This window comes from Sphingomonas lutea (assembly GCF_014396785.1).
Classification (GTDB): domain Bacteria; phylum Pseudomonadota; class Alphaproteobacteria; order Sphingomonadales; family Sphingomonadaceae; genus Sphingomicrobium; species Sphingomicrobium luteum.
Window position 1 is genome coordinate 1508360 of sequence record NZ_CP060718.1, and the last position, 56594, is coordinate 1564953.

Genomic DNA, 56594 nt, shown 5'->3' on the forward strand with positions numbered 1-56594 from the left:
GACCGAGCGCGGGCGGCGGCACGCCTGTTCCGAGCGCGCGGCCCAATAGAGCGCGCCGGTGCGGAGTTCCCGCTGCTGCGATGTCGCAGCGACCTGGTTGAAGGCGCGCGACGCGGCTTCGCAATCGCCAAGCCGCCACGAGGCGAGCCCGGAGATCCACGCCGCGTTCGATGCCCAGTCACCTTGCGCGCCCTGCCGCCAGGTATCGGCGACGCGGCGCGAATTGGCGTCGTCACCATTCACATAATAGATCCAGGCGACACGCTGGGCGGCCTCGGCGCGCCCTTCCAGCGTCATCGTCGGGACGTAGGTGAGCAGCTGGGCTTCGGCGCCGGCGGCGTCATTGGCGTCCACATAAGGCTCCAGCGCGGTGCGCAGCTGATCCGCCGCGGGATCGCCTGTCACGGGCCGGGTGCGGTAGCGGACGGGTGCAGAGCCGAGATTGATCAGCCGCTTGGGCTGGACGATCGGGGCGTGGTCACTGCCCCGCGACGCACGGCCATTGCGGCGAGTTGCGCGGCCTGGGGCAGGTCTGGCGCCTGGGCCATCAGCGACTGGAGCGACCCTGCATCCACCGTCGGCGAGCCGCGCGCAGTGTAGAGCTCGGCCAAGGCGACGGGCGTCAGGATGTTGGCGGGCAGCGTGGCAATGCCGGCACGGGCCGACGCCCAATTGCCCGCATAGATCGCGTCGAACACCCCGCGCCAGTCGCGCGGCACGACGACGGCGGGCGTGACCGGCTGCGGTGCCGGCGCGGCGACGGGCGGGGCAGCGGTTGGCGGGATTGGCGAGGGGAGGTTGGGCAGCGGCGAAAGCGGATCCGCCGATTGCGCAAGCGCGGTGCCGGAGCACATCAAGGCGCCCAATCCCAAGAGTGCGGCCCTCAAGATTCGTCCTCCATCAGAAGCAGCAGGTCACGCCATGCCAGCGCCTTGTCTAAGGGCCGATTAACGAGGTGACGGGGGTGAAAGGTGGCGACCGTTCGCACGCCTTCGATCTTGTGCACATGGCCGCGCGCCTGGACGAGCCGCTTGTCGAGCATCGCGGCGCAGGGGCCGTCGCCGAGCAGCAGCAGGCGCTGCGGCTTAACGAGGGCAATGTGGCGGCGGGCGATATCGGCGCAGGCCTTGCGCTCGGCCTCGGTCATGCGCGTGCCGGGCGAGTGGAAGCAGGACAGGCTCGCGCTATAGGCCTGCTCGCCGCTCAGCCCGATCGCCGCGAGCATGCGCAGGGCAAGCGCCCAGGCGACGCCGCCGATCGGCTGGCCCGAGGTGAAATCCTCGAGCGCGGGCGAATCGCTGAGCAGCATGACCGGCGCCTGTTCGGGGCCGTGGGGAAGGATTCGCCGCGCGGTGGCCGAGGCGAGGGGCAGCTGGACGCTGCTCGACAGCCATTGCTGAAGTTCGGCCAGGGTTTCAGACGTCGGCTCGGCAAGGTTCGAAACCGGCTCCGGCGATGGCGCTACGGCTGGCGCGGGCTTTGCCGGGGCAAGCCAGTTGCGCGGCGCATCCTGGACGGCGGTGTCGACGCCGGCCTCCAGCCACCACGCCAGCGCGCTGCGCGCTTCGCCAAATTCCATCGTTTCGAGGTTCCCGCCCACGTTTGCGACACTCCCCGCCATTGACGGCTTGGTCAAGGAATTGGCAGGGCTGCCGAGTCGAATTGTTCACCCGGCGCGACAAGAGGTGCGAATGACCGAGCGCGAGTCCATGGCTTATGATGTCGTCGTCGTCGGCGGCGGCCCCGCGGGCTTGAGCGCCGCGATCCGTTTGAAACAGCTGGCTGCCAAGGCGGAGCGCGAGATTTCGGTGTGCGTGCTCGAAAAGGGGAGCGAGATCGGCGCCCACATCCTGTCGGGCGCAGTGATCGATCCCAAGGCGCTCGACGAGCTTCTTCCCGACTGGAAGGACCGGGGGTCGCCGCTGACCATGCCGGTGACCGACAACCAGCACTGGTTCCTGACGAAAAAGCGCAAGTTCGGGCTGCCCGACATGCTGACGCCGCCCTTCATGCGCAACCGCGGCACCTATAGCGTCAGCCTGGGCAACGTCTGCCGCTGGCTCGCAGGGCAGGCGGAGGAGCTGGGCGTCGAAATCTTCCCCGGCTTTTCGGCGTCCGAGATCCTGTTCACCGAGGATGGCGCGGTGCGCGGGGTGGCGACCGGGGACATGGGCGTGGCGCGCGACGGCAGCCATCGCGCCGATTACCAGCCGGGGATCGAGCTGCACGCCCGCTATACCTTCTTCGCGGAAGGCGCGCGCGGCCATCTGACCAAGCGCCTGACCGAATTGTTCAACCTGCGCGAAAAGAGCGGACCCCAGGTTTTCGGTCTTGGCGTCAAGGAGTTGTGGGACATTCCTGCCGACAAGCATCAGCCCGGGCGAGTGATCCACACGCAGGGCTGGCCGCTCGACGACGCGTGGGGCGGGGGTTCCTCTACCACCAGGACAACAACCAGGTCGCGCTCGGCTTCGTCGTCGCGCTCGATTACACCAACCCCTATCTGTCGCCGTTCGAGGAAATGCAGCGGTGGAAGACCCATCCCGCAGTACGTGCCGAGATCGAGGGCGGGCGGCGCGTGTCCTATGGCGCGCGGGCAATCAACGAAGGCGGCTATCAGGCGATTCCCAAGCTTGTGTTCCCGGGCGGCGCGCTGATCGGATGCTCGGCGGGCTTCCTCAACGTGCCGCGGATCAAGGGCACGCATACGGCGATGAAGTCGGGCATGCTGGCCGCCGAGGCCGCGTTCGAAGCGGTCGCCGCCGACCGCTCGGGCGACACACTGGACGCCTATGAAACATCCTTGCATTCCAGTTGGATCGTCAAGGAACTGAAGATGGTGCGCAATGCGCAGCCGGCGGTCGCGCATTGGGGCGGCCTTGCAGGCACGCTCTATTCGGGGCTCGACCTGTGGCTCAACTATTGGCGGATCGGCTTCCCCTGGACGCTCAAGCACAAGGCCGACCACACACGCATCCGGCGCAAGGATCACGCTGCGCCGATTGCCTATCCCAAGCCCGACGGCGTGCTGACCTTCGACCGCCTGTCGAGCGTGTTCATTTCGAATACCAATCACGAGGAAGACCAGCCGGTTCACCTGACGCTCAAGGACGCCGACATACCGACCGCGATCAATCTTCCGGTTTTCGACGGGCCCGAGCAGCGCTATTGTCCCGCAGGGGTCTATGAATATGTCGAAGACGGCTCCGGAGCGCCAAGGCTGCAAATCAATGCCCAGAATTGCGTCCACTGCAAAACCTGCGACATCAAGGACCCGACGCAGAACATCAATTGGGTCACACCGGAAGGCGGCGGAGGTCCGAATTATCCGAACATGTAGTTGGCTGGGCGGGCTAAGCCTGATGGCCATCGCGGCAAGCGCCCCACAGGCGGCACAGGCGCGGCTGACGACCGATTCGAGCGGCCCGATGACCTACGTGAAGGCGCGCGCGGCCGCCTTGTCCGGCGATCATGCGCGCTCGGCAACTCTGCTCGCCGATTTGTCGGCGTCGCGTCCCGACGACGCCGACCTGGCACGCAAGGCGCTGACCGAAGCGCTCGGCGCGGGACAAATGGATGTCGCGCTTAAGTTGGCGCACAGCGTGCCGGGGGCGCGGCTGACCAATGAGGCGCGGCTTCTGCTGGTGGCCGAAGAGGTCAAGCGCAAGCGGTACGACCAGGCACGGGCGTGGCTTGCCTACAAGGGCGAGACGGGCGACCTCAGTTTCCTGACTCCGCTGATCGACGCCTGGGCCCTCGCCGAAGCCGGCCAGACCGACCTGGCGCTGCAGGCGGTAGAGCAGATTCCCCAAAACAGCCTCTTGGGACCCCTGAAACCGGAGCAGGCGGCGCTCATCAACCTGAAGGCGCGCCGCACGGCCGATGCCGAGCCTTTCGCACGCCGCGCGATCGGCGCCGCCGGGGCGCGGGAAACGCGCTTGCGGCTGGCACTGGCCGACGGCTTCCTTGCCGCGGGCGACAAGGCGCGCGCGCTGATCATGCTCGACGGCATGGGCGCCGAGGGTCCGGTCGCCCGCCGCCGCATCGAATCCGGCCGCCAAAGCGGACAGGCGATCGATACCTTGGCCAAGGCGCTGGGTGAGTCGCTGACCGCCTTCGCCGCCGACCTTGCACGAATGCAGCGCGGCGCGCCGCCGATCGGCCTGGTCCAGGTTGCGCGCTATGCCGACCCGACAAACAGCAGCACAATGCTGCTCCTCGCGCTGTTGCTTGATAGCGACGAGCGCACGGCGGAGGCGTTGAGCCTGCTGCGTTCAATCCCGCCCAAGGACGCGCTGATCGCTCACGCGCGCGACGTCCAGGCGCGCACCTTCGCCGATGAAAAGCGCTTCGATGAAGCCTATGCGCTTGCCGCCAGCGCGGCGCGCGCGCCTGATGCCGGGGTTAGCGATTATTCGCGGCTGGGCGAAGTCTACCAGGCGATGGACCGTCACAATGAAGCGGCCGACGCTTATGGGCGCGCGGTCGCGATAGCGGCGCGCCTCGGGCTCAAGAACGAACAATGGACGCTTCATCTGCTTCGTGCGAGCGCGCTCGAAGACGCCAACCGCTGGCCCGAGGCGCGACAGGCGCTCCACGCGGGGCTGGCGATCGCGCCTGAACAGCCGTTGCTGCTCAATTTCCTCGGCTATGGTCAGCTCGAGCGGGGCGAGGATCTCGACAATGCCGAAGCGATGATTCGCAAGGCAAGCGCGCTTGCCCCGGAGGATGCCTCGATCACCGATTCGCTGGGCTGGGCGCAGTTCAAGCGCGGCAAGCTTGCCGAGGCGATCGCGACGCTTCAGCGCGCCGCGGAAAAGGATCCGGACCAGGCTGAGATCCACGAGCATCTCGGCGATGCGCTCTACACATCGGGCCGCAAGTTCGAGGCGCGCTTTGCGTGGAGCGCGGCGCTGGTGACGGCCGAGGAGACGATGGCCAAGCGCATCCAGGCCAAGCTCGACGGCGGGCTCACCCCCGCCAACGCCGCGCCTTGATCCCGCATCGGGAAATCGCGCCCGCCAAGCTCAATCTTGCGCTCCATGTCCGCGGAAAACGTCCCGACGGGCGCCACGATATCGAAACCGTCTTCGCCTTTTGCGTCGACGGCGACCGGTTGAGCGGCGAGGCGGCCGACACCCTGTCGCTCGAAGTGAAGGGGCCGTTCGCTGGGGAATTGGGGCCGAGCGAAAGCAATCTCGTCATTCGCGCGGCGGAGGCGCTGCGCGATGCCGCCGGCGTCAAGCAGGGGGCGGCCCTCGTGCTCGACAAGCGCTTGCCGGTCGCGTCGGGGCTGGGCGGGGGATCGGCCGATGCGGCGGCGGCACTGCGGTTACTCACGTCCATGTGGACGATCGACCCTAGCCATGCGCAGGCCGTTGCGCCGCAACTGGGAAGCGACGTGCCAGCATGCTTGCTGAGCCTGCCGGCGCGGGGCGAAGGCGCGGGTGACCAGCTGAGCCCGGTCGACCTGTCCGACCTGTCCGGTGCTGCTGTGTTGCTGGTCAATCCGCGCGTCCCATTGTCCACGGCGGAGGTCTTCGCCGGGTGGGACGGCGAAGATCGCGGGCCGCTGACCGATTGGCGGCATGGGCGCAACGACCTTGAGCAAGCCGCCATCCGCCAGGCGCCGCTGGTCACCACGGTGCTTGCCTGGCTGTCTGCGCAGCGCGGCGCCAGCTTCGTGCGCATGTCAGGCAGCGGCGCGACCTGCTTCGCCTTGTTCGAAAATGACGCGCAGCGTGACCAGTCCGCGACGGCCGTCCCGCGCGAATGGTGGCACCTGGCGACCAGCCTGCGCTAAGGCGCCGCGATGCGCCCGATCCTCACTGCCGACCAGATGCGTGCCGCCGAGGCGCGGGCGGTCGACGACGGAACGTCGGTCGAGCTTTTGATGGAGCGAGCAGGGGCGGCCCTTGCCGAAGCCGCGTTCCGCTTCGCCGGGAACATGCCGGCGCTGATCCTGTGCGGGCCGGGCAATAATGGCGGGGACGGCTATGTCGCGGCGCGTCACCTTGCAGCGCAAGGCGTGCCGGTGCGCGTCGCGGCGCTGGCCGATCCAAAGACGGAGGCCGCGCAGCACGCCGCGACGCAATGGGCGGGCGACGTCGAGCGCCTGTCCGACAATCCGCGTACAGCCCCGCTGCTGATCGATTGCCTGTTCGGTACTGGCTTGAAGCACGGGCTGGAAACCTCTGTTCAACAACAACTTTTCCGCCTTCGTAATGCGGCGCGCTTGGCCATCGCCTGCGACGTGCCGAGCGGAATCGAAAGCGATAGCGGGGCGGCGCTGGGCGCGGTTCCGGCATTCGACATGACGGTCGCCTTGGGCGCGATGAAGCCGGCGCACCGTCTGATGCCCGCAATGGCGCTGTGCCGTCGCCTGGTCGTCGCCGACATCGGCGTGGACGCGACCAGCGACTGGCATGAGATCGCGCGGCCATCGCTTCCGCCGCTCGATCCCGCGGGTCACAAATATTCGCGCGGGCTGGTCCATGCGCTGGCGGGCAAGATGCCCGGTGCGATCGCGCTTTCGGCAACCGCCGCGGCGCGCGCGGGCGCGGGCTATGTCCGGGTGAGCACGTCGCTGCCGATCTCCGGGCTGCCCGCGGCGATCGTGCAGCTCGACACCGCCGAAGTGAACGATCCGCGCATCGGCTGCCTGCTGGTCGGGCCGGGGCTTGGCGACCTGCCGCAAGTGTTGACGCTCGCACTGACGTCCAAGGCGCCCAAGGTAATCGACGCTGACGGCATTGGCTTGCTCGGCGATCCGGCGCGGCTGCAAGGCCAGGACGCGGTGATGACGCCGCATGAGGGCGAGTTTCGCCGGTTGTTCCCCGACGTCGAGGGGTCGAAGCCCGAGCGCGCACTCGAAGCGGCGCGGCGGAGCGGGGCGGTCGTGGTGTTCAAGGGTCCCGACACGTTGGTCGCGGCGCCCGACGGGCGGCTCGGCTTCGCGCCGCCTGCGCCGGCTTGGCTGGCAAGCGCGGGGACGGGCGATGTCCTGGCCGGGATCATCGCCGCGCTACGCGCACGCGGCCTCCCCGCGTTCGAGGCCGCTTGTGCAGGAGTGTGGCTGCACGGCCGCGCCGCCGAGGCCGCGGGGCCGCACATGATCGCCGACGATCTCGTCGCCGCCATCGGCCAAGCGATCGACCAGCCGTGAGCGGCGATCCGGTCGTGCGAATCGCCGCGAGAGGCGATGGCGTCACGGCGTCGGGCAAGCATGTTGCGTTCGGCGTGCCGGGCGACGTGCTGCTCGACGATGGCGCGCTTGCACCAGGTCCGCATCACCAGGATCCCCCGTGCCGGCACTTCCCCGAGTGCGGCGGATGCCAGCTGCAGCATGTCGATGACGAGGCCTATCGCGGCTATCTGACGTCACGCATCGCGGGCGCGCTGGCGCAACATGATCTGGAAACCGAGATTCGCGCACCGCATCTGTCGCCGCCCAACAGCCGGCGCCGCGCATCGCTGCGCGCGCTCAAGGTCGGGCAGGGCGCGGTGATCGGCTTCAACGCCGCCAAGTCGCACCGCATCGTCGACATGCGCGAGAATTTCATCCTGCGGCCCGAATTGCTAGCGCTGGTCGACCCGCTGCGCCGGCTGCTTGGCCGCATCCTTCTGCCCAAGCGCACCGCCGAGCTGCAGCTTGCTCTGATCGACCAGGGCGTCGACGTCATGATGAAGGGCGTCTCGGCCGACGGCCTTTCATCGATCGAAGCACTGACGTCCTTCGCGGCTGATAATCGGCTGGCGCGGCTGAGCATCGACCAGGGGCTTGGGCCCGAGGCGATCTACCAGCCGGAAGCGGCGACGATCACCCTGTCGGGCGTGCGCACGGCCTTTCCCACCGGCGCCTTCCTGCAGGCGACCGAGGACGGCGAAGCGGCGCTGGTTGCAGCGGTGCGCGATGCCGTCGCGGGCGAAACCGTGATTGCCGACCTGTTCGCGGGGCTAGGGACGTTCGCGCTCGCCGTGCGCGCGTCCTATGCCGCCGAGGCGGGGCGCGATGCCGCCGCGGCACTCAAGGCGTCGGCGCCGAACGTGCTGGTCGAGCATCGCGACCTCTATCGCCGCCCGCTCGATGCCGGCGAGCTCGGCCGCTTCGGCGCCGTCATCCTCGATCCGCCCCGGGCGGGCGCGGAAGAGCAAGTGCGCGCGCTTGCCGCCTCGAGCGCCCGGCGCATCGCTTATGTCAGCTGCAATCCCGCGACCTTCGCGCGCGACGCAAAGGTCCTGACCGACGGCGGCTACAACCTCCACTGGGTCGTGCCCGTCGGCCAGTTCCGCTGGTCGACCCATGTCGAACTGGCCGCCGCCTTCGCGCGCTAGAAGTTCAAGATCCCGCAATCGTGGAGGATGCGCGCCGCCGCATGGACGACCAGCCCGAGCAGGCAGAGCGAAGCGAGGGCGAATAATAGGAAGCGGATCGCGACGATGTTGACCGTGCATTGCACGATGCTGTGGACGACACGGAACGCGACATAGCCCCAGGCGAGCCACAGGTTGATGCCGCCGCCGAAGTCCATCAGCGCGAGCGTCAGCGCGATCGCGTAGAAGATCGTCGGCTGTTCCATCAGGTGGTTGTAATTGTGCGAGGGCCATTGCGCCTGGTCGGGTGCCTTTCCGTCGAGGTTGGCGCCGCGCGATCCGCGCGGAATGGTGCCCCAGTTGATCCCCATTTGCGCAAAGGCGCGACGGCGCGCGGCGGCCATCCACACCATGATCACCAGTGTCCACGCGACCAGCGCCACGACCGGCGCAAGAATTGGGCTATAGTCCATCGAAACTCCCCCTTGTTGCGGGCGAGAGTGCGATACTTATCGTTTCGCGTCCAGAAGGGTTATCGGCCCGCTTTCGCCTTGGCGGCCGCAAGCAAGGCATCGAGCGCGGCGCGATCGAGGAATTTCCCCGTGAGCACGACACCGCGGACCTGCCGCGTAGCCGCGATATCCCGAAGCGGATTGGCGTCGAGGATGAGGATATCGGCGGCCTTGCCGGGCTTTACCGCGCCGTAGCGGGCCGAATGGCCGAGGAAGGCGGGGCCGGTGATGGTCGCGCTTGTCAGCGCCTGCTGCGGTGTAAGCCCGGCTTCGACATAGCGCTGGAGTTCGTCGTGGATTCCCTGGCCCGGATAGTTGAAGCTGTTGAGATAGCCTGCGTCGGTTCCGGCGAGGATCGGGATGCCTGCGGCGACGAGCATCGGTAGGACGCGCGCGCTCAGTTCATATTCCTTGTGGCGCGCGGCGACTTCGGCCGGGGTGGCCTTGGCGGCGCGCTCGACGCGCCAGTCGTAGGTCTTGCGCAGGCCCGGGTCGATATAGGCGAGGGCAGGGTCGCCACGGTGATCTTCGCGGTCGAGATAAGCGAGGATTCGGCCCATGTTGAGCGTCGGCGTGACGGCGATTCCGCGCCGGGCGAGTTGGCGGTAAACGCGGCGCGCATAAGCCGGGTCGAAGCTTTCGACGAAGGCGTCGGAAGCCTGGCCGTAGGTCAGCTTGCCGGCGACAAAATCCGCGCCGATCGCCGCTTCGCGCGGCGAGCCCGCCTTGATCAGATAATCGATATGCTCGATCGAACTGAGGCCGGCATCGGCGGCCTCGACGATGGTGAGCGCAAACGGGGTGTGCGCCGACGTCTTCAGGCCGCGCCGCTTCGCTTCCTTCACGGCGTAGAGAAAAATGTCGGGTTTCAGCGTGTTGTCGGTGATCTTGACGAAGTCGACGCGCATCGCCTGGAGGCGGTCGAGCGCGGCATTGACCTCTGCGGGGGTGCCGACTTCGATCGTGCCCTTCCACAGTGGCTTGTAGCCTTCAAGCTTGGGCCCCGAAGTGAAGATGCGCGGGCCGAGGCGCTGGCCGCTCGCGACCTCGCCGCGCCATTGCAGCACCGACGGACTGATGTCCGCGGCAGCGTCGCGCACCGCGGTCACGCCATAGGCCACGTAGAGCGGCAACAAGTCGGCATTCTCGGCGATGAGCCCGGGCCCGCCGCCGAAATGGACGTGCATGTCCCACAGGCCGGGCATGACGAACTTGCCGCGTGCATCGATCTGCCTCGAGGCGCGGAAGCGGCGCGCGACCGCGCGATCCGGCCCCACCGCGCTTATGGTGTCCCCGCTGATCGCCACGGCCTGATCGGGAATGATCCGCCCACCGGCGATGTCGACGACCTTGGCGTGGCGGATCAGCAGCTCCTCGGCCGAGGCAGGCGCGGCCACGAGCGCGAGCGCTGCAAGGGCCGCGCGCAGCATCAGTCGAACAGCTTGGCGAAGCGGCGCTTTTCGCGATTGCGCCAGGCGCCGCGGTGCCAGGCGTCGCTGACCATCAGCGGCAGAACACTGGTCGCTTCGGCGAACACCATCTGCTCCATCGCGGTCGACACCTTGCCCCAGCTCGCCGCTTCCTGAAGCGTCGAGGAGGAGCAGGCGCCATCGCGCACGTCGGCGACGGTGATCTGCACCGCATATTTGTGCACCTCGACATCGTCATGGCCGAGGATTTCGGCGCAAACGACGGTGTCCTGCGTAAAATTTTTGGGCACGCCGCCGCCGATCATCAGCAGGCCCGTGGTGCCCGCCTTGATCTTGATGTCGGTTAGCTCGCGGAAATCGGCGATGGCGTCGAGCACCATATAATGACCGCCGCGCTTCATCGCGTCGACCTGATGCTTGACGAGGCCGAAGCCGGCCGACGAGTCGACGAACGCCGGGCAGAAGATCGGCACGTCATGCTCATAGGCAAGCTGGACGAGGCTGCCCTGCTTCTTGGCGTTGCCGTCGGCGAGCCACTTGCCCATTTCGCGGATGAAGGCGCGGCTGCTGTACGCGCGCGGCTCCAGGCTGTCGGCGATCTTGCCGATGGTGAAGTCGCAATCCTGCAGCTGCTGCTCATCGATATAGGTGTCGTAGATGCGGTCGATGTAGAGCGAGCGCAGCGTATCATCGTCAGGGATTTCATTGGCTTGGTAGTGCTTGTGGCCAAGCGCTTCGAAGAAATCCATGTCGACGATCGTGGCGCCCGTGGCGACGATCGCATCGACCATGTTGGACTTCACCAGCTCGGCATAGAGGTCCATGCAGCCGCCGGCCGAGGTCGAACCCGCGATCACCAGGATGATTGAGCAGTCCTTGTCCTCCAGCATCTGGTTGTAGATGCCAGTGGCGCGCGCGAGGTCGCGGCTGGTGAAGCTCATCTTGCCCATCGAATCGATGATCGGGCGCGCGTCGAACGTGGTGATGTCGATATGCTCGATCGGTGTCGCGAGCAGCTCGGCCTTGCGCGTGTCGTTGATGCGCTCGGCGTCCTGGACCTTGTTGAGGGTGTCGGTCGTCATCTTTCATGCTCCATAGGTTCCCCTCCCGCTGGGCGGGAGGGGCTAGGGGAGGGCCTGTCGGGCGATTTTCGGGGAGGCACATGCCCTCCGCCGGCCCCTCCCGCAAGCGGGAGGGGGGTAAGCTACAGCGTGACCACGTTGGACCGCCGCGGCTGCACGGCGGTGTAGAGGCTGGCCATCGGCTCGTCGGCGACGATTTCCGTATGCGTGGCACCGAAGCCATTGAAGCCGGTGCGCATCGCCGAGCCATATGCGCCGAGCATCCCGATCTCGAGATAATCGCCGGCCTTGACGTCGCCCGGAAGCTCGAACGGTCCCGCCATATGGTCGAGGTCGTCGCAAGTCGGGCCGTAGAAGCTGAACGCCATCGGACGGACGTGCGAGGGCTCGTCACGAAGCAGTTCAACCGGGTAGCGCCAGCCGATATGCGCGGCGTCGAACAGCGCGCCATAAGCGCCGTCGTTGATGTACAGCTCATCCCCGCGGCGCTTTTCGACGCGGACGACGATGCTGCTGTACTCGGCGCACAGCGCCCGGCCCGGCTCGCACCACAATTCGGCCGAGTAGCTGATCGGCAGATCCTCGAACGCCGCGTGGATGACTGCAAAATAGGTTTCGAGCGCCGGCGGCTCCATGCCCGGATACCAGGAGGGGAAACCACCCCCGACATCGACGATGTCGACCGTCACGGCCGCCTCGACGATGGCGGCGCGCACGCGCGTCATCGCTTCGGCATAAGCCGCGGGGCTCATCGCCTGGCTACCGACGTGGAAGCAGATGCCGAGCGCGTCCGACGCCTGGCGCGCGGCCATGAGCAAGGGCTTCACGTCATGCGGGTCGGCGCCGAACTTGGCGGCAAGGCTGAGCTTGGCATGATCCGAGCTGACGCGCAGGCGCACCAGCAGGTTGAGGTCGCTCGCGGCGACTCCGTCGGTGGCGGTCGCGGCGGTGATCTTGTCGAGCTCTTCCAGCGTATCGAGCGAGAAGGTGCGCACGCCATGATCGAAATAGGCCTCGGCAATCGCCTCCTCGGCCTTCACCGGGTGCATGAAGCACAGCACCGCCTCAGGCAGCGTCTCCCGCACCAGGCGCACTTCGCCGATCGACGCGACATCGTAATGCGTGACGCCCGAATCCCACAGGATCTGGAGCAGATCGGGCGAAGGATTGGCCTTCACCGCATAAAGCGACCGCCCCGGAAACTTCTCGACGAAGAACCGGGCCGCCCGACGCGCGGCGTGCGGACGGAGAAGCGTCACCGGCTGAACCGGCTTCTGCTTCGCGATATCGGCACCGCCACGGGTACCGGACGGGGTGGCAGCTAGCCCCAGCGCGCGATGATGCTTGTGCAACTCAAGGGACCTCCAACAGGTAAGATCGGGTTCAAAGCTGCCTTGCGGTTGGAAGTCCCATGGGGCAGCGGGGCGCGATATAAGTTTGGGGGTCCCCCCACGCAAGAAATTTTGACCCGCAGTGGCGATTTCGGGCCTTTTTTGTCGCTGATGCGCAACGCTTGATCGAAAGGACTTTAAGATCAACAGCTTAATCGAAGAGCGCAAGGTGGAGCGCGAAGATGTCCTCGCCGCACGCGATCGCATTTCGGGGCTGGTGCAGCGCACGCCGCTGATCGCGACGGAGATCGACGGTACGCGGCTTTGGCTGAAATGCGAATGCTTGCAGACCGGCGGCAGCTTCAAGCTGCGCGGCGCGACGAATCGGTTGCTGCAATTGTCCGCGGAGGAGCGGGCGCGCGGAGTCGTGGCCTTTTCCTCCGGCAACCACGCACGCGGAGTCGCCATCGCGGCGCGGCGGCTTGGCATTTCCGCAGTGATCGTGATGCCCGCCGATGCGCCCGCCGTGAAGGTCGAAGGCACGCGCGCGGAAGGCGCCGAGATCATCTTCTACGACCGGCTGACCGAAAGCCGCGAGGACATCGCCGCGCGGCTGTCGGCCGACACCGGCGCGACGGTGGTGCCGAGCTTCGACGACCCCGCGATCGTCGCCGGGCAGGGGACCGTCGGCCTTGAGATCCTCGATCAGCTGGCGGACTCGGGTGAGGAGCCGCCGCAGGCGATCGTCGTACCCTGTGGCGGCGGAGGCCTCGCCTCCGGGATTGCACTGGCCTGCCCCGAGTCGGACGTGGTGATCGTCGAGCCGCGCGGGTGGGACGACATGGGCCGCTCGCTCGACCTCGGCCACATCGTCCCGGTCGAGCCCGGCGCACCGGCGACTTATTGCGATGCGCTGCAGACCTTGCGCGTTGCTCCGATCACCTTCGGCACGCTGGCGAACGCGCAAGCCGAAGCGACGTCGGTCAGCGACGACGAAGCGGCGGCAGCGATCCGCTTCGCCTGGGAGCGGCATCAATTGGTCGTCGAACCGGGCGGAGCGGTGGCATTGGCCGCGGTTCTCGCCGGCAAGGTCACGCCGGTCGCGGGCATGGTGGCGGTGCTGTCGGGCGGCAACCTCGATCCGGCGCTTCACGCGCGGATCGTCGGAAAGGCGGCTTAGGCAGCCCCGCGGGCGCGATATTCGCCGGGCTCGACGTGCGACGGGCTCGATTGTTCGACCGTCTTGGTCAAAGCCTCCAGCTCCGCCGACAGGGTCTTGAGCTCTCCGACAAGAAAACGGCGCTCCGCTTCCGGCACCGATTCGGATGCTTCAATGAGCGTATCGAGCATCATGCCGATGCACGGCAGGATCGTTTCCTCGATCCGCTCGAACGCCTCGGCAAGGCGCGCCTCCTTTTCGGCCATCGGCATGCCGTCCATAATGGAGGCAGCGTGGTTAAGTGTTGGTGAAAGGCATTTCTGCGGATGAACAGCTTCACGTCGGCCGCGCTGGCAATCGCAATGATCGCCGCCTTCCTGCTGATGATCGGCGGGATTCGCCTGCTTCGCGCGCCTCAGACCCGCAGCCGCGGCTGGCTGATGCTCGCCGCCGCGCTGGTGCTGGTCATGAACGTGATGATCTGGACAATGTAGGCGGCTTCACCGGGTCGGTCGCGAGCCGCATGTCGAGATAATCGTCGACGCTCTTCATCATCAGGTCGAGCTCATTGGCGAAGAAGTGATTCGCGCCCGGGATCGTGTCGTGATGGATGGTGATGTGCCGCTGGGTGCGCAGCTTGTCGACCAGCTTCTGGACCGCGCTCGGCGTCACCACCTCGTCCGCTTCACCCTGGATGATGATGCCCGACGAGGGGCAGGGGGCGAGGAAACTGAAGTCGTACATGTTGGCCGGCGGCGCGATCGAGATGAAGCCCTTGATCTCCGGCCGGCGCATGAGCAGCTGCATGCCGATCCACGCGCCGAAGCTGACGCCCGCGACCCAGGTCGTCTCGGCTTCGGGATGAATGCTCTGCACCCAGTCGAGCGCCGATGCCGCGTCGCTGAGTTCACCAATGCCGTTGTCGAACACGCCCTGGCTCTTGCCGACGCCGCGGAAATTGAACCGCAAGGTGGCAAAGCCGCGCTTGACGAAGGTTTGGTAGAGCAATTGCACGATCTTGTTGTTCATCGTGCCCCCGCCTGCGGGTGTGAATGCAGGATCAGCGCAACGGGTGCGCGCGGGCGGGGACCGGGATGAAAACGCCCTTCGAGGCGTCCCTCGGGACCGGGGAAAATCACTTCGGGCATAAATAGCAAGGGCTCGCGTCAGGAACGTTGAAAGGCCGCACGTCGCGGATGCGTTGCGGCGGCGGCTTCTATATAGGGGCAGGCGTTCATGTGGCAATCGGCACGGAGTCGGCGGGTTTGACGGGATCGGATCGGGTATATTTGGATCATGCCGCAACCACGCCGGTGGTACCCGAGGCGCGCGCGGCCATCGTCGACGCGCTGCAAAGCTGGGCCAACCCGTCGTCGCCCCACGCCGAAGGGCGCAAGGCGCGCGCCGCCCTCGAGCAGGCACGAAGGACGATCGCCGACGGCCTTGGCTGGCGTCATGACGTCATCCTGACCAGCGGCGCGAGCGAAGCGGTCGAGATTGCGGCAAGGCGCGCCACCGTTGCGGGCCGCGCCTATGGCGCAACCGAACATGCCATCGTCCCGCATGCGATGGGCGCCGACTCCAAGGTCATTGCCGTCGATGCAAATGGGCTGATCGATCTGGATTCGCTGGACGCGGTGCTCGCCGAAGGACCGGCGCTGGTCGCGATCCAGCAGGTCAACAATGAAACCGGCGTCATTCAGCCGATGGACGAGATTGCAGCGCGGGTTCGCGCTGCGGGGTCGCTGCTGCTTGCCGATTGTGCGCAAAGCGCAGGCAAGATGCCGCTTCCGGACGCCGATTTCATCGCCGCCTGCGCGCACAAGCTGGGCGGTCCGCCGGGCGTTGGGGTGTTGCTGGCCCGGGATTTGTCCAAGCTCGAAGCGGTCGGGGGGCAGGAGAAAGGCTATCGGCGCGGGACGCAGGACGTGCCTGCAACGCTGGGCTTCGCCGCGGCGCTCGCCGCGAAGCCGTACGACATGGCGCGCCTGGCGTCGCTGCGCACCCGCCTGGAGGCGGAGATCAAGCGCAGCGGCGGCGTGGTGATCGCCGAGGAGGCGCCGCGCATTGCGACCATCGGCGCGGTCGCCATGCCCGGCGCCTCGAACAGCGCGCTCCTCATCCAGTTCGACAGCGCGGGCATCGCGGTTTCTGCCGGGAGCGCCTGCGCATCGGGCAAGATGCAGTCGAGCTCGGTGCTGGCGGCGATGCAGGTTGCGCCGGACATCGCCGGGTCATTTTTGCGCATCAGTTTCGGGCCCACGACGAGCGCGGCCGACGTCGATCGCTTCATCGAGGTCTGGAACGGCATTCGCGCCCGGGCGCAGGCGCGCGCCGCATGATCTACCTCGACTATCAGGCGACCACGCCCATCGCGCCCGAAGTGGCGGCGGCGATGCGTCCCTGGGTGTCGGATCATTTTGCCAACCCGCACTCGCCGTCGCGCTGGGGCCGCGAGGCCGCCGCGGCGATCGAAGTTGCACGCGGCGACGTCACAAAGGCGCTCGGCCTGCAAGGCGGGCGCCTGGCGTTCACCGGCAGCGCGACCGAAGCGCTCAATTGGGCGCTCAAGGGCGTTGCCGAGCAGGCGACCCCAGGGCGCAACCGAATCATCACGCTGGCGACCGAGCATGCCGCCGTGCTCGACACCTGCGAATGGCTCGCCGGCCAGGGGATCGACCTGACCATCCTTCCCGTGGGCAAGGACGGGATCGTCGATCTCGACGATCTGTCGCGCGAGCTGGACGAGCGCACCTTGCTGGTCGCGGCGATGCTTGTGAACAACGAGATCGGGGTGCTCCAGCCGGTGTCGGAAATCGCGCAGATGGCGCATGCGGCGGGGGCGCTGATGCTGTGCGACGCCGTCCAGGCGTTCGGCCGCATCGATATTCCGCAAGGGCCGGACCTGGTCGCGATCTCCGCGCACAAGATCCACGGGCCCAAAGGGATCGGCGCGCTGTGGATCCGGACGGGGGTCGATCCCGCGCCGCTGATCCATGGCGGCGGGCAGGAGCAGGGCCTGCGGTCGGGTACCTTGTCCCCGGCGCTGTGCGTCGGGTTCGGGGCGGCCGCCAAGCTGGCGCGGGAGCGGGCGACCCGGGATTACGATCATGTCGGCGGGCTGTGGCGCGCGGCGATCCAGACGCTTGGCAAGGGCTGGACGATCAACGGCAGCACCAGCCACCGTTATTGCGGCAACCTCAACATCCGCCGCGCCGGGCTCGACGGGGCGCGGCTGATCGCGGATTTGCGGGACGTCGCATTTTCCATGGGGTCCGCCTGCGCCAGCGGATCGGGCCGGTCAAGCCATGTGTTGAAGGCAATCGGGCTCGACCATCGCGCGGCGCGCTCGTCGATCCGCCTGGGCTTCGGGCGCTACACGACGGTCAATGAACTGACCGACGCCTGCCGCCGGATCGCCGCCGCCGCCCACGCGCAGGAGAAGCTGGACGCGTGACCCTGGTGCGGTTCTGCAGGGCGGACGGGACCCTGGACAAGGAAGTGCAAGCGGATCCAGGGCAACGGCTGCTCGACGTCGCCTGGGCCGCGCGCGAGCCGCTCGAGGGCGCGTGCGAAGGCGTGATGGCCTGCTCGACCTGCCACGTGCTGGTCGATGCCGCGGACTTCGCGAAGCTCCCCCGGCGAGCGAGGAGGAAGAGGACATGCTCGACCTCGCCGCCCATGCCGCACGCACCTCGCGCCTGGCCTGCCAGATCCTGCTGACCGAGGAGATGGAAAGCCTCACCGTGCGCATCCCGCCGAGCGCGGCGAACTGGATGGGGCGCTGAGCCTTGTCGAACGGGCCGTTCGCCGCCATATGCCGCCGCGGAAGTCGGTGGGCGGGGCTGTCGCCAACCTGGTCAGGTCCGGAAGGAAGCAGCCACAACGATTTCGTCCCGGGTCATCGGCTTCCACCCGCATGAGGCGCAGCGAAATAGCGTCCGCTATTTCCCAGGCGCCGAATGCCGGCCAGCGGTCCTGAGCCTGTCGAAGGGCCGACTGACGTCACGGATTTCTCCGTGACGGCCCCCGCACCGCCTCCTACATTATCAGGCAATGAGCGATTCCCCCAAGACATTCCCGAAGACGACGCGCCGTCGGCAGCCGCGCTCGAGGCAGCAGGTCAGGCGGCGATGTTCGGCGACTTGCCGCAGCAGCCCCCGCCGGCGCCCGCGGCGACCGTCGCTGCCGCTGCCACGCAGTCCAGCGCGCCTTCGCCCAAGGACGCCGCCTATCGCGTGCTCGCCCGCAAATACCGTCCGCAGACCTTCGCCGAGCTGATCGGGCAGGATGCGATGGTGCAGACGCTCGCCAACGCCATTGCGCGCGGCCGGATTGCCCACGCGTTCCTGCTCACCGGGGTGCGCGGGGTCGGCAAGACGTCGACCGCGCGGCTGATCGCCAAGGCGCTCAATTGCATCGGTCCGGACGGGCAGGGCGGGCCGACGATCACGCCGTGCGGCGTATGCGAGCAGTGCCGCGCGATCGCCGAGGGGCGGCATATCGACGTCATCGAGATGGACGCCGCCAGCCACACCGGCGTCGACGACGTGCGGGAGATCATCGACGCCGTCCGCTACGCCTCGGTCAGTGCGCGCTACAAAATCTACATCATCGACGAAGTCCACATGCTTTCGAAGCATGCTTTCAATGCGTTGCTCAAGACTCTTGAGGAGCCGCCCGAGCATGTGAAGTTCCTGTTCGCGACCACCGAGGTCGACAAGGTGCCGGTAACGATCCTGTCGCGCTGCCAGCGATTCGACCTGCGGCGGATCCCGGGCGACAAGCTCGCCGCGCATTTCGGCGAGGTCGCCAAGGCCGAGGGCGTCGAGGTTGAGCCCGAAGCGCTGGCGATGATTGCGCGCGCTGCGGAAGGCTCGGCGCGCGACGGGCTGTCGATCCTCGACCAGGCGATCGCCCATGGCGCGGGCGCCGTCACTGCGACGCAAGTGCGTGACATGCTCGGCCTCGCCGACCGGGGACGCATCCGCCGCTTGCTTGAGATCGTCCTGAGGGGCGATGCCGAGACCGCATTGGCCCAGCTCGACGAAGCGCACGACCTGGGCATCGACCCGACACAGTTGCTGCGCGGGCTGATGGAAGCGCTGCACATGGCGACCCGGGCCAAGGCCGGCGCGCGTGCCGACACCTTGCTCTCCGCTGAGGAACGCGAGACTTCCGACGAGCTGGCGAAGCAACTCGGCTGGGGGATGATCCACCGGCTGTGGCAGATGCTGCTCAAGGGACTGCAGGACGTATCGATCGCGCCCGACCCGCGCGAGGCCGCGGAAATGGCGCTACTGCGGCTGATCCACGCCGCCGACATGCCCGACCCGACCGCCCTGCTGGCGAAGCTGAGCGGTGAGGGGGCCGCCGGCACCGCGCCCGCAAGTGCGGGGGCTCGCCCGGCGAGCGGCACGGTCGCGACCATCCCCGCAGACTTCCCCGCGCTGATCAAATTCCTCGATGACAATCGCAAGCAATTGCTGGCGCAGCAGCTGCACGACCAGGTCGGGCTGGTGCGATACGACCCGCCGGTCCTGGTGCTGAAGCCGACCAAGCCGCTCGGCGGGGATTGGTCGCGGCAGCTCGCGCTCGACCTCAAGGCGCTCACTGGAAGCTCTTGGCAGGTGTCCTTTTCGGACGAGCAGGCCGAACCATCGCTTCTGGCCAAGGAGAAAATGGCCGAGGAAAGGGTTCGGGCAGATGTACTTGCCGACCCCAATGTTGCGGCGGTGATGGACGCGTTCCCCGGTGCAGAGCTGGAAACCCATTCAACAAGAGGCGGTTAGATGCCCGACTTCGATGAAATTCTGAAGATGGCGCAGAATGCGCAGAGCGAACTGCAAAAGGCGCAGGACAATCTCGACAAAATCGAGGTCGAGGGCGTCAGCGGCGGCGGGATGGTCAAGATCAAGGCGACCGCGAAGGGCCGGATCCTCGGCGTCGATCTCGACGACAGCCTGATGCAGCCATCGGAAAAGACGATGCTTGAGGATCTCATCGCTGCCGCGATCAACGATGCGCGCGGCAAGGCCGATGCCGCCGCGGCGACCGAGATGCAGAAGATGCAGAGCAGCCTTCCGCTACCGCCAGGGTTCAAGCTGCCCTTCTAGGCGTGACGCGCGGATTGGGGCATGGTGAGCGCCGCCTTTGAGGGGAGGCGCTTATGGCACTTGGCGCAATGCAGGATTTTCCGCTCCGCATCATGCGGCTGATGGACCATGCCGAGCGTGAGCACGGCCACCGCGAGATCGTGTCCGCGCGGGCCGACGGCACCGTCCATCGCACCAATTGGAAAGAGGTGACCGACCGCTCGCGCCGGCTGGCAGGGGCGCTTGAGCGGCTGGGCGTCGAGCCTGGCGAGCGCGTCGCGACTTTGGCGATGAACCACGACCGGCATCTCGTCGCCTGGTTCGGCGTGGTCGGCATGGGCGGCGTCCTCCACACGCTCAACCCGCGGCTGTTCGACGATCAGCTGACCTACATCGTCAATCACGCGGAAGACCGCGTCCTGCTCTACGACAAGGCTTTCGCACCAATCGTCGAGCGGCTGAAAGGACAGTGGCCGTCGGTCGCGCATTACGTCTGTTTCGATGACGAATTCGATGCCCTGCTCGCTGACGAGCCCGGTGAATATCGCTGGTACGAAGGCGACGAGCGCGACCCGTGCGGGCTCTGCTACACCAGCGGGACCACCGGCGACCCCAAGGGCGTGCTGTACGAGCACCGCTCGACCGTGCTCCACGCGATGTCGGTGGTCGTGCCCGACATTCTCGACGTTTCGGCGCGCGCGGTGATGTTGCCGGTGGTACCGATGTTCCACGCCAACAGCTGGTGCATCCCGTACGCCGCGGCGCTCGCCGGCTTCAAGCTGGTGATGTGCGCCGACAACCGGCCCGAGCGGCTGTGCGAGTTGTTCCTGACGGAAGGCGTGACGCACTCCGCCGGCGTTCCCACCGTGTGGCTCGGAATCATTGACTATGTCGAGGAGACCGGCGCGAGCCTGGGCAAGCTGAACACGGTCGTGATCGGAGGCTCCTCGGCACCGCCCGCAACCATCCGCTGGTTTCGCAAGCGCGGCATCCGCGTCAATCATTTGTGGGGAATGACCGAAATGTCGCCGGTCGGCACCGTCGGGGCGCCGCCGTCCAACTGGGACGAGATGAGCGACGCGGAACAGGTCGACTATCTATCGCGTCCCGGGCGATCGATGTTTGGTGTCGAGCTGCGCGTCGTGGACGAGGCTGGCAATGTGCTGCCGCGCGACGGGACCAGCTCCGGCCACCTGCAGACGCGCGGCGCGGCGGTAGTGAAGCGCTATTTCAAGAAGGATGCGGACGCTGTCGATGCGGACAATTGGTTCGACACCGGCGACATCGCCGTCATCCACCCCGACAACACGCTGCGCCTGACCGACCGCGCCAAGGACGTGATCAAGTCCGGCGGCGAATGGATCAGCTCGATCGAACTGGAAAATGCCGCGGTCGGCTGCCCCGGCGTCGCCGAGGCCGCGGCGATCGGCATTCCGCATCCCAAATGGGACGAGCGGCCGCTGTTGCTGGTCGTCCGCGACGAGGGGAGCACGATCACCGCAGGGGAGGTCCGCGACTATCTCGCGGGCGAGGTCGCCAAATGGTGGCTCCCCGACGCGATCGAGTTCGTCGACGAACTGCCCCACACCGGGACCGGCAAGCTCAGCAAGAAGGACCTGCGCGACAAATATCGCAACTATCGCTTCGCCGATGCGGAGGCGATGGTCGGGCGGGATTAGCGTTCCCCTGCGAAGGCAGGGGTCCAGCCAGGCTCCGTCAGGAGCCTTCTCCGGAAGAGCGTGAGCGCCGAAGAGAGAGAGCGAACTGCCGCTAAAGCGCCAGCTCGCGTATGGGCCCCTGCCTTCGCAGGGGTACACTGGAAATCCGCACCGCCTTCGCCTAATTGCGCGGCAACCCCCGCTCTCAGCAAGGAATCCGCGACCCCATGGCCGCCCAATATGCTTTTGTCATGAAGGACATGACCAAGTCCTTCCCCGGCGCGCAGAAGCCGGTGCTCAGCAACATCAACCTGCAATTTTACCACGGCGCCAAGATTGGCATCGTCGGCCCCAACGGCGCCGGCAAGTCGACGTTGATGAAAATCATGGCGGGGATCGACAAGGACTTCTCGGGCGAGGCGTGGCCAGGCGAGAATGTGACCGTTGGCTATCTGCCGCAGGAGCCGCAGCTCGATCCAGCCAAGAACGTGCTCGAGAACGTCAAGGACGGCGCGCGCGAGGTTGCCGACATGGTCGACCGCTTCAACGCCATTTCGGCAGAGATGGGCGATCCCAAGGACGACACCGATTTCGACGCGCTGATGGAGGAAATGGGCGAGCTCCAGGGCAAGATCGACGCGGTCGACGGCTGGACGCTCGACAACCAGCTCGAAGTCGCAATGGAGGCGCTCCGCTGCCCGCCCTCGGACTGGTCGGTGGACAGCCTGTCGGGCGGTGAAAAGCGCCGTATCGCGCTCACCCGCCTGCTGATCCAGAAGCCCTCGATTCTGCTCCTCGACGAGCCGACCAACCACCTCGACGCCGAAAGCGTCCAGTGGCTCGAACAGCATTTGAAGGAATATGCCGGCGCGGTGCTGATGATCACCCACGATCGCTACTTCCTCGACAATGTGGTGGAATGGATCCTCGAGATCGATCGCGGGAAATACTTCCCCTACGAAGGCAATTATTCGACCTATCTCGAGAAGAAGGCCAAGCGGCTCGAGCAGGAGGACCGCGAGGAATCCGGGCGCCAGAAGGCGATCAAGGACGAGCTCGAGTGGATCCGGCAGGGCGCCAAGGCGCGCCAGACCAAGTCGAAGGCGCGTATCGCCAAGTTCGACCAGCTTGTCGCGAGCCAGGAAAAGCGCGTTCCGGGCAAGGCGGAAATCCTCATCCAGGTGCCAGAGCGCCTGGGCGGCAAGGTGATCGAGGTCGAAAACATTTCAAAGGCTTACGGCGACAAGCTGCTGTTCGAAGGCTTGAGCTTCAACCTGCCGCCGGGCGGGATTGTCGGCGTGATCGGCCCCAATGGCGCGGGCAAGTCGACCCTGTTCAAGATCATCACCGGGCAGGAAAAGCCCGACAGCGGCAAGGTCGACATCGGGCCGACCGTGCACCTCGGCTACGTCGACCAGAGCCGCGATCACCTCAACGACAAGAACAATGTCTGGCAGGAGATTTCGGACGGGCTCGATTACATGAAGGTCAACGGCCACGACCAATCGACGCGCGCCTATGTCGGCGCCTTCAACTTCAAGGGCCAGGACCAGCAGAAGAACGTCGGCAAGCTGTCGGGCGGCGAGCGCAACCGCGTCAACATCGCCAAGATGCTCAAGCGCGGCGGCAACGTGCTGCTATTGGACGAGCCAACCAACGACCTGGACGTCGAGACGCTCGGCGCGCTCGAGGAAGCGATCGAGAATTTTGCCGGCTGCGCAGTGGTCATCAGCCACGACCGCTTCTTCCTCGATCGCCTGGCGACGCATATCCTGGCGTTCGAAGGCGACAGCCACGTCGAATGGTTCGAGGGCAATTTCCAAGCCTATGAGGAAGACAAGGTCCGTCGCCTGGGTGAGGAAGCCACGCGCCCGCACCGGACGACGTATCGCAAGCTGACGCGTTAGTGGCTTAGCCTGCCGCCTTGGCCTGGCGGTCGTAATCCTCGGCCATGAGGATGAGCATCTCGGAGGTCTTGCGGTCGGAGGTGGACTTGGACAGGCGCCGGCAACGCTCGGCCTGTTCGGCCGCATGTGCGCCTGGCTCGGCCGCCTTGAACGTGTTCGTTGGCCTTGTGATGCCCGTCATTGCCCGCGCCATGATGATCTAAGTTAAAAGCAGAAACCGAAAGCCGGGCATTCGTTCCGCCATCATGTGGCTTCGATCCAAGCTGTGTCACGCAGACAACAGTTCCCTGCCTAGCGCAGGCGTTTCACCAACAGGGCGCCGTCCGCGCCGGGCTTCACCTCGAAGTTCGGCACCGCCTTGATCAGATCCGACAGGCGCGTGAAGCCATAGTTGCGTGCCGCGAAGCTGGAGACCGCCTTGGCCCGCTGCCCAAGCTCCGACAGCGTCGTATAGCCTTCCTCGTCGCGCTTCGACGCCTTGTAGGCGGCGCCCAGCACCTGCAGCAGCTCGGTGTCGACCGGGCGCTGTCCTTTCTCCGTGGCGGGCTGCTCGAGTTCCTCGGCATCGTCCAGCGCCAGCGCGCCCATGTCGAAGAAGCGGGTGCACGCTTGCTGGAAGGAGAGGGGCGTCTTGGCGGTGCCGAAGCCGTAAACCGGCAACCCGTCCTCGCGGATGCGCTGGGCAAGGGGAAGGAAGTCGCTGTCGCTCGACATGATCCCAAACCCGTCGACATTCCCGCGGTAGAGCAGGTCCATCGCGTCGATGGTCATGCGCATGTCGGTCGCGCTCTTGCCCTTGACCACATCGAACTGCTGCATGGGGATGATCGAATGCAGGCCGGTCAGCTGGCCCCACCCCTTAAGGCTGGTCTTCGCCCAATTGCCGTAGGCGCGGCGGATGTTGATCGTCCCAAGCTCTCCCAGCACGAGCAGAAGCTCGTCGAGATGGTCGGGGCTGGCATTATCGGCGTCGATGAGCAGCGCGACATTCTTTTCGTTATCGTGATCGTAATCGCGCATTCGTGCCGAGTCCCCGTCGATGGAGCCTGTCTATCGCAGTGGCGCCAAATCGCCACACCCTGTCGACGAAAGTGCGTAGTCCCTGAACGCCGGATGATCGATGCGGGAACGAAACGCCTTGTGTTGCGCTTCTGCCAATTCAGGGGGTGAGTAAGGAAGGGACAGGGAATGAAGAAGATTGGACTTAGCGTCGCTCTCGCCGCCAGTATTGCGGTGACCGGCTGTGCCAGCAACCCTTATGGTTATGGCTATAACGACCCGTATTATGGCAATCAGTATCAGCGCAATCCGAATGTCGGTAATGCCGCGGCGGGCGCCGCGATCGGTGCCGTCGGCGGTGCCATCGCCGGCAGCGTAATTCCGGGCGTCAGCGGGACGCAGGGCGCAATCGCCGGCGCAGTGCTCGGCGGCGTTCTTGGCGCCACGATCAACGGTCGCCAATATTACCGCGATACGCGCGGCTATTGCTATTACGTCGACCAGTACGGTCAGCCGCACTACAATTATCAGGTGCGCTGCTAGTCGGTGCGTTCGAGCGGCGCCTTGCCGCTCGCACGAATGTTAGGCGGGGCGGAAGTTCTCTTCCGCCTCGTCGAGCACGTACAGGCGCCCCTCGGCGATCGAGAAATGCGCGCCATGCAGCGTGAGCCGCCCGTCGCGCTCGCGCTCTGCAACCCAAGGGAAGGTGCGCAGGTTTGCCAATGATGCGCGAACCGCGGCCCATTCCATTTCAAGCATCGCGTCGGGCCCAGGCTCCGGGAAGCGCGCCCGTACCGCTTCTCGTGCCTCGCGCAGCAGTTCGACCCATTCGGAAATGAAATAGCCGCCACCATGTGGTGCATCGTCGAATGCCCCGGTCAGCGCCGCCGCGCAGCCGCCGCACAGGCCGTGGCCCATGACCACGATCTCCTCGACCTCAAGCTGGGTCACCGCAAATTCCAGTGCGGCCGACACGCCGTGATAGCCTGGCGTCGTTTCGAACGGCGGTGCCAGCGCGGCGACATTGCGTACGACGAACATCTCGCCCGGCCGGGCATCGAAGATCGTCGCCGGCTCGACCCGGCTGTCGGAGCAGGCGATGACCATCACCTTTGGGCTCTGGCCCTCTGCCAATTCGGTCCAGCGCGCGCGCTCGGCAGGCCAGTCGGTTTCGCGAAAACGGCGGTAGCCGTCGATCAGGTCGGTGAATCGGGTCATGCCGCAGCGGCTAAACGCTGAAGGGCAGGGGTGGCAAGCCGTCCCTTCAATCGCTATCTGGCGCGCATGAACGCTCCCGCGTCAGTTCCCAGGCAGCGCAAGCCCGATTGGATCCGCGTCAAGGCGCCGGTCAGCGAAGGCTATCACAATACCCGCAAGCTGATGCGCTCGCTCGGCCTCGCCACCGTCTGCGAGGAAGCGGCCTGCCCGAACATCGGCGAATGCTGGACCAAGAAGCACGCCACGGTGATGATCCTGGGCGACACGTGCACGCGGGCCTGCGCTTTCTGCAACGTTAAAACGGGCATGCCCCGCGCCGTCGATCCGCTCGAGCCCGAGCATGTCGCGGTCGCCGCGGCCGAGCTTGGGCTGGAGCATATCGTCGTCACCTCGGTCGACCGCGATGACCTGCCCGACGGCGGTGCGTCACAGTTCGTCAAGGTGATCCAGGCGCTGCGCCGAAACACCCCGAACACGACGATCGAGATCCTGACGCCCGATTTCCGCAACAAGCATGAAGCGGCGGTGAGCGCGATCGTCGAGGCTGGGCCCGACGTCTACAACCACAATCTGGAAACGGTGCCGCGGCTGTACCCGACGATCCGCCCCGGGGCGCGTTACTATGCATCCTTGCGCCTGCTTGAGAGCGTCAAGCGCCAAGCCCCGCATATCTTTACCAAATCGGGCGTCATGGTCGGGCTGGGCGAACAACGGCTCGAAGTTCACCAGGTGATGGACGACATGCGCTCGGCCGGCGTCGATTTCCTGACCATGGGCCAGTACCTGCAGCCGACTCCGCGCCATGCCAAGGTCGAGGAGTTCGTTTCGCCGCAGGCGTTCGACGCCTATGCCGCGATCGCCCGCGCCAAGGGTTTCCTGCTCGTCGCGGCATCGCCGCTGACCCGCTCAAGCTATCACGCCGGCGACGATTTCAAGAAGATGCAGGCGAACCGGACGGCGCAGCTGGAGCGTATTCGCGCCTGATGCCTCGGCACAGCGAAACGAAGCATCTGCCCTATGCGCCCGAACAGATGTTCGACCTGGTAGCGGACGTCGCGCGCTACGATGAGTTCCTGCCCTGGGTCGTCGCGGTGCGCGTGCGCTCGTCGAGCGAGACGGAAACGGTCGCCGACCTGATCGTCGGCTTCAACGCCTTCAAGGAGCGGTTCACCAGCCGGGTGGTCAAGCAGCGGCCGTCACGCATCTGCGTCGATTATATCGAGGGTCCGCTCAAGTTCCTGCACAACGAATGGCGCTTTGAGCCGGCGGCCGAGGGCAACACCAACGTCCATTTCTCGGTCGATTTTGCCTTCAAATCGCGATTGTTCGAAAGTTTGGCCGGCGCAATGTTCGACCGGGCGCTGCGCAAGATGACCGGGGCGTTCGAGCAACGCGCCGCCGCGCTTTACGGCATCAATAGCTCGAGCGCGCAAAGCGCTGCCTGAAGCCGCACGCCCGACCGGGTCTGCTCATTGAAGAACTTCTGGTCGGCAACGATCTTGGCTGGGTCGGCATCGCGCTCGGCGCGGGCGAAGACCACGGTGCCGACCGGCTTCGACGCCGATCCGCCGCCCGGGCCGGCAATGCCGGTGATCGCGACGGCAACATCGGCCTCGGACGCGATCAGGGCACCGCGCGCCATCGCCCAGGCCGTGGCCACGCTGACCGCGCCGAAGGTCTCGACGACCTCGGAACTGACCTTGAGCTGGGTTGCCTTCGACGCGTCCGAATAGGTGACGTAGCCCGCTTCGAGCACTTCGGAGGAGCCCGGAATCTCGGTGATCGCGGCGCTGACCAGCCCGCCGGTGCAGCTTTCGGCGATCGCGACGCGACGCCCGGCAGCGCGGTTGGCGTCGACCACCTCGCGCGCCTTGTCGACCAGGATCTTGGGAAGGAGCATTTCGCTCATAGCGCCGGCCCCATGCGGATGCTGGCGATGGCCTGCGCAGCCATGCCCTCGCGCCGGCCGGTGAAACCCAGGCCTTCGGTGGTCGTCGCCTTCACGCTCACCTGATCGAGCGCGAGCCCGGCAATCTCTGCAATGCGGGCGCGGATTTGTGCGCGGTACGGCCCCACCTTCGGCTCCTCGGCAATGATCGTACAATCCACATGATCGACAATCGCTCCCTTAGCACGAAGCAGGGTAACGGCGTGCGCCAGGAAGCGGTCGGACGACGCGCCTTTCCATTGCGGGTCCGACGGCGGGAAATGTTCGCCGATATCGCCGAAGCCGCCAGCGCCGAGCAGCGCATCGGTGATCGCGTGGAGCGCAACGTCGGCGTCGCTGTGTCCGGCGAGCCCGCGACTATGGGGAACGGCAATCCCGCCGAGCATCACCGGGCCATCGCCCGCGAAGGCGTGGACGTCGAACCCCATGCCGATGCGCGGCACCAGCCGGCCGGCCAGCCATTGCTCGGCCCGCTGGAAATCGGCGTCCGTGGTGATCTTGTCGAGCGCGGGATCGCCCGCGACCGCGGCGACGCGCAGCCCCGCGGCGCGCGCGACGCTGCTTTCGTCGGTGGGGACGCCGCTGTGCCACGCAGCATAAGCGCGGCGTAGCGGATCAAGGCGAAAGGCCTGCGGTGTCTGCACCCGGACGACGGCGGTGCGGTCGAGGGGATCGCCCAGCTCACTCTCGGCGCGGGCAATGGTGTCGCTGACGGGCAGCACGGGCACCGCGCCGTCGCTGAACTCCAGCTGCGCGATCAGGCGGTCGATTACCGCGGCGGGACAGAAGGGCCGCGCCGCGTCATGCACCAATACGGCATCGGCTTCGATGGCCCGCAGGCCCGCCTGGACCGAGTCCGCACGCTCGACGCCACCAGTCACCGGGGCGGGAAGGTCGAGGCCGCGGAGCGCCGCGGCGGCGAGTTCGCCCTGGCCCTCGCCAATCACGACCTGCACTTGCCTTACACCGGGATGGCGTATCAGCGCCTCGGCTGCCCAGCGCAGGACGGGCTTGCCGCCGATCGGGCGATATTGCTTGGGCACGCCCCCGCCGAGGCGTTCGCCTCTGCCGGCGGCTACGATGAGTGCGGTAACGGTCATGCACGCTCCAGGTTCGAAGGCGCGGCTAACAGAGTCTGAAGACCCTCGCAAAGCGGATGCGACGTTGACTTCAACGGCTTTACAGAGCCTGATGTCGTGCCGGAGAGCATAAACAACGGGCAGGGGAGGGTGAAATGGCTGGATTAGAGGGCAATGCAAGCAACCTTGTCGTCAAGTTCGTAATCGTCGCCGCCTTGGGCGGGATCTTGGGAGCCATCATTGGACGTGCGGTTGGCGGCTTGCTCACTGGTGGTCTCCTCGGCGCTGTCGTTGGGGGGATTGTCGGCGGCATCGTAGGGTGGCTTGCTACCCGCTGACATGGGGACCTGAATGGCAGGCGCCTTGTCCGCCAGGGGCTGTTCAACTATCTGGCGCCGACCCATGACAGCGTTGAAGCCCATAAATATCGGCCCGGTCCGGATCGATGCGCCCGTGATTTTGGCGCCGATGACGGCCGTCACCGACTTGCCGTTCCGGCGGATCGTCAAGCGCTACGGTGCCGGCCTGACCGTGACCGAGATGATCGCCAGCCAGGCGATGGTCCGTGAAACGCGCCAGTCGCTGCAAAAGGCGATGTGGGATCCGGCCGAGGAGCCCGTATCGATGCAGCTCGCGGGGTGCGAGCCGCATGTGATGGCCGAAGCGGCAAAGCTCAACGAGCAGCGCGGCGCCGCGATCGTCGACATCAACATGGGCTGCCCGGTCAAGAAGGTCGTTAACGGCGATGCCGGGTCGGCGCTGATGCGCGACTTGCCGCTTGCTGCCGCGATCATCGAGGCGACGGTCAAGGCGGTGAAGGTCCCCGTGACGCTCAAGATGCGCATGGGCTGGGATCACAACAGTCTCAACGCGCCCGAGCTGGCGCGCATCGCCCAGGACCTGGGCATTCAGATGATCACCGTCCACGGCCGCACCCGCTGCCAGATGTACAAGGGTGAGGCGGACTGGCGCTTCATTCGCCAGGTCAAGGACGCGGTGACGATCCCGGTGATCGCCAACGGCGACATCTGCTCGGTTGCCGACGCCCGCGCCGCGCTCGACCAGTCGGGCGCCGACGGGGTGATGATCGGCCGGGGCGCCTATGGCCGGCCGTGGCTGCTCGGGCAGGTGATGAGCGACCTCGGCGGAGGCGGGGCCCGACCCGAGCCGAGCCTCGATGAACAGCTGGCCGCGATGCTTGAACAATATCAAGGCATGCTGGAGCTTTACGGTACGCACACCGGCGTCAATCTCGCCCGCAAGCATGTCGGTTGGTACACCAAGGGCCTCCCGGGCTCGGCCGAGCTTCGCAACAGCGTCAACCAGCAGGATGACCCGGCGGTGGTGATGGCGATGCTGCGCGATTTTTACGCGCCCTGGCTCGCCCAGTCGGCAGCCTGACGCCGCGCACGTCACACAAGTGTGTTGTTAATGCAACGCTCGTGCTAGGCGGGCGCCGATGGATGCGCGCACGGCCGAATCGCCGGTGAATTTGCAGCAGGAAAGCTGGCTCCGGCGTGAGCGGGCCAGCGGGCGCTTCTACGACCGATTGGCGGTCGTCATCGCCTTATTCCTGGTAGGTATGCTGTCGTACAGCGCCTGGCTGCTAAGCCGCAGTTCCAATCCTGGCACGATGCTGTCGCCCCCGTTGATCGCGCTGCTCCTGGTCGCAAATCTGCTGCCGGCGATTGCGCTGATGGTCCTGTTCTCGCGCCGGCTCGCGGTGCGCCGAGCCGAAGCCGGGGGGCTGGGGAGCGGCCGGCTTCACGTTCGCCTTGTCGGTCTCTTTTCGGTCATTGCCGCAGTGCCGACCGTGCTCGTGGCGATCTTCGCATCCTTGCTGTTCCAGAGCGGGCTCGAATTCTGGTTTTCCGATCGTGCGCGAGGAATGATCGAAAATACGGTCGAGGTTGCGCGCGATACCTTCACGCGGGAAGTCGAGCGTGTCGCCAACGAAACCGTGACGATGAGCGGTGATCTGGCGGGCTATCTGAAGCTGGTCACGATTGAAGACCCGCGCTTCATCGAGGGCTTTGGGCGGCAGGTGCTCAACCGGAACCTGTCGGAAGCGATCATCATCAACGTCGGGCCGGACAATGTCCCGCGCTCGCTGGCGCTGGTTAACCCGTACGACCGCCCGCTGGAACGGATCATCACCTCGGCCAAGATCGCGCAATTGGGAAATGCGCAGAGCGTCCCGGTCAATTCGTCCGACCGGGTCGGGTCGCTTACTCGGCTCGATTACGGTCCGAACACCTACCTTTATGCGGCCCGCGTGTTCGAGCCGCAGTTCCGGCAGCAGATTCAGCGGGCCGACGCCGTCATGCGGGATTACCAGGTCTTGCTGTCGCGGTCGCGCGCGAACCAGCTACGCTTCAACGCCGCCCTTCTGCTCGGCGCCCTTGTCATTGTCGGCTTGTCGATCCTGACCGCCCTCAAGCTTGCCGACCGACTTGTTCGGCCAGTGGGCGAATTGGTCGGCGCCGCGGGCCAGATCGAGCAGGGGGATTTCTCGGCCCGCGTCCGGGTGGCCGAGACCGAGGACGAAGTGCAGACCTTGTCCGAAGCCTTCAACCGGATGGCCGGACGTCTTGAAGAGCAGACCGGTGAACTGCGGACCGCAAACACGCAATTGGAGACTCGGCGCGCCTTCATCGAGGCGGTGTTGTCGAGCGTCACCGCCGGTGTGATCGCGATCGATACCGGCAACCGCGTACTCCTCTTGAACCGTTCGGCCGAAACGCTTCTCCAGCGCAGCCAGCAAGACGTCGAAGGGCACAATCTCGCGGGTGTCTCCGCCGACCTCGACGAATTCATGCGCGGCGATCAATCGGAGGCTAACGTTCTCATTGTCGCGGATGCCGGTCAGCGCACGCTGGCGGTGAAGCGTGTGCGCTACAAGGACGGCAGCGTCCTGACCTTCGACGACATCACCGACCAATTGTTCGATCAGCGCCGGGCCGCCTGGTCGGACATCGCGCGCCGCATTGCGCATGAAATCCGCAACCCGCTGACCCCGATCCAGCTCGCCGCGGAGCGCCTGCAGCGGCGCTTCGGACAGGAAATCCAGTCTGACAAGGAGACGTTCGAGCGGCTGACGGGCACGATCGTCCGCCAGGTCGGTGACCTTCGCCGAATGGTCGACGAATTTTCCAACTTCGCGCGCATGCCCAAGCCGGTCTTCCGCGCGGAGAATGTGCACGAGATCGCGCGCCAGGCGCTGTTCCTGCACGAGGTCGCGCACCCCGCGATCACCTTCACCCTGGATCCGCCCCAGGGCGAGTTCGAGATGGTGTGCGACCGCCGCCAGCTCGCGCAGGCTCTTACCAACGTCGTTAAGAATGCCGTCGAAGCCATTGAAGGGCGGCGCAATCGCGGCGAACACAGCATTGCCGGCGACCGCGTCGACCTCCGCTTGCGGGCGGAAGAGCGGCAGCTGGTGATCGACTTGCTCGACACCGGTATTGGCCTTCCCGAAGACCGCGAACGGCTGACCGAACCCTATATGACGACGCGCGTGCGCGGCACCGGCCTTGGCCTCGCCATCGTCAAGAAGATCGTCGAGGAGCATATGGGCGAGATCGCCTTCCTCGACCGGCCGGGCGGGGGCACGCATGTACGCATCGCTTTCGATACCGAGCGCCTGGCCGCGCTGGCGACGGCCGAAGCCGGCGATTCAACCGACAATGACCGCAATCCCGAGGATGGTAACTGATGGCGCTTGAAGTGCTCGTAGTCGACGACGAAGCCGACATCCGCGAACTGGTGAGCGGTGTGCTGGAGGACGAAGGCTATTCCGTGCGCACGGCCGCCGACAGCACCTCCACGCTTGACGCGGTCGAGGATCGCCGTCCGTCGATGGTGCTGCTCGACGTATGGCTGCAGGGATCGCGGCTCGACGGGCTGCAATTGCTGCAGGAAATCAAGCGCCGCGACCCAACCATCCCGGTGCTGATGATCTCCGGCCACGGCAATCTCGACACCGCCGTCGCCGCGGTGCGCGAGGGCGCGGTCGACTTCATCGAAAAGCCGTTTGAGGCGGAGCGGCTTCTGTACCTCGTCGGTCGCGCGACCGAGACCGACCGGCTGCGGCGCGAAAATGCCGACTTGAAGCAGCAGGTCGGGCAGGAGGACCAGCTCCAGGGCAGCTCGGTCGCGGTCAACACCGTGCGCGCGACGCTCAAGCGCGTGGCGCCGACCGGCAGCCGCGTACTGATCTCGGGCCCGCCCGGCGTCGGCAAGGAGATTGCGGCGCGCATGATCCACCAATGGAGCCCGCGCGCCGACGCGCCCTTCATCGTGCTGTCGGCGGCGATGATGAGCCCCGATCGCGTCGAGGAAGAATTGTTCGGCAGTGAAACCGACGGCGTGATGCGGCCGGGCCTGCTCGAACATGCGCATGGCGGTACCCTGTTCCTCGACGAGATCGCCGACATGCCGCTGACCACGCAGGGCAAGATCCTGCGCGTGCTCACCGACCAAAGCTACCATCGCGTCGGCGGCCAGCGCCCGGTCAAGGTCGACGTGCGCGTCCTTTCGGCGACGTCGCGGCATTTGCAGGATGAGATTGCCGCGGGGCGCTTCCGCGAGGACCTGTTCTACCGCCTCAACGTCGTGCCGGTGCGCCTGCCGCCGCTGCGCGAGCGGCGCGAGGACATTCCCGAATTGGTCAACCATTTCCTCGCGCGCTTCGCTGCCGAGCGGCGGACCGCCGCGCCGTCGATCTCCGAAGAGGCGATGGCCGCGCTCCAGGCGCACGAATGGCCCGGCAACGTTCGTCAGCTGCGCAACATCATCGAGCGCACGATCATCCTCGCCCCCGGCGACCGCGTGTCGTGCATCGAAGTCGACCTGTTGCCGCCCGAGATCATCGAGAACCAGGGGGCGATCGGCGCATCGACCGCGACCATGGCGATCATGGGCAGCCCGCTGCGCGAAGCGCGGGAGTCGTTTGAACGCGAATATCTGAAAATTCAGATCCGCCGCTTTTCAGGCAACATCTCCCGTACCGCGTCGTTCATCGGGATGGAGCGGTCGGCCCTTCATCGTAAGCTCAAAGCGCTCGGCATCGGCGACAAGCGGGAAGGGGAAGAGTAGGAGTACACGCATGGCCCCGCGCGCGCTGAGCTTGCAGGATCACTTCCTCAACAGCATCCGCCGCGCCAAGCTGCCGGTCACCATCTTCCTCGTCAAAGGCGTCAAGCTTCAGGGCGTGGTGACGTGGTTCGACTCCTTCTCGCTGCTGCTGCGCCGCGATGGCGCATCGCAGCTCGTCTACAAGCATTCGATCTCGACCATCATGCCGGGCGAGCCGCCGCCCGACTTCGTCGCCAGCCTGCCGAAGGGCGAGCATGGGCAGGGCGGGCGCGCGGCGCTGCAGGACCTGTTCCTGGCCGCCGCCACGCGCGACAGGGAGCGCATGACCCTGTTCCTCATCAACGGCGTGATGCTCCAGGGCAATATCAGCGCGTTCGATCAATTTTCGCTGATGCTCGAGCGCGGCGGGCAGGTGCAACTGGTGTACAAGCACGCCATATCGACGCTGCAGCCGGCCAATCCGCTCAAGCTCGACGGTGGCCACGACCTTGCGGAGAACGACGCTGAATAATTTCGACGGCAATGGCGCGATCGAGGTCGCGCGCGGCGAGCGCGCCATCCTGGTCGTTCCCGAGCTCCCGCGCGACGGTGCGCGGCGGTCGGTCGATGCGCGTCTCGACGAAGCCGCTGGCCTGGCCGAGGCGATCGGGATCGCGGTCGTCGGGTCGCGCGCCTTCCGCGTGCGCACAGTCCGCCCCGCCAGCCTGCTCGGCAAGGGCCAGGTCGAGGAGGTCGCCGACCTTGCGCGCGAGAAGGACGCGAAGCTGCTCATCGTCGATGCCGCCCTGACGCCAGTGCAGCAGAAGACGCTGGAGGACGAGGCCAAGACCAAGGTGATCGACCGTACCGGCCTGATCCTCGAAATTTTCGGCGAGCGCGCGGCGACGGCCGAGGGGCGGCTGCAGGTTGAACTCGCGCATCTCGACTATCAGGCCGGGCGCCTGGTGCGCAGCTGGACCCACCTCGAGCGGCAGCGCGGCGGCTTCGGCTTCCTCGGCGGCCCCGGCGAGACCCAGATCGAGGCCGACCGCCGCATGATCCGCGACCGAATGGCGCGCATCCGGCGGGAGCTCGACCAGGTCAAGCGCACGCGCTCGCTGCACCGTGATCGGCGCCAACGCGCGCCCTGGCCGGTGATTGCGCTCGTCGGTTACACCAACGCCGGAAAGTCGACGCTTTTCAACCGCTTGACGGGCGAAGATGTGTTCGCGCAAGACCTACTGTTCGCGACGCTCGACCCCACAATGCGGGACATTCGCCTGCCCGGGTTCGACAAGGTCATCCTGTCCGACACCGTCGGCTTCGTGTCCGATTTGCCGACCGAATTGATCGCGGCATTCCGCGCGACGCTGGAGGAGGTCCGTTCGGCCGATCTCCTCGTTCACGTGCGCGACGTCGCGCATCCCGACAGCGAGGCGCAGCGCGACGATGTTGCCGACGTGCTCGCCTCGCTCGACCTGGCGGAGGAGGGGGCCCCGCCGCGGATCGAGGCATGGAACAAGATCGACTTGCTGACCGGCGACGAGCGCGAACGCGTTTTGGGCGAGGCGCAGCGCCGCGACGACGTGGTGCCCATTTCGGCCATCACTGGCGACGGGCTGGACGAATTGCGTCAGGCGATGGCGGTGCGGCTGCGGAGCGGGGAGGAAGTCCATCAGATCCGGCTCGCGGCGGGCGACGGCGGGAAGATCGCCTGGCTCCATTCGCGCGGCAAAGTGCTCGACCAGCGCATGGACGAGGACCAGGTCGAACTGTCGGTGCGCTTGTCACCCGACAATTGGGCGCGCTTTCAGGCGCTCGAATCCGCTTGATCGGCCTTGGCGCGGACCCACAGCGCCTCTTTCTCCTCCAGGCTCAAGTTCGCAAAGCCGGGCTCGCCCTCAATCGCGCGGAAGCGACGTTCGAACTTCGCATTGGCTTCACGCAGCGCAGCTTCGGCGTCGATATTGAGATGCCGTGCGAGGTTTACGACCGCGAACAGCAGGTCGCCAAGCTCCTCTAATTTACGCTGATGGTCGGTCTCGCCATCGAGTTCGGCAAGTTCCTCGTCGACCTTGGCGCGCGGGCCAGCGACATCGGGCCAGTCGAAACCGACGCGGGCCGCGCGGCGCTGCAGCTTGGCCGCACGCTCCAGCGCCGGAAGAGCCAATGCAACGCCGGCCAATGCGCTGGAATCTGGTGATTTCTTACGCTCTGCTGCCTTCAGTTCCTCCCAACCGGGACTGTGCTCCGCATCACCGAAGATGTGCGGGTGGCGGCGCTCGAGCTTGTCGCAAATCCCGTCGAGCACGTCGTCGAGCCGGAAATGTCCAGCTTCCTCGGCCATTTGCGCATGGAACACGACCTGGAGTTGGAGATCGCCAAGCTCGTCGGCAAGCGCGTCCATGTCGTCGCGCGCGATCGCGTCGGCAACCTCATAGGCTTCCTCGATCGTGTAGGGCGCGATCGTCGCGAAATTCTGCGCACGATCCCATTCGCAGCCGCGCTCCGGATCGCGCAGCCGCCGCATGATCGCAACGAGCCGCTCAAGCGACATGAAGGGGCCCCTGCGCCGCTTGATGCTCAAGTATGATAATATGCATTATGTAAATACCAAGGCGCATCACGCGGTGAGAACCAGATGGTTGCCCTCGACCCGCCAGCTGCTCAGCGACGTCAGGAAGTTCATGCCAAGCACGTTCGTCCGGTCGCCCGGATTGACGAAGATGGTCATGCCCTCGCGTCGGATCGGCCCAAGCTCGAAGTTGTCCGCGCGTGATCGCGCCATGTCGACCGTGCCATTGGCGGTCTGCACCGGCGCGCGCAGGCCGGACGCAACGCCCGCGGCGCGTGCCGTCTCGCCCCCGATCGTGGTGATCGATGCACCGCTGTCGACTAGCAAGCGCACCGGCTGCCCATTGATTCGCGCATCGACCCAAAAATGGCCGTCCTCGCTGATCGGAATGCGCAGCGTCTCGCCCGCCGCGATCGGTTCGCCGGTCAATTCGGCGCGGACTTGCTGTCCAAAGGCGGAAAAGTTCGATCGGAAGGCGAACAGGATGAACACGCCCGCGAATAGGGCGACCCAGATCATTGCCATCCGGAGCGCCTTGCCGAGCGGCAATTGGCTGCCGATCAGCGATCCCAGCAGAAGCACGATCAGCAGGACGAGATAGACGGTGTTGGCGCCGTCGAAGCTGTTCACAGCGCGATCTCCAGACCGTCATAGGCCGGCTCGGCCCAATCCGGCAGTTCCGCGACGAGCTTTCCATAGTCGAGGCCGTTGCCCATGTGCGTCAGATATAGGTGCCCCACTTGCAGCTCGCGAGCCCAGCCGAGAACGCCGTCGAGATGCGCATGAGTCGGATGCGGTTGGCGCGTCAGGCAATCGCTGATCATCACGTCCGCGCCCTCATAAAGCGCGCGCATGTCGTCGGTCATGTCGCTGTAATCGATCGCATAAACCAGCGAGTGCCCCTGGTCCTCGAAGCGCAGGCCGATGGACGTCGTGGTGCCGTGCGGCTGATCGACCGTTCTCACCTGCGCCCATGTTTCGCCCATCACTTCGGGCTGGACGATCGGGCGATAGAAGTCGCTCTGCTCGAACGCATAGGCGAAGCGGTGTGCAAGGCTGTCGAGCGTCTTCCGGCGGCCGAGTAACGGCACCGGGCCGCCGATCGCCTGCGAGACCGCGCGTAGCTCATCGATCCCATGCACATGATCGCCATGGTCGTGGGTGACGATCACCGCCGATAGTCGGTCGACATCGGCATCGAGCAATTGCTGACGAAGGTCGGGCCCGCAATCGACTAGGATCCGCTCCTCTCCGCTTTCGACCAGGATCGAGCTGCGCAGCCGCCGATTGCGCGGCTCGGCCGGGTCGCACTGGCCCCAGTGACCGCCGATCTTGGGCACCCCGGTCGACGTCCCGCAGCCGAGGACCCGGACCTTCACGCGGCTTTCGGAAAGAGTCTGAAGAAGTTGGCGGTCGTCGTTGCCGCAAGCTGCTCGGGCGTTTCCCCGCGCAGGTTGGCGACGAAGGCGGCGGTGTCGGCGACGAACGCCGGCTCGCACTTTTGCCCGCGATGCGGAACGGGCGCGAGGAACGGCGCGTCGGTCTCGACCAGCATCTGGTCCGCCGGAAGCCATTTGGCGGTGTCCTGCAGGTCCGCGGCATTCTTGAACGTCACGATCCCCGACAGGGACACGTAAAAGCCAAGGTCGAGCCCCTTGCGCGCCAGATCGGCCGAACCGGTGAAGCAATGGAGAACGCCGGTTACGCCCCCTTCCCTGACCGCGGCGGACAGGATTTCGGCGGTGTCATCCTCGGCATCGCGGGTGTGGATGACGAGCGGCAGGCCGGTGCGCCGCGCGGCGTCAATATGCGCTTCGAACCGCTCACGCTGCGCGGCACGGTCGGACTTGTCGTAATAATAATCGAGCCCGCATTCGCCGATGGCAATCACGCGCGGGTGATCGGCGGCCTCTGCCAATGCGCCTGCGCCCAAATCCGGGTGCGCATCGGCCTCATGTGGGTGGACGCCGACGCTCGCCCACACGTCGTCATGCCGTTCGGCCACGGCGATGACGTCATTCCATTCGCGCTGCCGCGTCGAGATATTGAGGAAACCGCCGATTCCACGGGCGCGCGCCGCATCGAGCACCTCGTCCTGGCGCTCGGCGAGCCCCTCGTAATTGAGGTGGCAGTGGCTATCGATCAGAGTCACGCGGCGGCGTCCTCGGGTTCAAGCTCGAGCCGAGGAAACAGCGGCGTCGGCGCAGCGATCGGTGCCCCGCCCGCGCCCGCGTCGATTGCCTGCATCAGCTTTTCCACCGAAGCGGGAATAACCGGCGCAATTGCCTCGGCCAGCTGACGCACCGCGACCACCAGCGTGCCGAGCACCGCGGCCATTCGCGCCGGATCGGTCTTGCGCAGTGCCCACGGTGCCATCGCGTCGACATATTGGTTGCAGGCGAACACCGCGCGCATCCACGCCTCGATGCCCACCGAAAAGGCGAAGCGCTCGAACGCCTCGGGCACTTCGACACCGGTGGCCTGGGCAACCAAGGCGAGCAATTCCTTGTCCTCCGGCGCTTCGCCTGCATCCGGAAGAACGCCGTCTAAATTCTTGAAGATCATCGATAAAGTGCGCTGTGCCAGATTGCCGAAGCTGTTTGCCAGCTCGGCGTTCACGCGGTTGACGATCGCTTCGTTGCTGTAGCTGCCGTCCTGCCCGAACGGCACTTCGCGCAGCAGGAAATAGCGCAAGGCGTCGGCGCCATAGCGCGCGGCCAGCTCCATCGGATCGACGACATTGCCGAGCGACTTGGACATCTTCTCCCCGCCGCGCGCGAGCAGGAAACCATGCGCGAAGATCTGGCGCGGGATCGGCAAGCCGGCCGACATCAGGAACGCCGGCCAATAGACCGCGTGGAAGCGGACGATGTCCTTGCCGATCAAATGGACGTTCGCGGGCCAGAAGCGTGCCCACTCCCCGCCCGGTCGGGAAAGCCGACGCCGGTCATGTAGGTCGTCAGCGCATCGACCCACACGTACATCACATGGTCGGGCGATCCCGGCACCGGCACGCCCCAGTCGAAGCTGGTACGCGACACGCTGAGATCCTTGAGCCCGCCTTCGACGAAGCGCATCACCTCGTTGCGGCGGCTTTCGGGGCGGATGAAGTCGGGCTGCTCTGCATAGAGGGCGAGCAGGCGGTCCTGATATCTGGACAAGCGGAAGAACCAGGTTTCCTCCGCCGTCCACTCGACCGGAGTTCCCTGCGGAGAGACTTTCGCGCCCCCTCGCCCGCAATCAGCTCGCTTTCGTCGTAAAAGGCCTCGTCGCGCACCGAATACCAGCCCTCGTAGCGGTCGAGATAAAGGTCGCCCGCCGCCTCCATCGCCTTCCAGATGGCGATGCTCGCCTCATGGTGGCGCGGCTCGGACGTGCGCACAAAGCTATCGAACGAAATATTCAAGACCGCGCACATCTCACGGAAATATCCAGACATTTCGTCGGCAAACTCGAGCGTATCGCGGTCGTTGGCGCGCGCCGTCTGGACCATCTTCAGCCCATGTTCGTCGGTTCCGGTGACCAGCCGCACGTCGCGTCCGCGCGCGCGCTGGAACCGCGCGATCGCATCCGCGGCAATCCCTTCATAGGCGTGGCCGATATGCGGCCGCCCGTTGGGGTAATTGATCGCGGTGGTGATGAGGTAGGGCTCGGACATGCCTGCCGCCCCTAGCCGCGCCCGCCTAGCGCATCAACGTTCGCCGGCCACATCCGCAAGGATGCCGCCCAGCTGGAACACCGTCGCTGCGGGATCGAGCGACAGGCGCGGCGCAATCGCCGCCAGCTCGCGCGCCTTGTCATAGGCGTTCAGCGCGCGTTCCCGTCCCGCCCCCTGCAGCCCCGCGCCTCGCGCGCGATCAGCGACGGCGCGAGGTCGAGGAAGGCCGCATAACGCTCGGCCGACGCCTTCTTACCAAGATCTTGCGCCAAGTCTGACCGACGGCCGTTGGTGGGATCGCCCTGGCGCAGGATGGTCAGCGCCGCATCCTCAAGCTTGGCCAAACCGAGCTCGGCGAAGGCCAGCGCGCGGCCCGCCGACCCTTCCGACATCGCCACCACTCGCTGGCGCTCGGCGGCGCTGACATCGGGCGTTTCCCGCTCGAGGATCGACGCCATGACGTCATCGTCAAGCGATTGAAAATCCAGCCTTCTGCAGCGCGAGCGGATGGTCGGGAGGAGCCGGCCAGGCGCGTGGCTGACGAGGAGGAACAGGCTGTTGGGCGGCGGTTCCTCGAGGATCTTGAGCAAGGCATTCGCGGCGGATGTCTCAAGCTCGTCGATCGGATCGATGACGATCGCGCGCCAGTCCGACAGCGCCGGCGTAAGACCGAGGAATTCGCCGAGCTCGCGCACCTGCTTGACCGAAATGTTGCGCGCCAGCCCCTCGCCTTTCTCGCGCGGCAGGCGCTGGATCCAGCGCATGTCGGGATGGCTCTCGGCGGTGATCAGCCGGGCCATGGGATGTTCGGCGGGCGTGTCGAGCGGCGCGGCTTCGAACGCCGGCCCCGCCGCCTCGGCCAGCAGGCGCGTCGCAGCGGCCCGGGCGAAGCGCGCCTTGCCGACACCCCGCGGTCCGGCGAGCAGCCAGGCATGATGCAATTTGCGCATGGCCCAGGCGCTGCTGAACTGCTCAACCGCGCGATCGTGGCCGAGGATCATGGGAGAAGATCCGCCAACGCCGCGACCAAACGCGCGGTGACTGCCTCAAGCGTTCCTGTCGCGTCGACCAACGTCACCCGCTCGGGCTCGGCCGCTGCAATCTCGCGAAAGGCGCGGTCGACCGCCTGATGATAGTCCGCCGGCCGGCCGCCGATGCGATCAGGCCGGTCACGATCGCGTGCCGCGGCGCGCTCGTTTCCATCGGGCAGCAGGAGGATCAAGGTCCGGTCGGGGAAGCCGTTGCCGATGGCGAAGGCGTTGATCGCCCGCACCTCGGCCACCCCCAGTCCGCCCGCTCCGCCCTGATAGGCGAGCGAGCTATCGACGAAGCGGTCGCACAGCACCCATGCGCCCGCCGCCAGCGCGGGTTCGATCGTCTTGACCACATGGTCGGCGCGCGCCGCCGCGAACAGCAACGCCTCGGCGCGCGCGTTCCAGCGATCCTCGGCGCCCTGCAGCAGAAGATCACGGATGCGCTCGGCCCCCTCGCTTCCGCCCGGTTCGCGAGTCTCCACGACCTCCAGGCCGCGCTCGCGCAAGGCTTGGGCGAGCGCGCGGACCTGGGTCGACTTCCCGACTCCCTCCCCGCCCTCGAGGCTGATGAATTTGCCGCGCGGTGTCGCCTGCGCGGTCACGCCATCCCGACAAGCTGCTTGAGGCCGAGCCAGACGCGGCCGAAGAAGCCTGCCTGGCCGACGTCGGCACCGGCGACCAGCGGCACCACCTGCTCGCCCGTGTCCCCGGTCATGATCACCAGCTGCGCAACCTCCTGGCCCTCCTTGATCGGCGCAGCGATCGGCCCCTGGTAACGCACCTTCATGCGCACCGGCTGATTGACCGTCAGCCCGGCAGGGATGGTCACCGCCAGGTCGCGCGGCGCCATCAAGGGGACTTCGGCGTCGCTGCCCAGCTGCACCTGCGCCGATCCGACCTGCTGGCCCGCCTTGAACAGCGGCTTCGCCTGCCAGGAATTGAAGCCCCATTCCATCAGCCGCGTCGATTCCTGCACGCGCGCATTCCAGCTATCGAGCCCGGCGACGACCTCGATCAGGCGGCGGCCGTTCTGCTCGGCCGACCCGGTGAAGCCGTAGCCCGCCTCGTCGGTGTGACCGGTCTTGAGACCGTCCGCGCCCGGCACCTTGCCAAGGATCGGGTTGCGGTTGCCCTGGGTGATCGCCTGCCCCGATCCCAGGGTTTTGCCCCAGGTGAAGCTCGGCTTGTTGTAGAATTGCTTGTACAGCTTGGGATGGCGCTCGACCGTCGCCCGCGCCAGCGTCGCCAGGTCGCGCGCGGTGACATAGGTGCAGCCCTCGTCGGGCCAGCCGTTGCTGTTGCAGAAGCGACTGTTGGTCAGTCCAAGCTCCTTGGCCAGCGCATTCATCTGGTTGGCGAACGCCTGCTCGGTCCCCGCAATGCACTCCGCCAGCACCACCGAGGCGTCGTTGCCCGACAGGGTGACGATGCCGTGAAGCAGGTTTTCGACGCTGACCTGTTCATTGACCGACAGGAACATCGTCGATCCCGCGGCCGGCCCATGCCATTTCTGCCACGTTTCCGGGCGCACGGTGCACATCTTGTTCAACGGCAGCTTGCCCTGGTCGATCAGCTCGAACGCGACCTCGGTGGTCATCATCTTGGCCATCGATGCCGGCGGCATGCGCATGTCGGCGTTCTTGGCATAGAGAACCGCGCCCGACGACAAGTCGACCAGGATCGCGGTCTTGGCCGGCGTGTCGAACGGCGGCGCGGCGGCGGGTGCGGCGCTGGCGAACAGCAGGGAGGCGGCGGTTGCGAACAGGATGGAGCGCGGCATGGAGAAGATGGGTTTCCTCGATTCAGGCGTGAGGAGACCTGTCTATCGCCGGGCGATGGCGTTCGCCAGCAGTCCGACGCCCATCGCGTAGTAATTCGAGCAATTATAATCGAGGATCGCGCGGTAATTGCCGGTCAGGAGATAGCCCTGGGCATAAGCGCCCGGCGTTTCCATAAGCGCCACCAGCTCGGTATCAGGCAAAGTCCGTCCTGTCGGCATCACGCCCATCGAACGCCATTGCGCGACCGTCAGCCAGCGGCTGTGCCTGCGATAGACGTTGGGGCATCGCGGCGGGTTGAGGCGCGATTGCACCGCGGCGCGGTTGAGCGTGCCCGGAATCGCCACCGGCACGCCCCACGGCATGTCACGCTTCCACCCCGCGTTACGCAGGTAATTGGCGATCGAAGCGAAGGCGTCGTCTTCGTTGCGCCAGATGTCGGCATAACCGTCGGCATCGCCGTCGGCGCGCAGGCGCAGCGCGACGGTCGGCATGAACTGCGGATAGCCAGTCGCGCCGGCATAGCTGCCCTTTAGCTGCCAGCGCTGCACGCCCTGGTCCATCAGCTTCAACGCGGCGAGGAATTCGTCCTCGAACATCTGCCGCCGCCGCCCTTCATAGGCGAGGCTGGCAAGCGCATCGAGCAGGTCGAAGCTGCCGGTCACCGCGCCGTAACTCGTTTCCTTGCCGTAGATTGCGATGATCACTGCGGGATCGACGCCGTACATCGCCTGGATGCGCGACAGATTCGCCCAGTGCGACGAATAGCGCGCCTGTCCGCGGCTGATCAGCGAACTAGTGATGTGGCGGGTCAGATACGGCCCGAACGATGCCGGCGCATAGTCAGTCCGGGTCGACGTCGGCCGCTGCGCGCGGTCGAGGTCCATCGCGCGCTGGTTGAGCCGCAAATAGGGAACGACTGCCTGGATGGTGGCCTCGCGCACCCCCTGCTGCCGCGCGAGCGCCGCGAGCCGCACCTTGTAGCCGTCCCACGCACTCTGCGGCGGCGGTGCATAAGCGGGCTGTGGATAGACCGGCTGCGGATAGACCGGCTGCGGATAGACCGGGGTGAGCTGCGCGACCTGGACCGGCGCGGGGCCTGCCACGATGGCGGACGGGCGCGGTTGCGCCGAAGGTGTCGCAAGCGCCATCGCCGACGTCACCGCCAGCATTACTCCCCAATCACTCGCAACTCCACGCTCCTCATCACAACCGAGGCTAGTCCGGACAACCCACGAGACGCCAGCATGGTTCATCGCGCGCCTTGCACAGCCCGGCTTACCAAGCGATATCGCGCGGCAGATGAAGGAGAGGTGGCCAGCCGTTCGGCCACCGTCCGCGCTGGAGAGGTGGCCGAGTGGTTTAAGGCAGCGGTCTTGAAAACCGCCGTGGGTGCAAGCTCACCGTGGGTTCGAATCCCACCCTCTCCGCCACGCCTGGCCCAGCGCCGATTGCCCGCATTCGCCGTTCGTCGAATTAACGCTTCCATTCATCGGGCGTTCACGCTACAAATGTAGCACTGTCTACAAATGTAGTGTCCAGGAGTCGCAATGCTCAGCAAGCTTCCGCCCCGCGAACGTCAGATCGTCGACATCCTTTATGAGCGCGGCCCCGTAGCCGTGTCCGACATCTGCGAAGCGCTTCCCGACCAGCTGAGCGGATCCGCCGTCCGCGCCATGCTCAAGCGGCTCGAGGACAAGGGCTTCGTCCAGCGCACCGATTCGGACCGCGGCTTCCTCTACAGCCCGTCGGTGTCCGAGACTGCCGCGAAGAAGTCCGCCTTGAGCGAGATCGTCCGCGTGTTCTTCAACGGCTCGCCGGCCAGCGCCGCCTCTGCGCTGCTCGGCATGTCGGACCGCCTCGAAGGCAAGGACCTCGACGAGCTCGAGGCGATGATTGCCCGCGCTCGCGAGGTAAAGGGGGGCAAATGATCTCCATCCTGCTGTCGATTGCGCTCAAGTCGGTGATCGTCGCCGGCGGCACGCTCGGCCTCCTCGCCCTGCTCAAGAACCGCTCCGCGGCGGAGCGGTCGTGGGTCGCGCACGTCGGGCTCGTGGCGCTGTTGCTGCTCGCTTTCGCACCGCTGGTGCTCCCCAACCTCGCGGTTGAAACGCCGGCCTGGATGAGCCCGTCGGCGCCGGTCGCGAACGCACCGCAAGCCACGACGCCCGCCCCCGCCGTGCCCGATGCCGCGCCAACGTCTGCCGCCTCGCCTATGCCTGCGGACCCGGTCGATTCCGGCTGGACAATCAGCACCGCCGCCGCGGCCGGCGCGATCTACGCCCTTCCCGCCGCGATCCTGCTGATCATCACCTTCCTTGCGCTGGCGCGCTTGATCGCCCTGCGCGCCCGCGCCGACGTGCTGGTCGACGGCCACTGGCTGAGCGCCCTTGCCCGCGCCCAGCGCCGCATGGGCTTCAAGCATGGCACCGCCTTGCTCACCAGCGACGATTTGTCCTCGCCGATCAGCTGGGGGCTGATGCGCCCGGTGATCCTCCTGAATTCGCGCGCGGTCGAGGCCGCCGGCGAAGCCGAAGCGATCATCGCGCATGAGCTTGCGCACGTTGCTCGGCTCGACTGGGCCAAGCTGCTGCTGGCACGCGTCGCCACCGCGCTTTTCTGGTTCAATCCGCTGGTATGGATGCTCGCCCGCGAAGCGCATCAGCTGCGCGAAGAAGCGGCCGACGATGCCGTCCTCGGCGCCGATATCCAGGATACCGATTATGCCCAGCTGCTGGTCGGCGTCGCCCGGCACGAATGTTCGGGCCTGCTGCTCGGCGCGCATGGCGTCGCTCCGTCCAAGAGCTCGCTTGCCCGCCGTGTCGCGCGCGTTCTCGACGGCCGCTCGGCGCGCGGTCCCGGCGCGCGCTCGTTCACGCTCGGCGTCTTGAGCGGTGCGATGCTCGTCGCCGCTCCGCTCGCCGCGCTGACGCTCGTGCCCGGCGGCAGGTCAGCGGTCCCGGCTGCGCCCGCGCTGGCGGTTGCTGCGAACGGTGAGCCGACCGCGCCTTATTACCCTGCCGCCGACCTTCCGACCGATCTGCCAAGCATCATCGCGGATGGCGTTTCGACCTCGGTCACGACCGCGCTCGCCGTGGCCGCCGTCGCGCATCCGCATGAGGCAGACGACCCCGCCGACGCCCTCGCCGATGCGCGCGAACGCCGCGAAGATGCACTCGACGCCGCGCAAGAGGCTCGGTCCGCGGCGCTCGAAGCCGCTGCCGAGGCGCGCGAGCAGGCGGCGCACGCCCGTGCCCAGGCCGCCGACGGCCGCCGCGCCGCACGGGCCGCGCGTGGCCAGGAAGCACTCATCGAGCAGGCGATCGAGCTGCGCGCGCTCGGGGTCACCTCCGAATATGTCAACGCCATGCGCGCCGCGGCGCCGCAATTGCGCGGGCTCGACGCGTCCGCCTTTACCGGCCTGAAGGCCGTCGGCGTCACTCCCGATTATGCGCGCGAGATGGCGGCCGCACTGCCGCGCGTGACGCCCGGCGACCTGACCCAGTTGCGCGCCGTCGGCGTGACCGGCAGCTACGTGCGTGCGATGAACGAAGCGGGAATCCGCGCGGGCGTCGATGAATATGTCGAGATGCGCGCTGTTGGCGTCAGCCCGTCCTATGTGAAGAAGCTGCGCGAGGCCGGCTACGTCTTCCGCGGCGATGTCGACAAACTTGTCGAGCTGTACGTGCTGGGGGTTTCGCCCAGCCAGTTGCGCGGCCTGCGCAATGTGCCGCCCAGGCCGCCCGCCCCGCCGACGCCCTTGCCCAACTCGAGGCGGCCCGCAGACCCCGACGACGGCTAACCACCGCCCCGCCCGACTACCTCTGACCAGTAATTTTTGACGCCTGGCCCGGGCGAACGGGCGGACCTTGCCTGAATTCTCGCCAAAGGAGACCCGCCGTGACCCGCTCCCTCGCCTCGCTCTGCGCGATCTTCCTCACCACCGTGTCCGTCGCCGCGGCCTGCACGGCCGCCACGTCCGACACGATCGCTTTCACGATGGAGGCGGCGCGGGAACCGAACCGAATCCACGCCACCTTTCGTGACAGCGACCGCGACGGCAAGCGGGACCACGACCGCTGGTCTAGCACATTTGCGCTATCGGAATTCGCCGGCCTCGATGTGACCGCGTTCCGCGGCTCTGGGCAGCGACCGGTCCGCTTCGCCATCACGCGCGAAGCCGGTCAGTTGGATTGCGCTGGCCAGGGCGGCAGCGCCCTCGCCCGGGGCACCTGCCGCTTTACGCCGAATGCCGGCTTCCTCCAGCTGCTTGCCAACCGCGGGATCGCGCGGCCCACGGAGGATGAAAAGTTCGCGCTGATGGCGGTCGATGTCCGCCGCGCCCTCATCGATGTCATCGCCAGCGCGGGCTACCCGACGCCGGGCGTCGACGACCTCATCGCCGCCACCGCGGTCGGGGTGACCAGCGATTACATCCGGCAATTGGCGGAGATCGGCTACCGTCCCGCGTCGATCGACGACCTGGTCCAGTTCCGCGCGCTCAACATCACGCCCGATTATGTCGGTGGCTTCGCGCGCATCGGCTATCGGAAAATGGCGCCCGATGAGCTGGTCCAGCTCAAGGCGCTGGGCGTCACGCCGGAGTATGTGACCGCCTTCAATCGCGCGGGCTTCCGCAACCTCTCGGTCGACCAGCTTGTCCAGCTCAAGGCGCTCGGGATCACGCCCGAATTCGTGGCGGCAGTCGCTCAGCGCCCGGGTGAGCTTCCGCCGGTCGAGCAGATGGTTGTGCTCCAATCGCTTGATCGCCGCCGCTGATCCGTCCGGTGACGAGCTTCGGTCGAACCGTCTGTCGATTGGTCGAAGGCCGTTGGCGCCACCACAAACGCTGCATCAGTGGCGACGAAAGACAAAAGGGGAATATATGCGCTCGATCCTGCTGCTGAGTTCGGCGGCCTGTCTCGCTCTCAACGCCAGCGAAGCCGTCCGGGCGCAAACCCCCGCGGGTGACGAGCCGCCCGTCAACAGCGGGCAGACGGCGCGCTCTACCAGCTACGACGCGGCCTTCTTCGCCCAATATGCGCCTCGCACCGCGCTCGACATCGCGCGGCGCGTCCCTGGGTTCACGCTCGACCTTGGCAACACCGACACGCGCGGCTTCGCCGGCGCGGCGGGCAATGTCGTCATCAACGGCGCCCGCCCCAGCTCCAAGTCGGAATCGCTCGAAACGACTCTCCAGCGCATCCCCGCCAGCAGCGTCACGCGGGTCGAGGTTGGACCCGGCGACCTTTACGGCGCGGATTATGCCAGCAAGAGCCAGGTGCTGAACATTGTCATGTCCGCGGTCGGCGGGATCGACGGCAACGTCACCGCGTCGCTGCGCCGCCTGTACACCGGTCGCGTCGATCCTAATGCGTCGGCATCGATGCTGATCCGCCGCGGCGCGTCGAGCATCAACTTGTCGGCCGGCTTCAACAATGTCGTCAACGCCGAGGAAGGGTCCGACACGCTGCGCGGCTTCGAAGACGGCGAGCTGCGCGAGTTCCGGCGCAAGTTCAACATCTACAAGGACTTCAATCCTTATATCGGCGCCAGCTGGGCGCTTGAACGGGCGCAGGACAATGCGATCCGCGTCAACGCCCGCTATTCGCCCGGTCAGTTCGACCTTGAACAGCGCAATCGCGTCACCGCGACGGGCGAGCCGCCGCATGATGACTCGCTCATCCAGGATTACGACAATTCGGTGTTCGAGCTGGGCGGCGACATCACCCGCCCGCTCGGCGGCGGCGCGATCAAGCTGGTCGGGCTCGCCACGCGCCGCAAGCGCAACAATTTTGACGCCTACATCGCCCGCGATGGTCTGCTCGAAGACGACCCCGCGGTCGTCGGCGGCTCGGAGCAGACGCAAAAAGCCAAGTTCGGCGAAACCATTGGCCGCCTCACCTGGACCCGGCAGGATGTCGCCGGCTTTTCGGTCGAGCTCGGCGGCGAGGCCGTGCTCAACACGCTCGACAACAGCACCGCACTGACCCTCATCGAAGAGGACGGCACCAAGACGCCGGTCGATCTCGCGGGCGACAACGTGCAGGTGAAGGAGAAGCGCGGGGAAATTTTCTTGAACGCAGGCCGCAACCTGAGACCCGCCCTGCGTGTCGACGGTGGCCTGCGCTTCGAATATTCCGATCTCAAGGTCAGCGGCGATGCGGAAGCGAAGCGCAAGCTCAAATTCTTCAAGCCCAGCCTGACCATCGACTGGAAGCCCGGTAACGGCTGGCACACGCAATTTTCCGTCAAGCGCACCGTCGCGCAGCTCAACTTCTACGACTTCGTCAGCGTCGCCGAACTGTCGACCGACCGGGTCAATGCCGGCAATGAAAACCTCGTGCCGCAGCGCGCATGGGAATGGCGCCTGACCGCCGATCGCCCGATCCTCGGCGACGGGGTCATCAAGCTCGATCTTGGCTACGACCACATCAGCCTGCTGCAGGACCGAGTCTTGGTTCCGGGCGAAAAGCCTGGGCAGTTCTTCGACGCCCCGGGCAATATCGGCACCGGCAAGCTGATGTTCGCGACTTTGAGCGTCGACGCGCCGCTCGGCCAATTGTGGAAGGGGCTCCGGCTCAAGGCCGACGGCACGTTGCGTCGCACCCGCGTCGAAGATCCGATCAGCGGCGAGATGCGCAACTTCAGCGATTTCTTCCCCGATTGGCAGTGGAATGTCGAAATGCGCCGCGATTCCGGCCCCTGGTCCTACGGCTTCACCGTCAGCGACCGCGACCGCTTCACCTTCTTCCGCACTGAGGAATTCGACATCAATTACAACGGCGGGCCTTACGGGACCGCATTCGTCGAATACCGCCCGGGCCCGCGCACATCGGTGACGCTCGATGTCGACAACGCGCTCAACACGCCCGGCAATCGCCACCGGATCCGGTTCAATCCGAACCGCGCCGCACCGCTCGACATCATCGACGAGTTGCGCGAGCGCAACCGCCATCTCAATGTCGGGCTGACGATCAAGCAGACCTTCGGCGGCGGCGCCGCCAAGGCATCCCCGTCCGGCCCCTAGACGCCAGGATTTCCTTCTGGCCGCGCGCTTCTGTAATTCAGGCGAGCCCGCGGCGAATCTCTGCGGCGTCCACTGGTTAGGATTCGAATGCCGCTCCCTTCCTTCATGATGGTCGACGACTTCCTGTCCGATCCGCAACGGGCCCGGCGCAGTGCGCTGGCGCTCAACTACGATCGTGCGAAGAAGGACGGCAATTACCCGGGCGTGCTGTCGGACCGGCCTCTGCCGATCGCCGGGTTCGATCAAAGCGTGTCGCAGCTGATCGGCATGCCGGTGCGCGCGGCCTCCGGAACGGTGCACGGCCAATGCCGCATCACCTTCCGCAACGAAAAAGGCCTTAGCGGCGTGCACATCGACCCCGCATTCTATTCAGGCATCCTCTACCTCAGCAGGCCGGAGGATTGCCGGGGTGGGACCGACTTTTACCGCCATCGCCGCACCGGCCTCGATCGCGTGCCCGACGATCCGTTGGCCATCGCGCGCGCCGGCTACGGCGACATCAACGAGCTGATCGAGGGGTGGTCAATGCGGACACGCTCAAGCCTTCCAAGTGGGAGCGGACGTTCACGGCGCCGATGCGCTTCAACCGCCTGATCTTGTTCAGCCCGTGGATGTTCCACAACAGCGCCGCAGGGTTCGGCTCTACGGCCGAAGATGGGCGACTGGTCTATCTGATGTTCTTCGAGCGCGCCGACGCCTGACATCATCGAATAGCGACGGTCGATCTGGGTGCGGCAACAAAAAAGGCCGGGCGTTGCGGCCCGGCCTTTCTCGTGGCGGTGATGGCGTGGGTTAGAAGCGCAGCTTCATTTCCACCGCGCCGCGCTGATCGCTCAGCGGGGCGTCGCCGGCAGTCGCCTGGCCGGTAAGGCCAAGGCTGAACTTGCCGCGGGTCATCTCGACCCCGCCCTTCATCTCCATCCAGCCCGAGCCGCCGCCGGTCAGCGGAAGCGCGAAGCTGTGCTCCGGCGCCGCCGCAAAGGCGACGTTAAGACCCGCATTGGCACCCGACAGCAAGCGGACATAATCGGCCTGCAGGCTCGGACGCACCGACCATTTGCCGATGCTCGTCGCCCCGTCGAGCTTGGCGCCGAAGCGGCTCTCGATCCGGTTGACCTTGAGCGTGTCGAGCGCCAGCGCCGTCTCGCCACCCGCCTCGCGGAACCCGCCCAGCGCATAATGGCTGAAGCCAAGCTGCGCACGCGGGTTGAGGTAAAGGCCGCTGCCGATCGCCTTGCGCACGCCGGCCTCGAGGTTCGCCATGTAGCGCGCCGAATGCGTCGCGCCCGACAAGCGGAACATCGAGGTCGTGTCGGTGGTCAGGCGGTTGCTGTCGCTCTGCGCCCGCTCGGCCGCGACGACACCGCCGACATAGGCCGACTTGCCCACCGGCAGGCTGGCATAAGCCGCGGCCTGCGTCAGCTTGGTGCTTGCCTCGTCCTGGCCGATCATCGCCCGCGTCTCGGCATAGCCGATGGCGGTGCCGACCATCGCATCGCCGAACGGCGCTTCGATACCCGACGCGAAGTAGCGGCTGTGCTGGCCCGAACCGGCACGGTCGGCGTCGCCATAGGTCGACCCGATCGTGTCGCCGCCCATCGCCACAAAGCCCGACAAACCGCCCGGCGCCGCAATGTTCGCCGCCTGCCCTTCGGTGAGCCCGAGCTGCGCCGAGGCCGACAGACCCTCACGGCTCTGCTCGAGCGCCGAGGCGCCACCAACAAAGCTGATGCCCTGCGCACGCCCGGTACCCATCAGCGACAGACGGTCGCCGACATTGCCGAGCAGCTTCTGGCTCTGCCGATCCTGCATCGCCCGGACTTCGCCGACCATGTTCACCGGCGACAGCGCCGAGAAGGTCGCTGCCAGCTGACCGGCATTCATCCAGTCGACGTTGCCGTAGAGGTTGTAGAGCTTGTCGTAGAAACCGTTGCGAAGCTGATCGAGCGCCGATGCGAAGGCGATCTCGGTCGCGTTGCCGCCGTCCAGGATCTCGACGAGCGAGCCGGCGCGCATTTCGGCAACGATCTCGTTAGCGAGAGTGTCAGCGTCTGCACTCGTGTCGATATAGGTCAGCTCGGGACGCAAGACGCCCTGGAACGTATAGGCCTTCAGGAACGTACCCTGCACGTTACCGGTAGCGGTAGCGATCGTGTACTTCTGCCCGTGGCGCGGGGCCGGGGCGTCGGTTACCTTGTTAAAAACGACCGAAGCGCGCTCCGCGGGATCATCGTCCGGCGACGACAGCGACAGAACGCCTTCGACGACGAGCTTATCGGCACCGTTGCGAGCGACATCGACAAACAGCGACGAAGCCGACGCGAGGACCGTGTCGGCCTTGACGGTGAACGTCCCGACCTTGTCGCCGCCGCCCGGAGCGACCGCCCCGGCGGCAACCGTCAGGTAGCTCGGGTCGAACACACCCTTACCGCTGAGCAAGCCGCTCCACACGAATGCTTCGTCAGCAGTGAGCTTGCCGTCGATGTTGGTCCAGCCGCTGTCCTGAGTGAAGTCGGACCAAACCTTGAGATCGCCCGCCGTGGCGATGTTGAGGCGCGCAGAGCCATCGATCGTCAGCTTGTCGATTGTCGCTGCGCTCGACAAGGTCGTCTTGCCGGCTTCGCGTAGCGTAACGTCGTAATATTTGGCCTTGACGGTATTGACCACAGCCGTCGGGCCGGAGCCCGAGACCAGCGTGTTGGACGGCTCGACGTTGTGGGGCACGAAATTGGTCGATCCGGGCCCGCCGGCAACGACCAGATGACCGCCGACACCGGTCGGGTTCGTGCCCGACTCAAAGTCTGTGCACTGCCCGTAACTGGCCTGAAAGTTCGCGAAATTATAGACGCCCGTCGTCGTCAAGGCGCAGACTGTGCCGAATTGCTCGACGGCCCCGTCAGCGCCGCCCTGATTATAATTGGGCAGGCTGTTCGCCAGCTGGCCATCCGGGCCGATGATGCCGTAATTCGGATCCATGTCCTGGATCCAGTGCATCTCATCTTCCCAATTGCCGTCCCCGGCCTTTGCCGAGACATACTTGTAGGGATTGTTCTGGACGATCTCTTCCCAGAATTGGAACAACGGCGGGTAGAGGTTGAACTGGCCGTAAAAGGATCGCCCCTGAGTGTAAGAATAGCTTCCTGTGAGAACGCCAATGACAACGGGCTTATGGAAACGGGTATCCGCAATCAGCGGTCCGCCCGAATCGCCGCCTGCAGTTGTGGCTTCATTCGGAAGCGCCTGGCCAGCAGGTCCATGACCGCCTAGGCCACCGAAATCCGTGCATCGCACCAAGACGAAATAGCACGTCGGATCGAGATCGGCTCCGGTCGCGGGGCGACCTGGGCCGTCGAAGTCCATCCAATAGGCCGCGTGATTGTTTGCGCCCGTCGGGGACTTGTCGGCCAAATTCCAGAAATTGTTTGCGCTGATCAAGGCATCGATCATGTTCTCGGCAGAGCGCCGGCGGTAATCGATGTTGTATCCAACCAGCGCGCCATATTGGCCCGAGCCGGTCCCGCCGTATCCGGTGATGGTCGCATGCGTCGGTCCATCGAGCGGCGAGAACAACATTGTCCACGTCGGAATGCCCTTGGCATGCCTATCCAGTGTAACGAGCGCGATATCCTTATTCGCGAATTCGCCGCCAGCATTCGGGTGGACCGAGGTATCGAACCAGACTTGATTGGCATTGAAGATGTTCATCGACGGAATCGACGATCGATCTGCACTGTCGCGCCACGTCTCGTAAGCGCCCTTAACGGTCGCGTCTGCGCCTGGGTAGCAAGGCACCTGCTGACCAGCGATCGGAGTTCCTGCAGCGCCCGCTCCACATTGGTTGCGATTGCTCGCGTTGAAGGCGTAGGCGAGCGGAATGGCGAGCGTGCCGGTCTTGGCGCCATATTCATGAGGCTGGCGGAAGACACGCAGCGCCGGATTCGTCGCGTGTGCCGTGCCATAATAGCAGTGAGCGGCCGAGATGACGGTGCGCGGGTTGATCAATGTCCCCGAGCATAGGCCCAGTCCCCCACCGGGACTCAGCTGGAGCGACTGGCCGACGCCGGTAATCCCGCTGCTCAGAAGCTGCGGCGAATTCGCAATATCGGAACCAAGGAGTGGCACGCCGGGAAGCGGGTTGCTGGTGATAGGCGGCTGCGGATTGCCACGCCGCGGGTCACCGTAAACAGGAACCACCGGTGTGCCGGGGGTAATCGTGTGATTGCCGACGACATCCAGGTTCTCACCCCATTGCGAGAGAACCTGCGCTGACTCGCTGAAGTCCAGCGTTGCCTCACTGGCAGCGTAAGTGTTTTCTACCCAGTTCGCCCCCGCGACCGCCGGGCTTGCGAATGCGAGCGCAGAAACAGACGTGGCAGCAAGAAGCGCGACGCGGGTCGCGGCACAACGGTTCACTTTCACAGATACCCCTCCAAAGAACGGATTTTGAGGGTACCCCAGCGAACCCCCTCCGATTCGGCACCTTATCGTGCAAAATCAAAGGGAAAAGACTTTTGTTAAGAGTTTCGAAAGTTTTTTTAGTCCCAGTTCGAGACAGGCCTAAATATCTGAATGTAAAAGTTTATCCTTGTGTCGGTAAGGCGACAAAAAAGGCCGGGCGTTGCGGCCCGGCCTTTCTCGTTGGCGGTGAGGCTGTGGGTTAGAAGCGCAGCTTCATTTCCACCGCGCCGCGCTGGTCGGCGAGCGGAGCGTCGCCCGCGGTCGCCTGGCCCGTGAGGCCGAGGCTGAACTTGCCACGGCTCATCTCGACCCCGCCCTTCATCTCCATCCAGCCCGAGCCGCCCCCGGTCAGCGGAAGCGCGAAGCTGTACTCGGGCGCCGCCGCGAACGCGACGTTGAGGCCGTTGTCGGCACCCGACAGCAGGCGGACGTAATCGGCCTGGAGGCTCGGACGCACCGACCACTTGCCGAGGCTCGTCGCGCCATCGAGCCTGGCGCCGAAGCGGCTCTCGATCCGGTTGACCTTGAGCGTGTCGAGCGCCAGCGCGGTCTCCCCGCCCGTCTCGCGGAACCCGCCCAGCGCATAATGGCTGAAGCCGAGCTGCGCGCGCGGGTTGAGGTAGAGGCCCGAACCGATGGCCTTGCGAATGCCGGCCTCGAGGTTCGCCATGTAGCGCGCCGAATGGGTGGCGCCCGACAGGCGGAACATCGAGGTCGTGTCGGTGGTCATGCGGTTGCTGTCGCTCGCCGAACGCTCGGCCGCGACGACGCCGCCGACGTACCCCGACTTGCCCACCGGCAAGCTGGCATAAGCCGCGGCCTGCGTCAGCTTGGTGCTTGCCTCGTCCTGGCCGATCATCGCCCGCGTCTCGGCATAGCCGATGGCGGTGCCGACCATCGCATCGCCGAACGGCGCTTCGATACCCGACGCGAAGTAGCGGCTGTGCTGGCCCGAACCGGCACGGTCGGCGTCGCCATAGGTCGACCCGATCGTGTCGCCGCCCATCGCCACAAAGCCCGACAAACCGCCCGGCGCCGCAATGTTCGCCGCCTGCCCTTCGGTGAGCCCGAGCTGCGCCGAGGCCGACAGACCCTCACGGCTCTGCTCGAGCGCCGAGGCGCCACCAACAAAGCTGATGCCCTGCGCACGCCCGGTACCCATCAGCGACAGACGGTCGCCGACATTGCCGAGCAGCTTCTGGCTCTGCCGATCCTGCATCGCCCGGACTTCGCCGACCATGTTCACCGGCGACAGCGCCGAGAAGGTCGCTGCCAGCTGACCGGCATTCATCCAGTCGACGTTGCCATATAGGTTGTAGAGCTTGCTGTAGGACGTTGCGCGCAGGCTATCGAGCGCGCCGGCGAAGGCCTGCACGGTCGCATTGCTGCTGCCGGCCGCCGTCTTGAGGCTTCCCGCTTCGAGGGTCATCGCGACCTGGTTGCCGGCATAGCTGAGCTTGGGCTTGAGCACGCCGGAGTTGGTGCCGGCGCTGACGAAGCTGCCGTTGAGGCCGCCCTGCGCCGTCGCCACGACGAACTTGTCGCCGGCGCGCGCCGTGCCGCCCTTGCCCTGGCTGATCAGCAGCGACCCGTTGAGCGCCAGCGCACCGGCATTGCCGGCGTCGGCAATGACGTTGAGCTTGTCGGCGCCGCTCGACGTTACGTCGATCAGCAGGCCCGACGCCGAAGACATGATCATGTTGCCCTTGACGGTCAGCGTCCCGACGCCGCCGCCGCCCGGCGCGACCGCGCCGCTGACCACCGTCAGATAGGTCGGATCGATCACGCCCGAGCCGCTGAGGATGCCGCCGCCCATGAACATTTCGCCCGTGGTCAGCGTGCCGTTGACGTTGGTCCAGCCACCCAGCTGGTTATAGTCGCCATGCACCTTGAGGTTGCCGGTCGAGGTGATGTTGAGCGTCGCCGCGCCGTCGACGGTCAAGCGGTCGATCGTCGCCGACTTGCTCAGCGTCGTCGTTCCCGCGCGGTGCAGGGTGACGTCGTAATAACGCGCCCACACGTGCCGCGACTTGTTGAGGCTGTTGACCGGCTCGACATTGTTGGGGACGAAATTGGTCGTTCCCGGCATGCCTTCCAGCGTCTTGCCGTAGGCATTGGCTTGCGGCTTGTCGGTACCTTCGACCTCGGAGCACAGGGTGCCGAGATAGCATTGCTTGCCGAAGCGGCCCCACGGGTCGTTGTTGTTGAACGACGGCGAGGTCGGCAGCGCATTCACCAGTTCGCCATCGGCGCC

Annotated in this window: 50 protein-coding genes, 1 tRNA gene, 1 other RNA gene and 4 pseudogenes (2 of these 56 running past the window's edge); 30 read left to right on the forward strand and 26 right to left on the reverse strand. The window is 66.1% G+C overall.

What is annotated here, in order from left to right; translation table 11 throughout:
- The 3 genes in view from H9L13_RS07805 to H9L13_RS07815 are tightly spaced (at most 41 nt apart) and all read right to left on the reverse strand, a layout consistent with a single transcriptional unit that may run on beyond the window.
- Positions 1 to 405, reverse strand: partial view of a lytic transglycosylase domain-containing protein gene (locus tag H9L13_RS07805; RefSeq protein WP_187537206.1) — the start only. The gene continues 867 nt to the left of window position 1, outside the view; 405 of the gene's 1272 nt are visible here — the first part of the coding sequence; it begins with the start codon at positions 403 to 405; its stop codon lies off the left edge, out of view.
- Between the two features lie 41 nt (positions 406 to 446).
- Positions 447 to 854, reverse strand: coding sequence for a hypothetical protein (locus H9L13_RS07810; RefSeq protein WP_187537207.1), 408 nt, complete (start codon positions 852 to 854; stop codon positions 447 to 449).
- A gap of 29 nt (positions 855 to 883) precedes the next feature.
- Positions 884 to 1600, reverse strand: a complete 717-nt coding sequence (locus tag H9L13_RS07815; RefSeq protein WP_187537208.1) for a uracil-DNA glycosylase family protein — start codon at positions 1598 to 1600, stop codon at positions 884 to 886.
- 91 nt (positions 1601 to 1691) lie between these two features.
- Here H9L13_RS07815 and H9L13_RS07820 point away from each other — a divergent pair.
- The 5 genes and pseudogenes from H9L13_RS07820 to H9L13_RS07840 all read left to right on the forward strand — a co-directional run bounded on the left by H9L13_RS07820 (position 1692) and on the right by H9L13_RS07840 (position 8334).
- Positions 1692 to 3340, forward strand: a pseudogene (locus H9L13_RS07820) (electron transfer flavoprotein-ubiquinone oxidoreductase).
- Between the two features lie 22 nt (positions 3341 to 3362).
- Entirely contained in the window at positions 3363 to 4997 is a 1635-nt protein-coding gene (locus H9L13_RS07825) for a tetratricopeptide repeat protein (RefSeq protein WP_187537209.1), read from the forward strand.
- Positions 4994 to 5803, forward strand: a complete 810-nt coding sequence (locus tag H9L13_RS07830; protein ID WP_187537210.1) for a 4-(cytidine 5'-diphospho)-2-C-methyl-D-erythritol kinase — start codon at positions 4994 to 4996, stop codon at positions 5801 to 5803. Before H9L13_RS07825 ends, H9L13_RS07830 begins: the two co-directional genes overlap by 4 nt.
- Before the next feature lie 9 nt (positions 5804 to 5812).
- Complete coding sequence (locus tag H9L13_RS07835) at positions 5813 to 7165, forward strand: NAD(P)H-hydrate dehydratase (RefSeq protein ID WP_187537211.1); 1353 nt, start codon at positions 5813 to 5815, stop codon at positions 7163 to 7165.
- Positions 7162 to 8334: a class I SAM-dependent RNA methyltransferase gene (locus H9L13_RS07840; protein WP_235090773.1), complete on the forward strand. Its 1173-nt coding sequence runs from the start codon at positions 7162 to 7164 to the stop codon at positions 8332 to 8334. Before H9L13_RS07835 ends, H9L13_RS07840 begins: the two co-directional genes overlap by 4 nt.
- Here the strand turns inward: H9L13_RS07840 and H9L13_RS07845 are convergent.
- From H9L13_RS07845 to H9L13_RS07860, 4 genes are all read right to left on the reverse strand, one after another.
- Positions 8331 to 8786 carry an MAPEG family protein gene (locus tag H9L13_RS07845; RefSeq protein ID WP_187537212.1) on the reverse strand — a complete coding sequence of 152 codons (456 nt, stop codon included), beginning with the start codon at positions 8784 to 8786 and terminating at the stop codon, positions 8331 to 8333. The two genes, H9L13_RS07840 and H9L13_RS07845, sit on opposite strands and share 4 nt — an antisense overlap.
- Before the next feature lie 59 nt (positions 8787 to 8845).
- Positions 8846 to 10255: an amidohydrolase family protein gene (locus H9L13_RS07850; protein ID WP_187537213.1), complete on the reverse strand. Its 1410-nt coding sequence runs from the start codon at positions 10253 to 10255 to the stop codon at positions 8846 to 8848.
- Positions 10255 to 11337, reverse strand: a complete 1083-nt coding sequence (locus H9L13_RS07855; protein ID WP_187537214.1) for a 1,9-bis(guanidino)-5-aza-nonane synthase — start codon at positions 11335 to 11337, stop codon at positions 10255 to 10257. Before H9L13_RS07855 ends, H9L13_RS07850 begins: the two co-directional genes overlap by 1 nt.
- Positions 11338 to 11459: 122 nt before the next feature.
- Positions 11460 to 12689 carry a type III PLP-dependent enzyme gene (locus tag H9L13_RS07860; protein ID WP_187537215.1) on the reverse strand — a complete coding sequence of 410 codons (1230 nt, stop codon included), beginning with the start codon at positions 12687 to 12689 and terminating at the stop codon, positions 11460 to 11462.
- A 208-nt stretch (positions 12690 to 12897) separates the two neighbouring features.
- On the opposite strand from H9L13_RS07860, the gene H9L13_RS07865 reads away from it, so the two are divergent.
- Positions 12898 to 13848 (forward strand): threonine ammonia-lyase, encoded by a 951-nt coding sequence (locus tag H9L13_RS07865; protein ID WP_235090775.1) that lies wholly within the window; start codon positions 12898 to 12900, stop codon positions 13846 to 13848.
- Here H9L13_RS07865 and H9L13_RS07870 read toward each other — a convergent pair.
- Positions 13845 to 14099 carry a hypothetical protein gene (locus H9L13_RS07870; RefSeq protein WP_187537216.1) on the reverse strand — a complete coding sequence of 85 codons (255 nt, stop codon included), beginning with the start codon at positions 14097 to 14099 and terminating at the stop codon, positions 13845 to 13847. The two genes, H9L13_RS07865 and H9L13_RS07870, sit on opposite strands and share 4 nt — an antisense overlap.
- 54 nt (positions 14100 to 14153) lie before the next feature.
- Here H9L13_RS07870 and H9L13_RS07875 point away from each other — a divergent pair, with 54 nt between their 5' ends.
- On the forward strand, positions 14154 to 14321 hold the full coding sequence (locus H9L13_RS07875) for a hypothetical protein (RefSeq protein WP_187537217.1): 168 nt from the start codon (positions 14154 to 14156) through the stop codon (positions 14319 to 14321).
- Here H9L13_RS07875 and H9L13_RS07880 read toward each other — a convergent pair.
- Positions 14293 to 14975: pseudogene (locus H9L13_RS07880) on the reverse strand (alpha/beta hydrolase). The gene H9L13_RS07875 and the pseudogene H9L13_RS07880 overlap by 29 nt on opposite strands.
- Positions 14976 to 15116: 141 nt before the next feature.
- On the opposite strand from H9L13_RS07880, the gene H9L13_RS07885 reads away from it, so the two are divergent.
- From H9L13_RS07885 to ettA, 8 genes and pseudogenes are all read left to right on the forward strand, one after another.
- Positions 15117 to 16169 carry a cysteine desulfurase family protein gene (locus H9L13_RS07885; protein ID WP_235090779.1) on the forward strand — a complete coding sequence of 351 codons (1053 nt, stop codon included), beginning with the start codon at positions 15117 to 15119 and terminating at the stop codon, positions 16167 to 16169.
- Entirely contained in the window at positions 16166 to 17284 is a 1119-nt protein-coding gene (locus tag H9L13_RS07890; protein ID WP_187537219.1) for a cysteine desulfurase family protein, read from the forward strand. Before H9L13_RS07885 ends, H9L13_RS07890 begins: the two co-directional genes overlap by 4 nt.
- Positions 17281 to 17615: pseudogene (locus H9L13_RS07895) on the forward strand (2Fe-2S iron-sulfur cluster-binding protein). The gene H9L13_RS07890 and the pseudogene H9L13_RS07895 overlap by 4 nt, the downstream one beginning before the upstream one ends.
- Before the next feature lie 36 nt (positions 17616 to 17651).
- An RNA gene (ffs, locus tag H9L13_RS07900) (signal recognition particle sRNA small type) lies at positions 17652 to 17746 on the forward strand.
- Positions 17747 to 17960: 214 nt separating this feature from the next.
- Positions 17961 to 19619, forward strand: coding sequence for a DNA polymerase III subunit gamma/tau (locus tag H9L13_RS07905; protein ID WP_187540244.1), 1659 nt, complete (start codon positions 17961 to 17963; stop codon positions 19617 to 19619).
- Positions 19620 to 19943 carry a YbaB/EbfC family nucleoid-associated protein gene (locus tag H9L13_RS07910; protein ID WP_187537220.1) on the forward strand — a complete coding sequence of 108 codons (324 nt, stop codon included), beginning with the start codon at positions 19620 to 19622 and terminating at the stop codon, positions 19941 to 19943. It begins immediately after the preceding gene.
- 53 nt (positions 19944 to 19996) lie between these two features.
- A complete protein-coding gene (locus H9L13_RS07915) occupies positions 19997 to 21601 on the forward strand; it encodes a long-chain fatty acid--CoA ligase (RefSeq protein ID WP_235090785.1) in 1605 nt (534 codons plus the stop codon).
- Between the two features lie 206 nt (positions 21602 to 21807).
- Complete coding sequence (gene ettA / locus H9L13_RS07920) at positions 21808 to 23487, forward strand: energy-dependent translational throttle protein EttA (RefSeq protein WP_187537221.1); 1680 nt, start codon at positions 21808 to 21810, stop codon at positions 23485 to 23487.
- 4 nt (positions 23488 to 23491) lie between these two features.
- On the opposite strand, the gene H9L13_RS07925 is transcribed toward ettA, so the two are convergent.
- Together H9L13_RS07925 and H9L13_RS07930 are read right to left on the reverse strand one after the other, a co-directional pair.
- Positions 23492 to 23668 carry a hypothetical protein gene (locus H9L13_RS07925; protein WP_187537222.1) on the reverse strand — a complete coding sequence of 59 codons (177 nt, stop codon included), beginning with the start codon at positions 23666 to 23668 and terminating at the stop codon, positions 23492 to 23494.
- Between the two features lie 110 nt (positions 23669 to 23778).
- The gene (locus H9L13_RS07930) at positions 23779 to 24507 is read right to left on the reverse strand and encodes an NYN domain-containing protein (protein ID WP_187537223.1); all 729 of its coding nucleotides are present in this window, start codon (positions 24505 to 24507) and stop codon (positions 23779 to 23781) included.
- Positions 24508 to 24675: 168 nt separating this feature from the next.
- On the opposite strand from H9L13_RS07930, the gene H9L13_RS07935 reads away from it, so the two are divergent.
- Positions 24676 to 25029 (forward strand): hypothetical protein, encoded by a 354-nt coding sequence (locus H9L13_RS07935; protein WP_187537224.1) that lies wholly within the window; start codon positions 24676 to 24678, stop codon positions 25027 to 25029.
- 39 nt (positions 25030 to 25068) lie between these two features.
- Here H9L13_RS07935 and H9L13_RS07940 read toward each other — a convergent pair whose 3' ends face one another.
- Positions 25069 to 25704, reverse strand: a complete 636-nt coding sequence (locus H9L13_RS07940) for a carbonic anhydrase (protein ID WP_187537225.1) — start codon at positions 25702 to 25704, stop codon at positions 25069 to 25071.
- A gap of 66 nt (positions 25705 to 25770) precedes the next feature.
- Between H9L13_RS07940 and lipA the strand changes: the two genes are divergently transcribed.
- Together lipA and H9L13_RS07950 are read left to right on the forward strand one after the other, a co-directional pair.
- Positions 25771 to 26688, forward strand: a complete 918-nt coding sequence (lipA, locus tag H9L13_RS07945; RefSeq protein WP_187540248.1) for a lipoyl synthase — start codon at positions 25771 to 25773, stop codon at positions 26686 to 26688.
- Entirely contained in the window at positions 26688 to 27149 is a 462-nt protein-coding gene (locus H9L13_RS07950; protein WP_187537226.1) for a type II toxin-antitoxin system RatA family toxin, read from the forward strand. The genes lipA and H9L13_RS07950 overlap by 1 nt, the downstream gene beginning before the upstream one ends.
- On the opposite strand, the gene H9L13_RS07955 is transcribed toward H9L13_RS07950, so the two are convergent.
- The 3 genes from H9L13_RS07955 to H9L13_RS07965 all read right to left on the reverse strand — a co-directional run bounded on the left by H9L13_RS07955 (position 27110) and on the right by H9L13_RS07965 (position 29213).
- The gene (locus H9L13_RS07955) at positions 27110 to 27613 is read right to left on the reverse strand and encodes a CinA family protein (protein WP_187537227.1); all 504 of its coding nucleotides are present in this window, start codon (positions 27611 to 27613) and stop codon (positions 27110 to 27112) included. The genes H9L13_RS07950 and H9L13_RS07955 overlap by 40 nt on opposite strands.
- Positions 27610 to 28752 carry a bifunctional 2-C-methyl-D-erythritol 4-phosphate cytidylyltransferase/2-C-methyl-D-erythritol 2,4-cyclodiphosphate synthase gene (locus H9L13_RS07960; RefSeq protein ID WP_187537228.1) on the reverse strand — a complete coding sequence of 381 codons (1143 nt, stop codon included), beginning with the start codon at positions 28750 to 28752 and terminating at the stop codon, positions 27610 to 27612. The genes H9L13_RS07955 and H9L13_RS07960 overlap by 4 nt, the downstream gene beginning before the upstream one ends.
- Positions 28753 to 28895: 143 nt before the next feature.
- Positions 28896 to 29213 carry a hypothetical protein gene (locus H9L13_RS07965; RefSeq protein WP_187540444.1) on the reverse strand — a complete coding sequence of 106 codons (318 nt, stop codon included), beginning with the start codon at positions 29211 to 29213 and terminating at the stop codon, positions 28896 to 28898.
- On the opposite strand from H9L13_RS07965, the gene dusB reads away from it, so the two are divergent.
- The 5 genes from dusB to hflX are packed head-to-tail and all read left to right on the forward strand — an operon-like array spanning position 29134 to position 35639.
- Complete coding sequence (gene dusB / locus H9L13_RS07970) at positions 29134 to 30132, forward strand: tRNA dihydrouridine synthase DusB (protein WP_187537229.1); 999 nt, start codon at positions 29134 to 29136, stop codon at positions 30130 to 30132. The two genes, H9L13_RS07965 and dusB, sit on opposite strands and share 80 nt — an antisense overlap.
- 58 nt (positions 30133 to 30190) lie before the next feature.
- The gene (locus tag H9L13_RS07975; protein WP_187537230.1) at positions 30191 to 32446 is read left to right on the forward strand and encodes a sensor histidine kinase; all 2256 of its coding nucleotides are present in this window, start codon (positions 30191 to 30193) and stop codon (positions 32444 to 32446) included.
- A complete protein-coding gene (ntrX, locus tag H9L13_RS07980) occupies positions 32446 to 33828 on the forward strand; it encodes a nitrogen assimilation response regulator NtrX (RefSeq protein WP_187537231.1) in 1383 nt (460 codons plus the stop codon). The genes H9L13_RS07975 and ntrX overlap by 1 nt, the downstream gene beginning before the upstream one ends.
- Before the next feature lie 10 nt (positions 33829 to 33838).
- The gene (hfq, locus tag H9L13_RS07985) at positions 33839 to 34339 is read left to right on the forward strand and encodes an RNA chaperone Hfq (protein ID WP_187537232.1); all 501 of its coding nucleotides are present in this window, start codon (positions 33839 to 33841) and stop codon (positions 34337 to 34339) included.
- Positions 34305 to 35639 carry a GTPase HflX gene (gene hflX / locus H9L13_RS07990; protein WP_425326484.1) on the forward strand — a complete coding sequence of 445 codons (1335 nt, stop codon included), beginning with the start codon at positions 34305 to 34307 and terminating at the stop codon, positions 35637 to 35639. Before hfq ends, hflX begins: the two co-directional genes overlap by 35 nt.
- On the opposite strand, the gene mazG is transcribed toward hflX, so the two are convergent.
- The 9 genes and pseudogenes from mazG to H9L13_RS08035 all read right to left on the reverse strand — a co-directional run bounded on the left by mazG (position 35618) and on the right by H9L13_RS08035 (position 44024).
- Complete coding sequence (mazG, locus tag H9L13_RS07995) at positions 35618 to 36364, reverse strand: nucleoside triphosphate pyrophosphohydrolase (protein WP_187537233.1); 747 nt, start codon at positions 36362 to 36364, stop codon at positions 35618 to 35620. The genes hflX and mazG overlap by 22 nt on opposite strands.
- A gap of 66 nt (positions 36365 to 36430) precedes the next feature.
- Positions 36431 to 37012, reverse strand: a complete 582-nt coding sequence (locus H9L13_RS08000; RefSeq protein WP_187537234.1) for a retropepsin-like aspartic protease family protein — start codon at positions 37010 to 37012, stop codon at positions 36431 to 36433.
- The gene (locus tag H9L13_RS08005) at positions 37009 to 37761 is read right to left on the reverse strand and encodes an MBL fold metallo-hydrolase (RefSeq protein WP_187537235.1); all 753 of its coding nucleotides are present in this window, start codon (positions 37759 to 37761) and stop codon (positions 37009 to 37011) included. Before H9L13_RS08005 ends, H9L13_RS08000 begins: the two co-directional genes overlap by 4 nt.
- Entirely contained in the window at positions 37758 to 38534 is a 777-nt protein-coding gene (locus H9L13_RS08010; protein ID WP_187537236.1) for a TatD family hydrolase, read from the reverse strand. Before H9L13_RS08010 ends, H9L13_RS08005 begins: the two co-directional genes overlap by 4 nt.
- Positions 38531 to 40040: pseudogene (gene metG, locus H9L13_RS08015) on the reverse strand (methionine--tRNA ligase). Before metG ends, H9L13_RS08010 begins: the two are co-directional and overlap by 4 nt.
- A 149-nt stretch (positions 40041 to 40189) precedes the next feature.
- Complete coding sequence (locus tag H9L13_RS08020; protein ID WP_342354476.1) at positions 40190 to 41041, reverse strand: DNA polymerase III subunit delta'; 852 nt, start codon at positions 41039 to 41041, stop codon at positions 40190 to 40192.
- Positions 41038 to 41676, reverse strand: a complete 639-nt coding sequence (tmk, locus tag H9L13_RS08025; RefSeq protein ID WP_187537237.1) for a dTMP kinase — start codon at positions 41674 to 41676, stop codon at positions 41038 to 41040. Before tmk ends, H9L13_RS08020 begins: the two co-directional genes overlap by 4 nt.
- Entirely contained in the window at positions 41673 to 42854 is a 1182-nt protein-coding gene (locus H9L13_RS08030) for a D-alanyl-D-alanine carboxypeptidase family protein (RefSeq protein WP_187537238.1), read from the reverse strand. The genes tmk and H9L13_RS08030 overlap by 4 nt, the downstream gene beginning before the upstream one ends.
- A gap of 42 nt (positions 42855 to 42896) precedes the next feature.
- Positions 42897 to 44024: a lytic murein transglycosylase gene (locus H9L13_RS08035; protein ID WP_187537239.1), complete on the reverse strand. Its 1128-nt coding sequence runs from the start codon at positions 44022 to 44024 to the stop codon at positions 42897 to 42899.
- A 171-nt stretch (positions 44025 to 44195) separates the two neighbouring features.
- On the opposite strand from H9L13_RS08035, the gene H9L13_RS08040 reads away from it, so the two are divergent.
- From H9L13_RS08040 to H9L13_RS12915, 7 genes are all read left to right on the forward strand, one after another.
- Positions 44196 to 44285, forward strand: a tRNA-Ser gene (locus H9L13_RS08040).
- Positions 44286 to 44402: 117 nt separating this feature from the next.
- Positions 44403 to 44783 carry a BlaI/MecI/CopY family transcriptional regulator gene (locus H9L13_RS08045; protein ID WP_187537240.1) on the forward strand — a complete coding sequence of 127 codons (381 nt, stop codon included), beginning with the start codon at positions 44403 to 44405 and terminating at the stop codon, positions 44781 to 44783.
- On the forward strand, positions 44780 to 46654 hold the full coding sequence (locus H9L13_RS12910; RefSeq protein WP_187537241.1) for a M56 family metallopeptidase: 1875 nt from the start codon (positions 44780 to 44782) through the stop codon (positions 46652 to 46654). The genes H9L13_RS08045 and H9L13_RS12910 overlap by 4 nt, the downstream gene beginning before the upstream one ends.
- A 98-nt stretch (positions 46655 to 46752) precedes the next feature.
- The gene (locus H9L13_RS08055; RefSeq protein ID WP_187537242.1) at positions 46753 to 47631 is read left to right on the forward strand and encodes a hypothetical protein; all 879 of its coding nucleotides are present in this window, start codon (positions 46753 to 46755) and stop codon (positions 47629 to 47631) included.
- A 106-nt stretch (positions 47632 to 47737) separates the two neighbouring features.
- The gene (locus H9L13_RS08060; RefSeq protein ID WP_187537243.1) at positions 47738 to 49882 is read left to right on the forward strand and encodes a TonB-dependent receptor plug domain-containing protein; all 2145 of its coding nucleotides are present in this window, start codon (positions 47738 to 47740) and stop codon (positions 49880 to 49882) included.
- 87 nt (positions 49883 to 49969) lie between these two features.
- Positions 49970 to 50476 carry a DUF6445 family protein gene (locus H9L13_RS08065; RefSeq protein WP_244954800.1) on the forward strand — a complete coding sequence of 169 codons (507 nt, stop codon included), beginning with the start codon at positions 49970 to 49972 and terminating at the stop codon, positions 50474 to 50476.
- On the forward strand, positions 50458 to 50583 hold the full coding sequence (locus H9L13_RS12915) for a hypothetical protein (protein ID WP_280528161.1): 126 nt from the start codon (positions 50458 to 50460) through the stop codon (positions 50581 to 50583). Before H9L13_RS08065 ends, H9L13_RS12915 begins: the two co-directional genes overlap by 19 nt.
- Positions 50584 to 50674: 91 nt before the next feature.
- Here H9L13_RS12915 and H9L13_RS08070 read toward each other — a convergent pair whose 3' ends face one another.
- Both H9L13_RS08070 and H9L13_RS08075 read right to left on the reverse strand, forming a co-directional pair.
- Positions 50675 to 54301 carry an autotransporter outer membrane beta-barrel domain-containing protein gene (locus tag H9L13_RS08070; protein ID WP_187537244.1) on the reverse strand — a complete coding sequence of 1209 codons (3627 nt, stop codon included), beginning with the start codon at positions 54299 to 54301 and terminating at the stop codon, positions 50675 to 50677.
- Between the two features lie 238 nt (positions 54302 to 54539).
- Positions 54540 to 56594, reverse strand: the 3' portion of a protein-coding gene (locus H9L13_RS08075) for an autotransporter outer membrane beta-barrel domain-containing protein (protein ID WP_187537245.1). It continues 1401 nt past the right edge of the window; 2055 of the gene's 3456 nt are visible here — the last part of the coding sequence; the start codon falls outside the window, past its right edge — the gene reads right to left on this strand; it ends in the stop codon at positions 54540 to 54542.

What these genes read in the sequence shown, in the direction of transcription:
- H9L13_RS07905 (WP_187540244.1), top strand. Translation starts at nt 17,961, where the DNA reads ATGTTCGGCGACTTGCCGCAGCAGCCCCCGCCGGCGCCCGCGGCGACC.
- H9L13_RS07845 (WP_187537212.1), bottom strand. Translation starts at nt 8,786, where the DNA reads ATGGACTATAGCCCAATTCTTGCGCCGGTCGTGGCGCTGGTCGCGTGG.
- dusB (WP_187537229.1), top strand. Translation starts at nt 29,134, where the DNA reads ATGACAGCGTTGAAGCCCATAAATATCGGCCCGGTCCGGATCGATGCG.
- H9L13_RS07825 (WP_187537209.1), top strand. Translation starts at nt 3,363, where the DNA reads ATGGCCATCGCGGCAAGCGCCCCACAGGCGGCACAGGCGCGGCTGACG.
- H9L13_RS08020 (WP_342354476.1), bottom strand. Translation starts at nt 41,041, where the DNA reads ATGATCCTCGGCCACGATCGCGCGGTTGAGCAGTTCAGCAGCGCCTGG.
- H9L13_RS07930 (WP_187537223.1), bottom strand. Translation starts at nt 24,507, where the DNA reads ATGCGCGATTACGATCACGATAACGAAAAGAATGTCGCGCTGCTCATC.
- H9L13_RS07925 (WP_187537222.1), bottom strand. Translation starts at nt 23,668, where the DNA reads ATGACGGGCATCACAAGGCCAACGAACACGTTCAAGGCGGCCGAGCCA.
- H9L13_RS08045 (WP_187537240.1), top strand. Translation starts at nt 44,403, where the DNA reads ATGCTCAGCAAGCTTCCGCCCCGCGAACGTCAGATCGTCGACATCCTT.
- H9L13_RS07975 (WP_187537230.1), top strand. Translation starts at nt 30,191, where the DNA reads ATGGATGCGCGCACGGCCGAATCGCCGGTGAATTTGCAGCAGGAAAGC.
- H9L13_RS07950 (WP_187537226.1), top strand. Translation starts at nt 26,688, where the DNA reads ATGCCTCGGCACAGCGAAACGAAGCATCTGCCCTATGCGCCCGAACAG.
- H9L13_RS07835 (WP_187537211.1), top strand. Translation starts at nt 5,813, where the DNA reads ATGCGCCCGATCCTCACTGCCGACCAGATGCGTGCCGCCGAGGCGCGG.
- H9L13_RS07940 (WP_187537225.1), bottom strand. Translation starts at nt 25,704, where the DNA reads ATGACCCGATTCACCGACCTGATCGACGGCTACCGCCGTTTTCGCGAA.
- mazG (WP_187537233.1), bottom strand. Translation starts at nt 36,364, where the DNA reads ATGTCGCTTGAGCGGCTCGTTGCGATCATGCGGCGGCTGCGCGATCCG.
- H9L13_RS07890 (WP_187537219.1), top strand. Translation starts at nt 16,166, where the DNA reads ATGATCTACCTCGACTATCAGGCGACCACGCCCATCGCGCCCGAAGTG.
- H9L13_RS08030 (WP_187537238.1), bottom strand. Translation starts at nt 42,854, where the DNA reads ATGCCGCGCTCCATCCTGTTCGCAACCGCCGCCTCCCTGCTGTTCGCC.
- H9L13_RS07910 (WP_187537220.1), top strand. Translation starts at nt 19,620, where the DNA reads ATGCCCGACTTCGATGAAATTCTGAAGATGGCGCAGAATGCGCAGAGC.
- H9L13_RS08060 (WP_187537243.1), top strand. Translation starts at nt 47,738, where the DNA reads ATGCGCTCGATCCTGCTGCTGAGTTCGGCGGCCTGTCTCGCTCTCAAC.
- H9L13_RS07855 (WP_187537214.1), bottom strand. Translation starts at nt 11,337, where the DNA reads ATGACGACCGACACCCTCAACAAGGTCCAGGACGCCGAGCGCATCAAC.
- H9L13_RS07870 (WP_187537216.1), bottom strand. Translation starts at nt 14,099, where the DNA reads ATGCCGATGGCCGAAAAGGAGGCGCGCCTTGCCGAGGCGTTCGAGCGG.
- ettA (WP_187537221.1), top strand. Translation starts at nt 21,808, where the DNA reads ATGGCCGCCCAATATGCTTTTGTCATGAAGGACATGACCAAGTCCTTC.
- H9L13_RS08035 (WP_187537239.1), bottom strand. Translation starts at nt 44,024, where the DNA reads ATGCTGGCGGTGACGTCGGCGATGGCGCTTGCGACACCTTCGGCGCAA.
- H9L13_RS08065 (WP_244954800.1), top strand. Translation starts at nt 49,970, where the DNA reads ATGCCGCTCCCTTCCTTCATGATGGTCGACGACTTCCTGTCCGATCCG.
- H9L13_RS07960 (WP_187537228.1), bottom strand. Translation starts at nt 28,752, where the DNA reads ATGACCGTTACCGCACTCATCGTAGCCGCCGGCAGAGGCGAACGCCTC.
- H9L13_RS07955 (WP_187537227.1), bottom strand. Translation starts at nt 27,613, where the DNA reads ATGAGCGAAATGCTCCTTCCCAAGATCCTGGTCGACAAGGCGCGCGAG.
- H9L13_RS07810 (WP_187537207.1), bottom strand. Translation starts at nt 854, where the DNA reads ATGTGCTCCGGCACCGCGCTTGCGCAATCGGCGGATCCGCTTTCGCCG.
- H9L13_RS07935 (WP_187537224.1), top strand. Translation starts at nt 24,676, where the DNA reads ATGAAGAAGATTGGACTTAGCGTCGCTCTCGCCGCCAGTATTGCGGTG.
- H9L13_RS07875 (WP_187537217.1), top strand. Translation starts at nt 14,154, where the DNA reads ATGAACAGCTTCACGTCGGCCGCGCTGGCAATCGCAATGATCGCCGCC.
- H9L13_RS12915 (WP_280528161.1), top strand. Translation starts at nt 50,458, where the DNA reads ATGCGCTTCAACCGCCTGATCTTGTTCAGCCCGTGGATGTTCCACAAC.
- H9L13_RS07850 (WP_187537213.1), bottom strand. Translation starts at nt 10,255, where the DNA reads ATGCTGCGCGCGGCCCTTGCAGCGCTCGCGCTCGTGGCCGCGCCTGCC.
- hfq (WP_187537232.1), top strand. Translation starts at nt 33,839, where the DNA reads ATGGCCCCGCGCGCGCTGAGCTTGCAGGATCACTTCCTCAACAGCATC.
- H9L13_RS12910 (WP_187537241.1), top strand. Translation starts at nt 44,780, where the DNA reads ATGATCTCCATCCTGCTGTCGATTGCGCTCAAGTCGGTGATCGTCGCC.
- lipA (WP_187540248.1), top strand. Translation starts at nt 25,771, where the DNA reads ATGAACGCTCCCGCGTCAGTTCCCAGGCAGCGCAAGCCCGATTGGATC.
- ntrX (WP_187537231.1), top strand. Translation starts at nt 32,446, where the DNA reads ATGGCGCTTGAAGTGCTCGTAGTCGACGACGAAGCCGACATCCGCGAA.
- H9L13_RS07915 (WP_235090785.1), top strand. Translation starts at nt 19,997, where the DNA reads ATGGCACTTGGCGCAATGCAGGATTTTCCGCTCCGCATCATGCGGCTG.